This is a genomic window from Macrococcoides goetzii (assembly GCF_002742385.2).
Taxonomy (GTDB): Bacteria; Bacillota; Bacilli; order Staphylococcales; family Staphylococcaceae; genus Macrococcoides; species Macrococcoides goetzii.
Window position 1 is genome coordinate 1 of the sequence record NZ_MJBI02000011.1, and the last position, 47,126, is coordinate 47,126.

A 47,126-nucleotide genomic window follows, 5' to 3' on the forward strand; every position below is an offset into this window, starting at 1 on the left:
GTTTGTTGTGGTAACTACAATATTAACATGGATGCACATGGCTCATTTTTTATTTTTTAAAGCACACCGTAGGTGGCTAACTTGATTATAGAATTTCCCCCCTTTTAATATTCCAAAAGGAGTATTAAATTTCTAAAAATTAAAATTAAAATATTTTTAAATTAATTGAATTGTTTTTTAATTAATTCATTTTTTTCAGCTATTGACTTAAGATTATCATATAAATCCTTCGCTCCACTCTGACTACTGCTATATGTTTGCTTTGAATATTCACTGTTTTTATAATGATTAAACAAATCACTTATTTTACCAAAGAAAAATTCTTCTGATAATTGGTTTTCGAGTCGTCCCTGTAAATAAAATAATCTTAAAAGTTTAAAAGCCACAATATATCCTATCGACTTCTTAAAATATTTATATCGATCATCACCAAAATACTCATCTCTCGCATCAATCCAAGCGTTAAAAAAGTTCATAACTACTTTTAATATTAAATGCTCTTTATTTTCATTATACCAATCATAGAATACATACCTTTGTTTATTTACGATATCAGGTAAATAATCAATGTTATTTTTTATATTTCGATTTGAAATTAAACTCATTAATGAGTCAGCAAGAGTTGATTGCGAAACTTCGGCATTAATATTCTCTTCATCTTTAATTCCTAACATTTTTACTTTTCCGGTCATTCTAGATTCTTTGCTTGTATTTAAAGCTTTGATAATTTCATGTGTTACTTTTGCTACAGTTCTTTTACTACTTAATCCATATAAATCATAAACTAAAGATTTTGATACTGGTTTTTGATTTCCATTAATAGTTGAAAACAATTCCGCATCAATTTCAAGAGTACTTTCAATAAATATTACTACGGGTACTTCAAATTCAAAACCGTTAGAAGATTCCATTATACCTCTTATTCTATGTTGACCATCAATAATACTGCATAACTCCTTACTTTCATTATCAATATTCAAAAAATTTTCGTCAACAATTTCTACCATTTCATTAGGAGCTGATAAAATTATGGCTGTTGGAAAAACTGCATCTGGCCTAGATGCATATTCCTTTATATTTCGAATCCTATTTAAATCTAATTTTCTTTGGATTCCCTCTGAATTGTATATTGTTCTTTGATTTGAAAAAGAAATCGAATCAATTTCACTTACTTTTAACTTACCTAGGTAAAAAGTTGCATATGGTTGATCTATTTTTATATACTTAAAAGAAATCAATATAATCCTCCTAATTTTCATGTATTCTAATAACAGAGATTAATTTTCTAGCAATTCATCATCTGATATTTCTTTAGCCTTGTGAGTGATACTATTAACTTCTTTTTCCGATTTTTCGTTTAAACTCACCTCATCCCTATCGAAATAACGGTATAAAATAAATAAATAAATTGTAAATAAATAAATACTTATACTTAAGAACATCTGATATACATTCAATTTCACACTTGTTGGATTTGTTTTTATTCCAAAACTGTAGAATAGTGCCATAAATATCATAGATACTATTAGAAAATTTCTAATTAATTTAACTATATTTATTTTTTCTAAACGTTTATTATTACTATTTTTTACATCTGAAGAAATTGAAATATTTTCTTTGTCATTTGACTTATTATTTAAAATTAATGATGAGACTAATGACACACCTGAAATGAATAATGTTCCTTTCAAAATATAGTTCATTACAATCAAGCTGAAATTATTAAAACTTGAGTAAATGGAATAAAGTAAAGCAAACCATAGTCCCAAATGACTAAAGAAAAGTGTAATAATAGATTTACATATCCAATCTCCCTTTAATTCTACCGGACTTTTAAAATAAAATGCTTGAAATAAGTATTTATTTTCTTTCCAATATCTTTTCATTATTTCCTCTTTTCCTATAATATTAGCTATTTTATAACTCCCAACTCATTTGTTCTGCCATTAACTCTGCCTGCTCAATCACAGTGTCTACAGCCATTTTTTGAAGATCTGGTGGATAGCCATATTTCTTTAACAATCTTCTAACTACTACTCTCATTTTCGCTCGCGCGTTTTCTCTTAAGTTCCAATCAACACTCATATTTTCTTTGATACTTTTAGTCAATTCATGCGCAATTGCTTTTAATACATCGTCACCTAATACTTGTTCAGCTGTTTCATGTGAGGCAAGTGCATCATAGAATGCAACTTCTTCTTTAATCATGCCAGTGTGTTCTCCACGTTTATGTGCAGAATCCATTTCTTTCGCCAATTGGATTAATTCTTCTATTACTTTTGAAGTTTCAATTGTGCGTTTATTATATCTATTCAAAGCATCCCCAAGCATTTCTGAAAACTTTCTTGCTTGAATCAAGTTTGTACGTTGGATTGCTTTCACTTTACCTGCTAATAATCTATTCAGTAATGCAACAGCTAAGTTTTTCTGAGGTAGTGCTTTCACATCTTCTAAAAATTTATCAGAAAGAATAGAAATATCAGGATTTTCAATACCTAATTCTTTGTAAACATCTATAACATCTTCTGAAATAATAGATTTTGAAACCAGCTGATTAATTTCATAATCTAATTGGTCTTTTGTTTTTGTTACCCCTGATCTTTCACTTAACTTCTTAACAATTGTTGCTTTAACAGCTTTAAAGAACCCTATTTCTTCATTTATCTTAACTGCTTCTTCAGTTGTTGAACATAATGCATATGCCTTACCTAATTCTACAACCAAATTAAGAAATCTTTTCTTATCTTCTTCTCCTAAGCCCATTACATAATCCATTGTGTTAATCATAGCTTGCATTCTTAATGATGCTTTTTCTGCATTATAGTTTGAATAGTCATGTCCATGTAATAATTCTCTAATTAACTGATGTTTCTCAAGCATAATGTTTACAGCTTGATCTGTATCAATCCCTGTATTATCTTTGTCGTTGTCAGTATATTGCTTTAATGCTTCTTTTAAACTATCCGCAATACCGATATAATCAACAATTAAACCACCTGGTTTATCTTTAAATACACGGTTAACCCTTGCGATGGCTTGCATTAAGTTATGACCTTGCATTGGTTTATCGATGTACATTGTATGCATTGAAGGTGCATCAAACCCTGTTAGCCACATATCACGAACAATCACAATCTTTAATGGATCGTTCACATCTTTCATACGTTTCTCATATAATTTACGGACTGGTTTTGATTTTACAAAAGGCTGCATGTCTTCAGGATCACTTGAAGAACCTGTCATTACGACTTTAATAACACCTTTATTATCATCATCACTATGCCATTCTGGCTTAAGTTTAATAATCTCTTTATACAAATCAACTGCAATTCTACGACTCATTACAACTGCCATTGCCTTACCTGCAATTGCCGCTTCCCTCTTATCAAAATGCTCAACAATATCAATCGCTAATTTCTCTAATCTTGATTTTGAACCTGCAACAGCAGCAACTCTTGACCATTTAGACTTTAATCGTTCTTTAGTCGTCTCTTCTTGGCTTTCGGTAATCTCTTCATAATCATTATCGATACTTAATCCATCTGGTAGCAACAATGGAATAATCCGAGACTCATAATAAATCTTAACGGTCGCACCATCTTCAACTGCTTGTGTCATATCGTATACATCAATATATTCACCAAATACAGCCGGTGTATTTCTATCTGTAGATTCTACAGGCGTACCAGTAAATCCAACAAACGAAGCATTAGGCAACGCATCACGGACATACTTTGCAAAGCCATACTTTAATTCACCTTCAGAACCTTTTGCATGTGACATATGAGCACTAAATCCATATTGAGATCTATGTGCTTCATCAGCCATAACAATGACATTTCGACGTTCCGTTAAACACGGCATCTTTCCATCACTATCTGGTGTAAACTTCTGTAACGTTGAAAATATTACGCCACCTGATTCAACATCTAATAATTCTCTTAAATGATTACTATCCTCAGCTTGTCGTGGTGTATTCACAAGTATCTCACTCGATTTACTGAAAGTATCAAATAATTGATTATCTAAATCATTTCTATCCGTTAATACAACAATAGTAGGATTATTCAACTCTTGAACTAACTTACCAGCATAAAACACCATTGATAAACTCTTACCAGAACCTTGTGTATGCCATACAACACCTATCTTCTTATCTCCTTCAATACTGCTTGCAAGCTTAGCTTTCTCGACTGCTTTATTTACAGCAAAATACTGATGATAAGCAGCAAGAATCTTAAACGTATTCTCACCATCTGTTTGAAATAATATAAAGTTCTTTATGATATCTAACAAACGACCTGGTTCAAGCATACCTTTAATCATCACTTCCAACTGAACCATATTATCCTCAGCCTTATTCTGACCATCCATAGTACGCCATTTCATAAAACGCTCTTCATTTGCTGTAAGTGAACCAACACGAGCATTCACACCATCGCTAATGATTAACATTTCATTAAATCGGAACAAACTTGAAATGGACTTCTTATACGTTTGTAATTGGTTATATGCACTCGTTATCGAAACATCTTCACTAGACGCACTCTTTAATTCCATCACAACTAATGGCAAGCCATTTACGAATAGAATCACATCGGGACGTTTAGTAATATTATCTTGAATAATCGTAAATTGATTCACCGCAACAAAATCATTATTATGAATGTTCTCAAAATCAAATAAATAAACTTTAACTGTTGGATTAACTCCATCATCACTTAAAGTCTCCACATCAATACCTTTAGTAACATATTGATGAAAGTCCTTGTTATTCAAAACTACATTTGGGGAAGTATTAGCAATAACCTTACGGCCAGCTTCTTCAATAACTTTAGAATCCACAGAAGGATTAATACGACGTAATGCATCAAATAATCTATCTTCTAAAACCACATCACGATATGATGACCTTTCAGGATAGATACCATCATGTGCAATATCCGGACCATTTAAAACCTCATAACCAACCTCTTCAAGCCATTCAAAACAAGCCGCCTCTAAATATGCCTCATTAAATGGATTCAATTACTACACCTCCAAGTCTTCTGGAATTTCTATCTCACCTGATAATAATTTAGGTAAGAGTGAATCTCTAAGTTTCTCTAAAAATTTTGATTGTTCATTTAATAAACTTATCATATTCATAATATTAACAACGGTATTATGATATAGTTGTTCCAATTCATTGTTACTTTTCGGAAATTTATATGATAATAGTGAATCTTTAGATATCCTTAAAACCGTAGTACCAGTTGCATTCCCTTCAACTATCATTCTGTAATTCCTTGTTTGTAGTGAAAAGTATAAGAAATATAATGGTAAATTATTCTCAATAACTTTAAAAACATCCAGGCTATAAATCATTAAATCTGAAAGATTTGGAACCAAAGCTGGTGCACCTAACATTTTCCTGTCTTGTGTTAAATCTGTCGCAGCAATTATCAAATCTCCAGGGTAGATTTTATGATTTTGTTTATAATCTCCAAAGTAGTACTTAGTTTTTTTATCTTTGAATCCCTTGATGAAATTAAAATTCGATAGCGAAATTAACGGAAATGACTCATCCAATAATTTATCTTTATCTAAGAATTCACCTTTATACGATAATCCTTTTTTTATATCAACATATTCAGATAAACTATGAATCATCCATCCCTTAGGTATCTCACCTAACTCACTTTCAACCATTTCTCCACCACTTGATTTATACGGTTTACCATCTTCATTCGGGAATTCAAAATCAATAAACCAATGTTTGAATAAAGTTTGTGAGATTTGTTCTAAATTATCAATTGTTTTATTATTTAATTCTATTTTTTCATCAATATTTCTCAAAATTTTTCCTATTTTTCTTTGGGTTTGATTATTTGGGATATAAAACTCTAAATTTTCTAATGTCTTTTTATTAATTGAACTAAAAATAGTACCTGAAGTAAAATTTTCAATATTCTTCATATTTTTTAATAAATAATATAAAAATTCATTATTATCATTTTTTGAACTTATTGCTGATAAACCTCTACCAATGCACAATTCTAATGGAGCAATATTAATGTCTCCAACTGGTGCTCTTACACTGAAGAGAATATCTCCTTTTCCAGCTAATTTAGTAATTTTTGATGTATAAGTATCGAATTTTGGATACATAAATCCAAAAGTTCTATTTCCTTGTAAAAATGGCGTACCAGCAATATCATTATAAAACTCTGACTTTGGAGATTGTCCCATATTGATATTAGCAATATCTCTTAGCTTTACTTTTTTAAATTCCAAACCCAATCCCCTCCAATGCTTTTCGGATTTGGTCTTCTAGTTCTCTTGATTTCGCGAATTGTTCATGTAATTCACTTGTTAAGCGTTCTATTTTCTCTTCGAAGATTTCTTGATCTTCTTCAGCTTCTTCTAAGCCTACATATCTACCTGGTGTTAGGATATAATCATTTTCTTTAATCTCCTCAATGCTTGCTTCTTTTGCAAAACCTAATACATCTTCATATACTTTATCATTCGTACCTCTCCAAGCATGGAAAGTATCCGCCACTTTAGCAACATCTTCGGCACTAAATTCTTTATTCGTTCTTGTAGACATGAACCCTAGATTACGTGCATCGATAAACAATACTTTTTCTTTTCTATCCCTTTTGCCTGTTTTATTCTTATCTTTTGATACAAACCATAAACATACTGGAATTTGTGTTGAATAGAACAATTGTCCAGGCAATGTAACAATACATTCAACTAAATCTGCTTCAACGATATTTTTACGAATCTCACCTTCGCCTGTTGTATTAGATGACATAGAACCATTTGCTAATACGAACCCTGCTGTTCCTTTTGGAGATAACTTTGAAATCATGTGTTGTACCCAAGCATAGTTTGCATTCCCTTTTGGCGGAATACCATACTGCCATCTCACATCTTCAGTAAGTTTCTCTCCTCCCCAGTCACTGATATTGAATGGTGGGTTAGCCAAGATATAATCTGCTTTTAATCCTTTATGTAGGTCATTATGGAAAGTATCAGCATTATGTTCTCCTAAATTCGAATCAATGCCACGAATCGCTAAGTTCATTTTTGCTAATTTCCATGTTGTTGGATTTGATTCTTGTCCATAAACAGATAAATTATCAATTCTACCTTGATGTTCTTGAACGAATTTTGTTGATTGAACAAACATTCCACCCGAACCACATGCTGGATCGTATACTCTACCTTTATATGGTTCAAGCATTTCAACTAATAATTGAACAACAGTTGAAGGTGTATAGAACTCTCCTCCGTTTTTACCTTCTGCACTTGCAAATTTACCCAGGAAATATTCATATACTCTACCTAATATATCTTTATCACGACTTTCCGCATCTCCAACTTTGAATGAGAATAAATCAATCGTCTCTCCTAGTCTCGTTTTATCTAATTCAGGACGAGAATACGATTTAGGCAATACACCTTGTAATGATTTGTTTTCTTTTTCAATCGCAACCATAGCAGCATCGATTAATTGTCCAATTTCAGGTTTCTTCGCATTATCTTTAATAAAAGACCAACGAGCTTCTTTAGGAACAAAGAAGATATTCTCCGCTGCATATTCATCTCTATCTTCCTCATCAGCCCATTCATCTTCTAATAATTCTTGGTACTTCTCTTCAAAAGCATCAGATACATACTTAAGGAATAATAATCCTAATACTACGTTTTTGTATTCACCCGAATCCATCGATCCTCGTAATTTATCTGCCATTTGCCATAATTTTTCTTCAAAACCTAAGTTAGCTGTTGCCATAATTACACCCTCTTCAATAAATTATTTTTACTTTTGGTCTGATAATATTTATTGTACAAACTATCAGCAATTACAATTTCTTTTGTTTTGAAAATCTTTATAATTTCAATATCATCTTCGTTTTCTATACTTATCACATCGTTATCTTGGTATTCATATGTAATAACTTTATAATCATTAATATTTATTTTTATCGGAAGTTCTACTTACTTTAATAATTTATTATATGAAGTATTAATATCATTTCCACTTTTAAACCCAATTTTTTCTATTATTGCATTTCTATTTCCTACATTATCAATAGTAACACATAGCTTAATTTTAGAATTGCTATAATCAGTTTGTATCACTGACTTAATAAATAATTTTCTTTTTCTCTGATATTATAATAAGATAAAAAAATCGCAACTAATAGAGCTGCAAAAGTTGAAATTGCGCTAAGTGCATCCCAATTTATTGTATAATTTATTATCTTTCATTCTCATCCTCAAAAATATAATTGATAATTTCAACTTCTCTAAGAAGACTAATTAAAAATTGTTCATTACTCTATTCAGTAACTACTTTCTTTCTATTCTTCTTCGACATTTCATAAATTTCAATAATGTACACTATGTCATCTAATATTTGCTTGAAGTTATGAAAATTTATATTTTGAAAGTTACTATAAACATATTTTGAAAATATTTCTTTACCGTACTTATTTGTTTCTTCTTCATCTTTTCTTGAAAATATTTTTCCATTAATTTCATGATTCAAGACATCTTCATCGAATAAATCTTCTATTTCACCTTCTAATGCTCCCTCTTCTAATGAGTGAGTAAGTAAATATAAGTTTTTAGTAATATGTATTTTTTTATTTTTTTTAAATTCATCGACCTTTGAACTAATTTTTGCGTGTTTTATAAAAGATTTAACTGGACTATCTTTTTTTCTTCTATCAACTTCATTATCAAAAAATAAAATTACTGGCTTATTTGCTCCAGTGAAATTTCTCAATTCATCAAAATAATCATAATAACTAGGATAATAATTATTTTGCACGTCATAATATGAAAAAATATTTTTCATGACATCTCCACCATGCTCAGAGATATTTAAAAAATATTGTAACTTACTTATTTTTTTATTTTTCCTTGATGATTTATCTAAAAACGATACTTTATAAATATATTTATCCCCTTGTTTTTCCACTAATCCCGGGTATTCTTTATGTAAACTTTTTAATGCAGCCTTTAAATATTTAATATCTGTTTTACCTTCAGTAATTATTAAAGGCTTAGGATTTCCATAAAAAAGCTTGAAAAAGATAAACTTTTGATATTCTTGTTCTCTTGAATTCAATTGCTTAAAAAATTGGTCACTTTTTGTATTCACTTTTTTTTGATAAGTAGAAATATAGCTAAAATTTTTTTGATTTTTTATCAAATTATATTCTACTGACTTCGTTTTAGATATATTGTTATTAAATTTATCAAGTTGATTAATAAAACTAAATCTACCTTCCAATTGATCTAAAGTCCCTTTTTCATTTTCTATATAAAATTCATTATTACAATATAGATTATGTGCCATGGCTCTAGTTTTTTTTATGTATTCTTTATTTACATTTAACTTCTCATTAACAGTAATTCCTGTTACATCTTGTCTTAGATTATTTTGTTGGATACGTGTTTTTTTATTATTTATACTGAAACCTGAATTGCTAATTACTTTTTCAAGATCTTTTAGTAATTTTTCTAATTGCTTAGTAGTCAAATATTTATTTGTCGAAAAAGTCATATCATCAGCATATCTTGTATAATCAAGATTATACTTTTTACACATCTTAAGCATTCTTATATCTAAAATTTTTGCTATTAGATTAGAAATTATTGGAGACGTTGGTGCTCCTTGTGGCAAATGGCCTTTATAACAAGTTAACTGTGCAATAATTAATGCCACTTCTTTGGGTAATCCAAAAAATTTATCTTTTTCAAAAAAACCCTTCACTCTACCAAAGTGAAGACTTTCAAAAAAATCTTGTATATCTATATTTATTACAATTTTTTTATTTCTATGTTTTCTTGCATTAGTGATAATATTTTTTCCTGGTACAAATCCATGGACAATTTTATTTTCAACATTAAGTTTAGCAAATAATTCGTCATTTCTAATTTGTAATAATTCTTGGACTTTCTTTTGTACAAACTTTAATTGTTCATTTGGTGCATGTATTCTTCTTTCTTCGCCGTTTTTTTTAGGTACTGAAAAATTAATATAAAAGCTTTCTATTCCATTTTCTTTGTTGCTATATAATAAATAATTTAATAGTCCAACAGAAATTCCTAATTCATTACAAAATGACTGTTTGTCAACAATAAAATTATAATTCATAACTCATTCCCCTTTAAAATATGCGTATGGCTACTCATTAGGCATTATAAAAGGATAATTCATAATCGAATGGACAATTGATAAGAAGCTATCTCACATACAATTTTATAAACACTTGCGAAGCACAAGTAAAAATTCTAGCCATACGCATTTTTATTATATCATTCAAAAGCATTTCAAATATAGTTTTAAATTATTTTCCAAGGCGATTAGAACTTAATTAGTAAATACAAATAAAATTTTTGAAGAATTTTAATAATTTATTTTTTTTGAATCTATCTTTTATATTCAACCTTTTCTAAATGTACATTACTCATTCATTAAATATCTCGAATATACTAAATACATAATATTATCCTCAAAAAATACAATAAAAATATCTAAAAATTAGTTATCTATATTCATACTACATCGACTATAATGAGATTAACAAATATATGAAGAAGTGCAATCGTGAAGAAAATATTTACTTTATTACTCACACTACTAGTTGCAGCAGTGCCTCCAGCGCCACAAGCAAGTGCAAGTACTTATACATTAAAGAACAAATCACTAAAGTTACCTAATCTTTATAGTTATTCAAATGCCAAAGCTTTAAAAAAAGCACCTATAAATATTACGGTTTAAAACTACGTCAAAATCATCCCACGATGATTAAAACATGGAGCAATCCTACAAATTCAAGCGTTACGCGTGGATATGGATTAACGAGTGGTTTATATACGTACGGTGGAGACTGGAATGTCGGTGTATTTACGCAAGCCAATGGTACAAAAGCACCAAAAAGCAAATATATTATTGAAAGTATTATCATCACACAACTAGATAGTAAGTACGAGTTATCTAAAGTAAGAAAGTATTTCGGTAAACCTTCATCGTCTTACATATCAAATAATTATATTTCTTATGATTACGGTAATCGTTTAAGCATGTCTTTTAGCAAATCAGGTTCTAAGCGGTATGGTTGATACAGTAAATATGTATTATTACGTACATTAAAATAAAGTCCCAGGCTCAAAATGCTTGGGACTTTATTATTTAACTCTAATTTACATAATAGCGATAATCAACTAATTTCATAATAGATAAATCTTAGTAAAAAAATCCACCTTTACAATAATGTTTAGGGTGGTCCATGTCTAAATAATTAATTATTATCTATACTCTACTTCTGTCACATGCCATGCACCTTTATAATACTGACCTATTACAATTAAATGACCGTAAGTGTTTGTTCTTGTTTTCACTTTAATTTCTTTATTGCCAACATACGTAGTATCCATTTTACCATTCACAGTTCGATCCGCTTTACCTACTAAGCTTTCAATCTTATTAAAAGTTAGACCACGTTTATCATAATCAAATATCATTTGATTAAGCACTGATGACGAAGCACAATCTTTAGATTGATATCTTAAATGCACTGATCCAAACGCATATTCCTGAAATACATCTGTTCCTTTTGGAGTAATAACTGTTCGATCTTCAAGTGCCTGTCCTATTGCTTTCGTTGCAGCAGCCGGTGTCATATTCAACTTTGCACCTTTTAACGCAAACGTTCCTTTAGCCATATTCTTAATATCCGAATTCGTAATTGTATACTCGCCATTATGGGCTATTTTCGTCTTTTTATTATTCTTTGCCATAGTATTTTCATCAATTACAGGTTCATTTTTTGTCATTAGATCCATAGAATTGAGTAACCATGATTTACCTGATTTCTTATACTTTAAGTAGTAGTTATTGTAATTCGCATCTTTATCATTTACACCAGTTGTAATATCTTCAGGTTTACCATACTTAGATTGTAATTGTTTTATATCAAATCTATTTTCTTTCGGAAAGTTATATGTAATGCCAATCACTTTTACTGTATTTGTCTTCGCGTAGCGGTTGTTAGAGAATAAAGAAAGTGTCAATTGATTGTATTTCAAAGTAACAATCTTCACAAATTGGTTCTGCTGTATCATTTCCATCTTTGGTTTGCCTAATACCTGGATAACTCATATCTAATTTAATCCCACCAAAGCTGTATTGACCTGACTTTATTGCATTAATCGTCTTACGCTCTAACATATTTGGTGATTTAACTTGTACTTTGCTTGCTGTGTAACATGGCTTAACTTCTCCCTGTGCATCTGCGATATTGACCTGACCTACAAGACCCGCTAACAATAGTGCTGATAATAATGCTTTCTTCATCACAATAACCTTCTTGTATTTATTTACAATTATAGCATTATATTTATAAATAAATACAAATTTCTTATATATCTGCCCACTTCTTCTGTAGCTTTCTATTTAAGTATGTCATCGCAAAAAGATTCTTTTCTTTATCAAACCATAACCACGCATGTCCATATCGATATGTGTACGTATCAAATTCTCCTTCATCATCCCAATCGAAAGAATTTTTCTTTTTCTTATTAGGTTTTCCCCATGCTTTTCTAATATCTTTCGCTTTTATATCATAAAATTGGTCTAAATGATTATAATCAATCGTGATTAACTTTAATTTATTCTTCTTCCATTTAGGTTTTCCAGCAAAGCTAAAACTTATCACTTCGGGGTATGCTTTCGCGTCATATATTTTACTACCAGGGTAATCAGAGCTTGGCTTATCATTCAGTGCATCACCTAATCTGTCCTTGATCTGTTTATACGACATCGTAAGCTTCGCACCATTATAATGAAATTTCCCTTTCTTTAATCGTTTAATTATCTTTTTGTCTAAAATATCCGGCATCGTTATCACGGGAAACACCTCTTTATATTTATTTTTTCTATAAATCTTCAAACACTTCTATCGTCTTATCAATCGGTTTTACATAATTTGTTGTACTAAATATCATATTATTACAAAAGTCCATAAGTTCCGCCCATAATAAGTTGTGGTATTCAAATGTTTCAGCCATCATTATATTCTGAGTGACAATACTCGTTATATTTCTCTTATGACCTTTACCTATAAGTATTTCATTCGCATTATCCATATATCGTTCTATTTTGTCTGGCGCTATGCCACTACTCATAAGTATTTTAAAGATTCTATCACGAATTACATGTTCCAGATATTTCTTGCTTTCAGCATTCACATCCTGAATTACAATTGTAAGTAATGTTAAATCATTTACAATAATCAATATCTTCTTACGATTCACCGTATAATAATTTGCGTGCCATGAATAAATTGGGTTCTCATTGCAGTATACTTTTGCTTCTTCAATATCTTTAACTTTTGGTATTGCACTAAATAACGGCATCGACTTTACTGTTGGATTGATTATCATCATTTATTCCTCCATTCACTTATCATTATTATATGCTATAGAATAGAGAATAAAAAATGTCACAGACCTTCTTTATAAGTTCTGTGACTTTTCTTTATATTAAGTTCTTAAAGTTCTTACTAACTCTGAGATCTCCTCAGGCCCAACTTGACAACATCCACCAATAATCTTTACTCCTTTTGCTTGCCACTTTACAGCCGCTTCAACTAATGATTCATCTTGCTGATCAATCCATATCTTCTTCACAGCATCGTATTTACGTCCACTATTCGGATAGAGTATCAATGGTTTATCACTCAGCGTAATTAACTTATCAACTGCGCCATCGATGACTTTCACGCTTGTACAGTTCACACCGAATGCGAGTATGTTATCGATTTCATTTATTTCACGAATCACTGCTTCAAGCGATGTGCCATCTGAGAGGTGATCACTGTCTTTTAATGTTATTGAAATCCACGCTTCAATGTCTGGATAATAACGCAGCAGCTTCTTCACTGCTTTAATTTCTTCTATATTAGGTATCGTCTCAAATGCAAATACATTCACTCCAGCTTCAATCAATATATCAAGTCGTTCTTTATGATACTGAATATAATCTTCTTCAGTTTCTTTATAATCCCCAGTGTATTCCGATCCATTACCTAGCATTGCTCCATATGGCCCTAAAGATCCTGCAACGATTGCTTTATCACCTGCTGCGCGCGTTGCAAGTTCGACAGCTTTCTCTAAATACGTTCGTGCCTCGTCCTTAGTAATTCCGTTATTTAAAAATGATTGTACAGATGCCTGGTACGTATTGGTTAGTATAATCTCAGCCCCACTGTCAACAAATGCTTTATGCACTTTATAAACCGCTTCTGGATTGGACTGTAATAAATTTGATGACCATAGTTCATGCTTCACGTCATATCCGAATTGTTCTACGGTCGTTCCAAATCCTCCGTCTAATATGACGATATCTTGTTGTAACTTATCTCGCAGTTGCATGAATATGTGCTCCTTTCTTCTTTAGGAAATAATGAATCAACCCAATGATAATACAGAATGGTAAACCGATAAGCGTCGCAAGTCTTTGATTCGGATCAAACAGTACGCCAATTGTAGACGCAAGACATAAAATAAAGCCTAATACCGGTAGTATATACGCTGAAGCTTCTGTAACACCCTTTCTTCTTAATTGATTAAATCTCGCCACACAAATACTCATCCATACAACGACTACTGCAAATCCAGCAACAGATACCAGTACTAAATAGACAGTGGTCGGTGCGATGACACTTGATAATAGACTCAACAACGCACCTACTAAACTAATGATTGTCGCATTGAACGGCATACCATTTTTGTTCAACTTTCTTGCAATCGGTAATATATTATCCTGCTCTGACAAACTCCATAACATTCTGCTTGATGCATAAAGTCCTGAATTTGCTGCTGACAATAATGCTGTTAATATGACAAAGTTCATAATATCTCCTGCATAAGGGATACCAACACTATCTAATATCGAAACAAATGGACTTTCAAGTAAACTTGCTTTATCTGTCGGTAAGAGTAAGACCATTACTACAATCGTTCCGATAAATAATAATGCGAGTCTCCATACGGTAGAACGTATAGTCTTAGGTATTACTTTCTCTGGATTCTTAGTTTCTCCCGCTGCTATTGCAATCAGTTCTGTTCCACTGAAAGCATAGTTTACGGCAAGCATCGTAATAAAGATTCCAAATAATCCATTCGGAACATCAAGTAATTTTTCACTTGATGTAACAGGCTTTAAATCTGACGGTAAGACGTTGAGTAATATTAATATTCCAATAATAATAAAGGCAATAATCGCTAGCACCTTAATGAGTGATAACCAGAACTCTGTCTCACCATAGGTTTTACTTGTCGTAAAGTTAATCCCCACGATCACAACAATAAATATTAAACTGAACAACCATACTGGAAATTCAGGAAACCACTTCTGAAACAAGATTCCACCAGCAGTAATCTCTGAGCCTAATGCTATCGTCCAGCAAAGCCAGTAGCTCCATGCAACGACATGTCCGATCGACTGATTAATATAAATATTTGCATACGTATGAAACCCTCCAACATCAGGATGTTCCACCGCTAAAGCACCCATACATTTCATCACGATATATACGAGCAACGCACCAATCACATAACTCACAACTGTACCGATGGGACCCGCCTGCTGTAATGTATAACCTGTACTTAAGAACAACCCTGTTCCAATCACACCACCGAAACTCAGCATCATGACGTGACGCTCTTCCATTCCTCTTCTGAATCCATTTGACATATAAATCCCTCCATAAAAAATACCCCTCTGAAAAAGAGGGGTATAAAGTCTACACTCATATTTCAGGAATCTCCTGTTGGATTTAGCACCGTACTTCAAAAGCCGGTTGCTGAGACTTCACAGGGCCAATTCCCTCCATCTCTCTGTATAAGTTATTTAATTGTTAGTAAGCATACCACGGTAGTTTATAGTGGTCAATAGAATTTTGAAAGTTCTAATAATAAATGATTGAGAAGAATTTTTGAATTATTCCCCAAACAACATTTCATCTATATCTTTTCCAAATTGTCCACTTACATGAGCACTTAATGAAATGCCAATCAGTTGATTCTTTTTATTAAAGAGCCCTTCGAAGTAATGGTTTTTAAATTTATAGTATACACTCGTTTCATTCTCAATCACTTGTGTCTCTGAATTGTTTTTACCGTAAATTTTAATGAACTCTTTCTTCGTAATTTTTCCTTTTTTAACTGGCATCGTGATTGCATATGTTTTTAGATTATCATTTAAGAAATATACTGTATCATATTTGCGTACAATATATTTTGATTTTAATTTATTATTCTCAAGGGCATATTTAATCATCGCTGATGAAGACTTTTCAAGAGATAGTCCAGAAACTTTATTTGTTACAGTTCTTCCATTAACAGTGACCTTTCCTTTTTTAACTGCATTGACAAATGATTTAGATTTAACGAACTGATAGTTATTACCACTATATCCTTTATATTTATAATAGTATCCTGCTGCATTTACAGGTGTTGAGAAACCAATTACTGATAAGATAACAATCAATGATATTAGAAGTATTTTTAAACGTTTCATGATATTCTCCTTATTTTGTATATTTTGTTTTATTATATACAAAATAGTGGAATTAAAGAAGACAATTTTTATTTTTATTAATCACGTCCAACAAAATACGCATCCAAAAACGTCTCACCTTTCACGCCTTTAGGTGATAAATACAGTTTCCCGAATTCATCAAGCAGTCCATGAAATTCCTGCGCATGTTCTGGTGTAAAGTCTGCTGGTAACTCAACTGCTTCCTGCAATCCTTTATAACTGTCACTTCCAGCGTGACCTAATAATTTAAACAAACGACGCGTATATGTATCCGGAATAAACACAACCTTTTCAAACACATAGACGAGCAATACATCAGCGGTCTCTGGTCCAATCCCTGGTAAAGCTAATAACTCATTACGTAATCTTTCTACATACATTGCATCAATCGCTTTAAAATCATAATCGTGCTCTTTCAGCCAATGAAAGATGCTATGTACTGCCTTTGATTTATTCTTATAGAAGCCGCTCGGTTGAATACAAGTTTGTAACGTTTCCATATCTAACGCCAATATTTTATCCGGATCAAACTGCGTCTTCTCTCGTAAATTATTTAAAGAATGCTCTACATTGCGCCAGTTTGTATTCTGCACCAGAATCGCTCCAATAATAATCTCAAATGGATTCTCAGCCGGCCACCAACCTTGTGGTCCTAAATTGTCATACAATTTATCATATAACTCCTGAATCGTTAGTTTCATTCCGCTCACTCCAATTGTTGATAACATTTAAATACCCATCTTTCTTTATAGTCCATACATTTTCTCAAAAAAAGAACTCTCTTTTCAGAGAGATCTTTTACTTATTTATAATTTGTTGATATCGTTAAGTCATTTACAGCATCTTTGTACAGATCATCGAAATACTGTCGCACTTCAAAATCAAGTTCCTGTCCTTTTAACTTAGGATTATCTGCCTTCTTAATCTTTTTAATTTCTTCTATTACTCTGTCTCGCATCATCTGGTCATGTACATATTTCTCAAGTGATTGATAAAGTTGTTCTTCTTCGAATAACTTTTCCGCTTCTTTATAATACTCAGACGACTGATGTTTTTTCTTAAATGATGCTACTTCTTTTTTTAGGTCACTTTTATCAATTTTATATCCTTTTTCTTTTCCTAACAATGCAATCGCTTCAAGTTCAACTTGATTCTGCAACTGTAGATTCTCAGAGTCCTGATCTTTAATTTTCTGTTTATAAAATGATGCATCTCCAGATGTATCCTCTTTAGCAGCGACATCAATTTGTGCTTTCTGTATATTTCTCAAGAATTCAATATCTTGTTTCTTAAAAGTTCGTTCATTTATTTTTAATACTTCATCCTTATTCAACTTTACTTCTTGCTGTTTATCATCCCCACTTTCTTCAGTAGTTACTTGTTGTTCTTCATTTTGTCTTTCTTCTTTCACATCACCTTTTACAAAATACCATACCACCAGAATGGTTGCTAAAAAGCTGATGAGCATTATTAATATATTATTGATTCTTTTCATTATTTTATATCCAGTTCAATGGTTTTATCTATGTTGTTACCTTTAATTTTAGCTGTCCATTTACCAGCCATCGGTAACTTAATTTCGTTTTCATAGATACCATCTTGTTGGTGGTTTAAGTTTGCTTCTATCGTTCCGTGATCCATACCTTTCATTTGGAATGTCGCTGTTCCTTTGAAATCGTCTACTGCTTTACCACCTTCAGTGATTTTTACTGAGAATCTCGACATTTCATTTGCTTTCGGCTGTTCTTCTACTTTAATTTCTTTCTTTCCATTACATGCTACTAATAACATCGATACGACCATCAATAATAGAACTTTTTTCATCTTGACACCTCCAAGTATTGTTGTTCGAATGTTAACATATCCATTTTATTAATTTGCTTGTTATCTAGTAATAAAACATGTGAACATACTTCTTTCACTTCTTCATAATGATGTGAACTCATTAATATCGTCTTATCTTTCATTAAATTAATGAGATCTAGTATTTCTTTACGTCCTATAGGGTCTAGTCCTGATGTTGGCTCATCCAGGATTATAATTTCAGTATCATACATTAATGTAATTGCAATTCCTAGTCGTTGTAACATTCCTTTAGAAAACTGATTAATTCTTGTATTTTTATCATCTAATAGTCCCACTTTATTTAATACTTCTTCAGCGTCCTGATATTCAAATTTCTTTTTAATAAGTCCATTAAAGAACTTCAAATTTTCAAGTGGTGTCATAGATTGATAAAGTTTAAACTTTTCAGGCAGATAACTTACTGATGCTTTCCATTTTTCATTTTTATTACTTTCTCCATTAAATGTTACTGTACCTTTTTGTATCTTTTCCATATTTAACATTAATTTTAATAAGGTAGATTTACCTGCTCCATTACGTCCGATTAATCCTATTTTTTCATGTTTATCAATATGAAAATTTATATCCTCAAGTACTTCTTTATCTCCATAACGATGCGATAATCCTTGTACATCAATCATTTGCTTCACCTCTTCTTGACACTAATACTGTAATACCAAATATCACTAATGGCCATAAAAATACAGTCAAAACCATATATATTACTGGATTTAATTTAATAACATCTGACATCAATGCACTTAAATTTGATGTCGAAAGTAAGCCTAATAAATGTTCCAGGAATATGCGGATTGTATGCATTGGATCTAAGAAATAGAATATGCCAAAGATTTTAGCATTATCATATGTAACAAACGGAATAATATAAAGGAATATCAAATCAAGCAAGAAGACAAGTACAAACCAAATAATAATCGCATAAGCCATTAATTCAAGTTTCGTTTTAGAAAACATACCTACGAATATGCCAATTTGATTACATATTAACAATAAAGTCAGTACGCTTATCAAAAATACTAAACTTGCTTTGAAATCTATAACGATAATTAATTTTGCAAGCACCAATATTATCAATGCAAGTCCAATATAAGATATATTCATTACTGATTGTATGGCTAATGACTTCTTAAATAGAAATGAAATCATAGAATCTTTCTTTGTTAATATCATCGCCAAACTTTTTGATTCTTTTTCATTGAATACAGATAAAGCTGAGATAAGTATTGCGAATATCGGCAGTATCATCATATTCATATCAAAAAGATTAAGTAAAAATGTTGCAAAACCTAAATCAGCCGGATAACTTTTAGAAGCACTAAGAATAAAAATTGAAGTTATAAATAATACAAACATCATTAGCCATAGCCCTTTTGAGCGATATGATTCTATAAATTCCTTGATTATGTAATTCATCGTTTAGACCTCCTCAAATACCTTACACTTAGTATTGTAATGACGATAACAATAATTGAAATGATGATTTTTTCTAGTGTTAATGAATGGTTGTTGTCCATTAGTGGAAATTCGTCTTTAATCATCACAACATCAGGATTGATTAAACGATGACTACGTTCGAACAAATCAATTGCAGGACTATTCATAAATAAATATGCTAATTCATTTTGCTTTAATAAATTACCTAAAGAAGAGTTTTGAATATATGGTTTATCTCCAATACCGTTTTGATCTAAATCTAACATTGGTTCCTGCCAATAATTCCCCTCTTTATTTTTATTCCAATTATTTTGATTAGAATGTCCTACAAGTACAACAGGTACTTTATTCTCTTTAAATTCATTCTTCATAAAAGTTAATGCTGATGAAGAATCCCAAACTTCTATTCCTACTTTGTTATTAAAAAATTCATTCTCCTGTATTAAATTTAATGTTGATTGTTCGATGTATAATCCACGTTGATTTAAATGAAATTCATTTTCTAATATATTGATATCTCTAGAACCCTGAATAATTAAACCAAATGCTTGTGAGCCTTGGTTAAAAGAAAATTGATTCTTTTCTAATACGATATTATCCGAGTGCATAATTGCTGCACCACCAATATTTCCAATAAATTTATTCCCTTTAAAGTTATTAAAGTTTGAGTACATATAATGTAAACCGTAACGTGTTTTAGAAACCTTATTATTTATGATTTCATTATCGTTTGAGTACTCAAAATAAATACCATCACGAGAATATTGGATTGTATTATTTTTAATCGTATTTTCATTTGCTCGTTTTACATAAATTCCGTAACCTTTTGCACCTGTACTACCTTCTTTATAACCTTTTATATCATTATTCTGTATATTTGTTTGATCCCCTTTATTTAAATACAAGCCATGAAAACAATTATGAATCTTCAAGTCTTTGAACGTATTATTAGGAGCCATATTTCTTATACAAGACGCTTCCATTTCACTACTTCTTGAGCGACCACTGTTCATTATTTTTAAATTTTTTAAGACTACATCAGAACTTTTGATTTGGATAATAGTTCCTTTTTTCTCACCATCAATAATCGTATTTTCTTTACCTTTAATAGTAATCGGTTTTTTGATAATAACATGATCTTTATATGTTTTATTCTCAAGTTGTAATGTATCACCTGACTTTGTCTCATCAATTAAATTTTGTAATTCCCCCGCATAGACATTATGTCCCATCAACGAACTTATTATTATTGTTGCGAATACTAACATCTTCTTCATAAAGTTTGCTCTTTCTTCTTTGATTTATAACTTAAGAAAAATGCCACAATCATCAAGATAAATACCAGCCCAAGTAAATACCCTCCAATATGAAAACTAGAATAAGTCGTAAAATTTGCGATAACATTTTTCCCTAAGACGGGCGGTACAAACGGCTCCATGTCAATCGGTGCTGAAGGATCCAAATTTGTTCCAAAATCTTTTAACCATCGTTTCATATCCCATATACCAATGATTCCGCTAATTGCATATATAACAATTAAACCAAGTAACACAGCTTTCTTTCTTAAGAATGCTGCGATAAGTAATAATACTGCAAAACCAATCACTAAATATGGAAAATACGTAAGTTCCGGAAAAGTGTCATTACTAAAGTTTTTCATCCCGATATAATGGTTTAAACCATTGATATTATCGATATCTCCCTTTAAAGTATTTGGATGTACAATAATATCTAATCCTTCAGGATACTGAGGAGCAAAGAACTTCATCCCCCACCATGGTAAAAAAAGTGTGGAAAACATCGTGATTGCTGCAGCTATCAGAGTGTACATACTATAATTGTTTAAATTTCCTTTCATGATTTTCAACCTCCTATAAAAAATGTGGAGCACAAACTAATGATTGCGCTCCACACTATATACTTATGGCTTAACTAATAAATAACCACTCATCTCTTGGTGAAGTGCTGAACAGAAGTTAGAACAATAAATAGGGAATGTCCCTTCTTTGTCGGCTACAAATTCCAATGTATTTGTTTGACCAGGCTGAACTTCAAAGTTTAAGTCATAGTCATTGATTGCAAATCCATGTGTAATATCTTGATCTAAATCAATATTTGTCATATGGAAGAACACTTTGTCACCTTTATTCACGGTTACTTCATCTTTACGTTTTGCTTTAGCATCAAAGATAAATTTAGAACGCATTGCTATACCATATACATGAACTTCATTTCCTTTTCTCACAATACGTGCATCTTTTTGATTCCATGTAGAAAATGGTCGTTTTTCATCTTTCTCATATATTTTTTGTGTTTTTATTTTATCTGCTTTAATGATTTGTGCATAGTGTGGCTCTGGATCGACTGGTGCAGTCATTACATGTTTCATCTTCTTACCAGAAATATCAATTAAGTCCATTGATTCTGGATGTGACGGTCCTACAGACAAGAAGTTATCTTTAGCAAGTTTATTTAATGCTACAATCCATTTACCATCAGGTTTTACAGTATCACCTTCAGCCGCTGAAGCATGACCAGGAGAGTAATATGTTGGTGTTCTGTCTATTACTTTACCTGTTTTATAGTTCCATTTTACGATTTCACTAGAGATAAACATCGTATTATAAGCATTACCTTTATCATCATATTGAGTATGTAATGGTCCTAAAGCACCTGGAGGATCCACTTCTCGTTCCATTACGTTTTCATATTTTAATACCGGAATACCAAACTCTTCTTTTTTAGTTTCTTTTTTCATTTCATCAAATGCTTTTTCAAATGAGAATACTGTCATAATCGGTGCAAGCTTACCTGCAGCTACGAAATATTCACCATCTGGTGTAACATCAACACCATGAGGTGATTTTGAAACGGGAACAGCATAAATTGAACCTTTAACATCTCGAGGATCAATCATTTTTATGCCATTAACAACCTTAGCTTTCGTACCACTCTTCGCTTCTTCAGCTAATTTCTTCCAGTTAACCATGACGATATAGTCTCTATCTTTCTGTGAAGCATTGATTTCCATGTTACTTGTAGCAAATTCAGTGTTATATGTTGTCATTACAATCCAATCACCACTCATCTTTTTACCTGCATCAGATAAATCATAACTCCAAGGTGGTAATACAATTTGATAGTCGATACTAAATTTCTTTTTCTTTTGGTCAAATTTAGCCATTGATACAACACCTTTATATTCTTCTTTGTACTTATCCAAACTTGCATAAGCACCACCTAAAGGTCTTGCAAAACGTGTAGGTAATGCGACATATTCAGTGTTTTGTGTTACAAATACTCCTGCATGTGGCCCACCCATGTTCGGTAAATCAATAATATCAGCAGTATGGAAAGTTTTTAAATCTACTGCAGCTACACGGTTATTTCCCACATCGTTAGCGAATAAGAACTTACCATCGTAGTCACCTTTTGTTTCAGAAATAGATGGATGATGAAAGTCACCCCATGTTTTTCCACCTAACATATTTTTTGTACCTTTATCAAAACCATAACCTGTTGCTGGATCTGGCGTGAATACAGGAACAGTTCTGATTTTTCGCATCGAAGGTAACCCGTAAACGAATAATTGACCAGAATGACCACCTGATGCCATCATGTAATACTCGTCTTTTTCACCAAAAGGTACATATACTTTTTCCGCATTACTTTTATTCGCACTACTAGATTCTTCGTTTGTTGCTTTTTTTCCTGGTGTTAAATCTGCAAATAATAACGCTGCTACTAGAAATCCTGCTAGTATACCAATTAAACTAAATAAAAACTTCTTCATTCAGCACACCTCCTATTTTTCTGACGCTTCTTTTAATGCATCTACAATATCTTTACGTTCTTTATCAGTAAGTGGATTATCCTTTATAACACCGCTCATAACTGCTGAAGATGGTTTTTTTAAGAATTCATCAATTGATTTTCCGTGTTTTCCATCAACAGTTTTATAAGCATCTGATAAATCAGGTCCTGTAGAACCACCTTTAACATTTAGCTTTGAAATAGCGTGACAAGATACACAACCTTTTTGTTCAAATACTTGACCTGCTTTACTAGAAGTAGTTTCTTCTTTATCTGTCTCTTTGCTGGCAGTATCTTTAGTTGCACCAGAATCAGTATTTTCTGTTGCAGTCTGCTCAGGTTTAGCAGGATCTTCTTTCGTACTTAATGCCAAAAAGAAGATAGACATTAATAAAAAGGTAATTACAAAAGCAAAAATGAGATAGCTACGATTGTTCTTCATACTTATTGCCTCCTTAAACATATATTTTAAATACCTCTTTTAAAGTATAACATTACTCTTAATGTTTCTATATGCTTATTCTCACAAAAAGTATTTTTTTCACAAAATTAAAATTAAAATTAATAATTTGTGTAAATTATTTAACCCATTGAATTATAAGGATTTAAAAAACCCGATTATTGTAATCATATTAATAATATTATTTTATTTATTTCAATTTAATTCCATATTAATGTCTTTTTAAAGAAGACTTTGTGACACTTGCATGGTTATAACATACAATTATTTACCTTTAATTTTATTAAAAAAAGACAATATATTTATAACATGTAAGTTACTATCGAAATATTTAATGTAGTATAAAATTAAGAACCCTTTGATTATTTATTATTGAATAATGTTATAATACAAGAAAGCATTGAAAGGCAGGAAATTATGAATAATAAACTATTCTTCTATGTATATTTATTTTTAGTAGCATTTTTATCAATCAACGTCTTCAAACATATATCTCAAGGTGCACCGCCTGCTGATTATTTAATCTACGCGATTATTGCACTAACATTTTTAGGCTTAATCAATAACGATTTAATCGATTTATTTTACGGGAAATCATCTCTAATTATTTCAACTATCTTTGATATTATCATCTATATTGGCATATTCATCTTAAGTATCTTTGCGATGAAATATGCAGAAAACACGCTTGATACGATCCTTTACTTTTTATTTATCATCATCAGTGTACTGATGATCGTCGTAACAATCGTTAAGTATAGAAGACAAAATTTAAACACTAAAACATAAAAAAATGAAACCTCGCATTTGAGGTTTCATTTTTGTATTTTATAATCCAGCCCATTCGCTAGACGTGATGTATTCTGTCATATTTGCTGCATTATAGTTAGATTCTCCTGTTGCATAATCAAACCATTTTTGTTGTGCTGATTTAGTTTTATTGTGCATAATTACTGCCCCAGTTAAGATTGGTGCTTTATCATTCTCTGTGTTCCATGCATAGAAGAATGTTATATATTTGTACATATCAACTCGTTTGGCTCTACCCATATCATCAATAACTGTATCAGTTAATAAAGGTTTACCATATTTCCCTTCAATCTCACCTTGCTCAATTGTTCTGTAACTAGCTATATCTTTATCCACTATTCTCGTAACTTTTCTTTTTGAACTAGAAATTTTTGATTGAAAATCTACAAAACCTACATCCGCATAATTCTGACTAAACCAGCTGTCTTTTGTAAATTCTCTAGTACCTTCTTTTGTATATCTTGAAGATTTATTGTATATGAAGCTAATTTACCAATTTGAATACCATCTTTCGCTTTTTTAACTACATTACCATATTCATTCATTACTGTAGGAATTCTTTTACCCTTCACACCGTTCTCTTCTTCAACATAGCTACCCTTTTCAGAACGATCTGGTTTACCGACTACTTTCTCAATATCAGTTAATGATTGTTTCGCAAAATCATAATCGACCATAAAGTTAGAAATTTTGTATGTCTTACCACAGTCATTAGAACGGTAATCCACACTTAAGAAATCATCCTTACCGTATGTTTGTGTCATTAAATAATCTTTACCAATACGTGTAGTTGAAGTTTCATTTGCCCCACCAACAGCTTTCTTTGCCGCTTCTGGTGTCATCCATAACTTCAAGCCATAGAAATTATACTTTCCATTTATTATGAGGACTAAATTATTTAATTTCGGGTAATAGTAAACTAAAGGAAGTGATAACATGTTAATGATGACAATGTCGTTACCGTTAATCCTATTTCTAATCGTCATCTTCGGTATCATCGCATGGGTAGTAATTATGCTGATTAACTCATCGAAAAATGCAGCGAAGCAAAATACTTCAACAATCGACAACAAACTTGATGCGGTAGAACAAGAGCATAATCGTAAACATTCATAAGTCTGAAAACTAAAAACCGTGAGCGGTCGCTCACGGTTTACTATTTTGTATATGAAACAACAGCTACATAATAATCTTTACCAACTTTTTCATACGTCAGACTCAAATTGTCATAGTCAACTGTCTTCTCTTTTACAAGTTTTCCTTGTTCGTTTTCATATGTATCAACACCATATGTGTCATCTGGTTTACCAAACAATGCTTTTATACGCTTTTCTGAGAGCTTCTTTTGTTCATAAGCAAATGAAATATTATATAATTTATATTTGCCATCACACTTTTCTGAATCATAAGAAAGCATCATCCAATCATTCACACCGTATGTTTGATCCAATGTCATCCCTTCTTCATCAATAAAGAATGATTCTGTATTAGATGCACCAACTTTTTTGTACACATCTGTTGATAACATTCCTGGTTTAATCCCTTTATAACTATACTTACCATTTTTCATTGCCTTTAATTCTGTAATAGTCGGTAATTTTTCTGCTACATTTTTCAATTGATTCTTTCTAAAGTTACCTTTATAGAATACACGTGAATGATTATCATATTTCGGATGATACATCGCAACACTTTCAGCTAAATAACCTTTTGAAATCTCTGTATATTTCGCATGTAAATAGTTGAAGCTTTCTTCTAATGCATAATCCTCATCGTGGAACTTACCTGTTGGTTCACCTAAAGTTGCAATGATATCACGACGTAACATACGTGCTTTATCGTTTAAATACATTTCGATAGAGATTAGTTTTAAACTATCACGTGTAATATAACGTTTCGGTGAATAGAATCCAAATTCATAATCACCATATCCTGCATACATCATCGTTCCTTCTTTATCTTTCTCAATTTCCAGCGTTTCAGGTTGCCCTAGCTTTGATTTCACATATTTGTATGACTGATTTAATTTCACGCCACGTGCCTGATAAGTACCGTTTTGTAACGCTTTTAAATCCTGCACACTATCTACAGGTTTCGAATCATAATATTTACCAGGTATTTCACATTGATTCACTGCTGCTTTTGCACCAGTTGTCGGTAATAACGCAGAAATAATAAGTGTTGCTGCTAATAATTTCTTCATTGCTTTCTCCTCAAGTAAATTAGTTTGTTAATTTAAATTTTACTATATTGTAGAAAAAATAAAAGTATTATTTTATTTAGTTAATATTAAAAATACATAATTATTGTTTATCCTTTAATATATTATTATTCTTCAAATACAATCGTATTCATCTGTGCAGGTGCGACAATGACCGGCCAGTAGAAAGGTCCACCGCGCCATCCTTCATTCTCATTTCCGTTTTGTCTGAGCAGCAATACAGTTGGATGTGTCGTACCAAGCTGATAACTTTGTTTAAGTTCATCCTGTCCGTTATCTGGTCGATCTGCAAATCTTACGCCGTCTTGACGGTAGCGTGATATATTACGGTTTTCACGTGTAACAATCCAGACATATCCTGTATTGTTTCCTGGTAGTCTTGATAAATAATTGAGTATAGCGCTAAATGTTTCAACGTTCCACTCATACCCTTCTTCCATGATGAGACATTCTGTTATTTCTTTTAGTATTGTAATCACTTTCTGAACAGGAACGAGTATATGACGTGCGTCTTTGTTATTTTGATTGATGGCAAACTTACGTAAATCCTGTATCATCCTATCAACTTTCTTAGTACGTCTTATCATCTCACTGCGGCTTTTCGTCTGGAATCCAACCGGTAAGAAACGTTTCTTCGCTTTAATCGTAATCACTTTCGACAACAAGATTTTGTTTGGATTACATGGTACAATATCTTTCTTTGTATCATGCATCATAAAGATGACTTCTCCAGCATTGCGTCCGGTTTCAAATGCCTTTCTTAAATCTTCATCAAACGCATGCATACGTTCCATCACGTCATAGATTCTGTGTGTCGTATAAAATCTCGTCACAGACAAATCTTCTTTTGGTCGTGCACCGTACATACGAGAATGCTGGAGAACAGTATCCTGCTGAAACTTCTTCGGATCTCGACCGTAATAGAAACCAATTAAATTGCCGATTGTGATGCCGCGATCAAGAATTTGACCACCTATAAAGAAGTTAAGTGGTGCTCGAAGTTTCAGTTCTCCTCGTTTATCCAGTAATTGATTTACATCTTGTTCTGAATTAACGATAGTAATCAACAGCTCTTCATCAAGAAAGGCTGATTTTACCGCTTCATAAACGTCGCTTTCATCCGGAAAATAATTTGATTCTGAAGATAATTTAAATCCTTCATATGCTTTCAGAATAATTGATTTAAATGCAGCTTCATCTTCATCAATGAGTTGTTTGAGCTTCTGTTCTATCTTCATCGCAACTTGATATTGCCACATATGTGCGCGTTTTGTCGTAATGGTATGCATAATAAAAGCATACTTTTTAGGACGTTCCTGTTGAGCAATTTGTTGAAGATTACGAATCTTACCACCGACTACAAAGTTAATCAGTGCATTGCGCAAACCGGTTAATTGTTTAGTAGTGAGTACATACGCATCTTTTACACGTCGGTTATCTTCTTTACGTAACAGCTCCAGTTCAGTTTCACTTACCGGTTGATAGACGTAACTCGCAGGACCTTCAAGCTTAGACTGTTCGAAATAGAACTTTCCTCCTACATACAACTGATATGTCGGCACAAGCACTGTAAAAGCTGGTCGTTTCGGTTGATAACCACGTGCAGATAACACTTCACTATCCGGCTGTAAATATAGTGAATACGGTGTCGCAGTTACTTGTAAGTAGGCTGCTGTAGGAATTTCTCTTTTAATTTGATCGAGTTGGGATGCAATGACCTTGAGTTCCGTTAAGTTCTTATCCTTATCTTTATCATAAACAACTGACGCATAATCTGCTTCATCATCGATAATCATCATCTGACGCTTTCTAAGTACCGGATACATTTCAAATAAAGCTTTCGTTAATCGTTCCACATTCTTCTTTTCTTTCTTAACGACAATGACGATTTTCTTATTTAGTTCAAACTTACGTAAATCATCAGGTAGACTCATGATGTCATACGCTGACATATAGTCCAGATCAATCAATGCTTCATATTCTTTATGCAGCCGTTCATACGTTTGTCGTGCAAGTGCATTAGAATTCTTAGTTAAGATAATCACTACTTCAAAGCCATTATCAAAGCCAAGTGCCATCGAACCCATAAAGCTACGTGTCTTCCCAGACTGTATACGCCCAAGAAGCATACCAGGCTTATTTTCTGATGTAGATATTTCTATTAAGTTATTTACAGTATCATGCATTGCTTTTAATTCATCTTTTGAATAATTGTTTTTATGTTGAAGTGTTTTAATAAACACACCATGATTTAAATCCATAATCTTCTCCTAAACTTAACAATAAAAAGAAACCAGCTCAGAAGCCAGTTTCTCTATTTTTATGACGGAAGCGGCTGTAAATTCTAAATACTACCGCTTACTCTTGCTTATTTGCTTTTTTTATGACGCAAGCGGCTGTATTTTTTAAATACTACCGTTTACTCTTGCTTGTTTGCTTTTTTTATAACGGAAACGGCTGTATTTTCTAAATACTACCGCTTACTCTTGCTTGTTTGCTTTTTTTATGACGGAAACGGCTGTATTTTCTAAATACTACCGTTTACTCAAGCTCGTTTACTTTTTTCAAGACGGAAGCGGCTGTATTTTTTAAATACTACCGTTTACTCAAGCTCGTTTACTTTTTTCGTGACGGAAGCGGCTGTAAATTCTAAATACAGCCGCTTCCGTAATACTTACCATTCATCCAAACTCCCCTACGGCTGCACTGGTAATCCCGTATTCGGATCCACTGACGGTGCGGCTGTTGGAGCTTCTGTCGTAGATTGTGCTCCTGTACGTTCTACTTGTAATGCACTTTCAAATGCAGCGGCCGGTGATGAAGTGTTTGTGCCTTGCGGAATCACACCATTGGCTACACCACTTTGATATGCTGCCATTTTCTCATCATATGTATAATCGTTACTATATATAATTTGGCTTAACGTATTTCTATTCGTTATATTATTAACATTCTCTTTGACAACAGCTTCTGTCGTTACCGCTTCAGTTGTGGTCACTTCTTCAGTCGTAACTGCTGTTTCAGTCGTTGCTGTTTCAGTCGTATTTGAATCATTTTTATTTGATTTATGTTTTTCACGACTCGCTTTAATTTTCTTTCTAGCGATATCTGCGGCACTTTCTTTTTGTTCTGTCGTTGCTTTTTCCTTCGGTGCAGTATCTTCTTTACCACATGCTACTAGTATAATTGCTGACGATAATAAAATACTCATCTTTTTTACGTTCATGTGTTCATCTCCGTTCTAAATTTCACCCAAATTCTATGATACTACAAATTCACAATATACGGTAAATTTTATATGCTATACTAGTGGTAAAATTATATGGAGGCGACATTATGAATTTTAATCAAAGTATATCGCTATCTAAAAAATCTCCGAGCAATATTCCATGGTACGCGACGCTACTTATTGCATTTGCAATCTTCTTTATCGTTCAAATCATTGCGGGATTAATATTAGTGCCCATTATTCTTGCATTCAATCCAACGGCAACACTTACTGAATTACAAGAAGAACCGCTCAGTACGCTCATCAGTTTATTAATCTTTCCTTTCTTACTCGTTGCATGTCTGATCATCAATAAATTTGCATATCGTCATCCTGTACAGGCATTGGGATTCTTTAAAGAAAAAGTATTTTCTAAATATGGATTCGGATTGCTTCTAGGGATGGTAATCATCATTATCGTCTATCTCATCAATCTATTATTCGGTGCAATGCAGAGCACGGTTAACCCGGGTATTCCTTGGTTTACATTAATATGGGTGATTGGACTATTTATGATACAAGGTTTAACTGAAGAAGTGATTGCCAGAGGTTTCTTGATGAACAAAATCAGCTATCAAATCGGTGTGCCAGCTGGCATCATCATCAACTCAGCATTCTTCTCATTTCTACATTTCTTAAATCCGAATACGAGTATCCTTAGCTTTGTTAACTTATTCCTTGCAGGTATCGTGTTCTCACTATTATTCTACTGGTCAGATAATATTTGGCTGACAGGCGCTGCACATAGCTTCTGGAACATTACACTCGGTGTATTTTTAGGCAATGAAGTAAGTGGGCAAGCTTTACCAGCAACCATCTTAAATACTGAATCAAATATGAATCAGTCTATTATAAATGGCGGTCATTTCGGATTAGAAGGTGGGCTTGTTGTTACTAGCATCTCAATTCTCGTGATCGCTTTATTACTAAAATTAAGCCTTAAAAAATACGGAACACAAAAAAGAGCCTAACCTGGCTCTTTTTGTTTTAAACAGTTATTTCAATAATCTTCCTATATTCCTACATGCATTCCTAATTAATCTTTCAGCATTATCTATCGCATCATCTAGTGACATCGGTCCATCAGTAATCGAATGGATACTTAAGAAATTGTCATAAAGTGTTTCGTAATTTGTACCTAAACCACCTGACACAAGTATTGTTCTTACGCCCGCTTCATTCCCTCTATTTGCAACACATACCGGTAGCTTTCCGTACTGTGTCTGAAAGTCACTTTTCCCTTCACCAGTAAAGATATAATCGAATGTCTTTAAATCAAGATCCTTCAATACAATATCTGCAATGTATTCAGCCCCACTATGCATCACAGCACCAGCACATAATAATCCATATCCTATACCACCAGCAGCACCGGCACCTTCTATATGATGACATTGTACATTTAAATGTTGTTCTAATTTAACAGCAAAGGAGGCTATACTATCATCAAAAGCTTTCATCTCTTCTTCTTCTATTCCCTTTTGTTTACCATAAGTATATGTTGCACCATGCTCACCGGTTAATGGATTTGTCACATCACAAATTAAATGAAGTTCAATTGCTTTTAGCGCAGGTATCAGTTGTCCTTTTATCGCTCTAATTTCAGATAAGTTTCCACCATTAATTACGAGCTTTTCACTCTTTTCATCAAGAAATTGTAATCCAAATGCCTCTAATAAACCTGCACCACCATCATTCGTTAAACTACCACCTAAACCGACAAATACTTTCTTATATCCACGTTCAATTAACTGACGAATCACATCGCCAACACCAAAGCTTGAAGCAAGATAAGGATTCCGCGCTCGGGTTACTTCCATTCCGATAATATTAGCCACTTCAATCACTGCAGTTGTGTCATTCAGCTTGCCATAATATGTCGTCAACGGTCGTCTGTACATATCTACAGTATGTATCTCTTCTTTCTTACCATTCAACCCATAGATTAATGCATCAACCGTTCCTTCTCCACCATCAGCCATCGGTCGAAGCATCACTTCAACACCTGGTATTGATGTTTGTAGTCCATCAGCCATGCATTCTGCCACACGCATCGCACTTAAACATTCTTTGTAAGAATCAGGGGCTATTAAAATTTTCATCGTAAATCCCTCCTCTATTATCATCCATAATACATCAATCTAACTTCAGATTGATTGGATAAAACGCATTTATGGTATGATAATTGTATATTATATTATTTTATACATTCAAAAGGAGTACATGATGAAGTTCGGTAATATTTTAATTGGATTTTTTGCATTATTATTTTTTATGGCACAAATTTTTAATTTATATGATGGGATTACACATAATGATCCGCAAAGAGTCGTCAATGCGCTCTATTTAATATCCATTGGTTTATTTATGCTATTTAATTTATACAATGCAATGCTTACGCAGTCTGGTAAAGTTGTGACGACTGCTATGGTTAAACAACAGCTTATAGCAGCAATTCTGCTATTTATATTCGGGTTAATTGTGTTAATCGGTATATTTGTTTATGATTTAGGCATATTAACGAAAATCGTTGAATTCATGCTTATTTTATCTGTATTTTTTGAAATACGTACACGTATTAATCAGTTAAATGGAAAAAACAAGCGATAGCTCGTATGCTATCGCTTGTTTTTATTCCGGCACGATATCCTGAATCAACATTTACCAGTCTTTTTTGCGTGTCTCTTTCAACAGACCTTTCATGTTGAGAATATCTTTCTTACGATACGTATCATAACGCAATACTTCGTTTGGGTGTAATGAAGGTTGCTTATAATTTGTAAACACGAATAACTTGTCGTATTGAGCAAGTTCCGGGATATGAGCAAGCCATCTTGTTCTATCCGTGCTTCTCGCGATTAAGCTCATTCCTTTAGCCATCGCTTCTCTTACTGTTTCTACAGCTGCAACCTGACTAGGCAATAGTTCGTTATAAAATGTTACATCATCTCTTGAGTATGATGGATATGGATAATATTGCAGTGTGAACAATTGATTAGGATGGAAGTAAACAATTTCTTGTTCTATGTATTGGTACATATAATGATAATGCCAGTTTAATGAATTCTCTTTATTTAACTTACCATCTGTAAATTCATAGGGTGAATAATTGGGTAAGTCGAGATGCAGATTATCAAACTTAACACGTTTTTCATATTCTGATGGGTGATATTTCGGGTCAAAGGAAGGATTGACAAGCATAATCAATAACTTTGCCTGTTCTAAATTTCCTGTATATGGCTCTGGTGCCCATATATGAATATGTTCTTCGTCTTTCACCATTTTATTTTTATGGTCTAATTTGTACATCCCATTTACTTGTAGTAGATGTCTTTCAAATTTTAAACGTTCCTGCAGCTTCCTACCTTTTAATTGTGTGATTTCATCGAAGAAATGGGGATACTGTTCTTTGAGAAATTCAAGGTCAAATGGATGAAATGCTGCATAATTCGATACATGTTCTGGTGTATTCTCCGGAAACGTTGTGTAGTGCTTCCAGAAGCGCTGTACACTACTCACTTATCCTATAACCGCGTCTATGATAACGCATTAATGAAATTTTTGGCGTTTCTCTAGAATCTTCAATTTTTCTTATCACAGTACCGTTCTTTTCTTGAATATAATGGACATAACAGTTAATCATGCCGCTTTGATTTTTACTTTTTTGTTTTAGCCATTCCTGAATTTCCTGCTGACTTAATAATAAATATTCGATACCTGATGGATTATCTGTAATGTATTCTGAACGTTCATCAACTTTAACCATTAAGGCGTAATAATCATGGTCACTGAATATCTGCTCATCACCTTTATGCCATGCGGCTACGCGTTTCTTAATAATCAACTCTTCATCTCTGAGAAACTCATAATCTCTTGAAGTACTCACATAGATCGTAAAGTAGCGTTCCCCAATCTGGCATGTTAACACATTATATTTTAAACTGATAAATTCGATATTAGGATTTTCTGTTCGTAATTCCTGCTTTAAAAACTCTACCATATCCAGACGTTTAAAGCTTCTTGGTTTAGTAAGTGCTGCTTTCTTATGACGACGATCATCCACTCGACCAGACATAAGCGGAATTTGTGAGGTCATTATCTTTTGATATACATCTAGAATAGATTGTTTATCTTGTCCTGTAATGTATTCAACAGAATCCAGTGCATAATTGGTGTAGATTAGCGTCCTTAAAATGAGCTGGTCTGCTTCATTTAGTTTTAAATCCGGATATTTTTTATTCATATCATCTAATGCTAAATACATATCAATCGTATTCAATAAAATAACCTCCTTTTGTACATCTATATAATTTAATTATATCAAATTATACACAATATTTTATTGCAGTATTGACATTAAGTTCTAATTTTAAAAATAATAAAACTAACGTAAAAATAACAAAATAAAAATAAAACTAACATAGAATAATATTTTTTTGAAAATAGTTATGACTAACAACATTTTTTTGTGATAGCACAAACTAATCAACTTTAATAATGTAAATAACCACCAATAATTGCATATTATTGGTGGTTACGAATGTTTACTATATTTAATTATTAAAATGCAAATTTTCTTAGTATTTCTTTAATATCTTTGGGATGTAATTGTGCAACATAAGCAATACTTCCATTCACATCAAATGATAATAATGTATTACCCTGAATGTAATTGATTGTACCGGCCTGAGGATAATAAAGATCGCCTTCTCCCCAATATTTATTCATATCACTCACTGTAAAGTATTGCGGAATACCTGCAAAACTAATTGAGCGCAGACGATACTGTTCTGGTTTATCACCACGTTTCCCTGTAAAATAAAGAATCGTATTATCACCACGTTCTGTCATATAGTGATATTCAAAATCATAACGTTGATAAAGTGACGTCACTTTAAAGGAAGGTTTCACCCATTTTTGCTTCACATACCCGTACGTGTTACCAATTTTAATACCGTTCAATTTATAATTCCCTTTTTTCATTGCCTGCACAACCGTCTTGTTCTTTAAGTTAGGAACAGAGGGTTTCTTTAATGCCGCATGCGCATCGATCGTTAAAGTGAAAAGTAGTAGTATTGCCAGACAACATGTTAATAGTTTTTTCATATTCATCATCCTCTCATCAGTTCCATTATATAACAAATCAATATAAATAAGTGAATAATAATAAAGAATTTTAAATAATTAAATTTTAATAAAATACTTTCGTTAATTATGATTAATTTGAACAAATTAACGTTATTATCTATTATTACAAACTTATAATTAATCAGTAATTATTCATTTTTTGGTATATTGTTCAAAAACATGTAATCCATTAAACTATGATTAATAAGCTAAAGGAGGATACATATGAAGTGTACAGCATGTGGGTTTCCAATTGAACCGGGAGATCGCTTTTGTGGTGAATGTGGACATCCAGTAGAACAACCAAACGAAAAAGTCGTTTATACCCCACCAGTTCAAGAGGAGAAAAATGATGAAGTAATACCTCAATCAGAACCAGTGATTAATAAACGTGATCCTATTATCAATCAGCAAGATGTAATAACAGAAGAACCTCACATTACAAAGGTTGATGAACCGAAAGAAAAATCATTTACTGAAACTGAAAAAGTTGAAAACAGCGGAGCGACACATATGAAGTCTGAACCTGTGAGAAAAGAGTATCCAAAGATTGAAATAGATACTGAAAAACTAGCGAATCAATCACAACAAGTAGCAAAGGAAAGCTATGGCTTTGTCAGCAGTGCTTTGAAGGAACATGATTCAATATTAGATAGTGATAAGAAGTTCTCCTATGGTTTAATCCTGGGATTAATCGGTGCAGGGATTTTCTTAATCTTCTTAGGAACGCTAATTAATTTACCGGATGCTACTGAAATGATAGGACAAAGTAAGTCATCTATCGCATTTAAATTTGCTTTTGGTGTTTTATTGTTACTTGCCATTTCTATTGGTATTACTTATGGTGCAATTGTTATGACTGTAACTTCAAAAGTAGATTTTCATAAATTCCTATCAGATTATGTCCTACTCAATACTGTATCCATCGCGCTAATCGTTGCAGGATTTATTATAACCTGGATTGATCTACGCATAGCACCGTTGTTTTTATTTATTTTAGGCATTACATCTATATTTATCTCATCTGTTTATCTAATTGCACGTTATGCTGTTCATAGACCTTCTCGAATGGCAAGTTTTTATGGTGTATTAGTGTATATTATCGTGCTAATTATTGCCTACTACATCGTATTTGATAGCATGTTAAAAGATGCACTAGGTGCAATTGATGGCATGCTAGGAAGTTTAATGAACATCTTATAAAAATATTAATAGGAGGTACTTATGATCTGTCCAAATTGTAAAAATCACGTAAATGCAGGAGATGTCTATTGCGGACAATGTGGCACTCGTATTGACGGAACTTCAAATACTCGAGTAACTTTAGCAGCGATACAAGAAAGTAAATTAGCTGGTGAAGGTCGTGGTTTCTTTAAAAATGTGTTTTTATCACATGATGAGGAAATTCTCAGTAAACATAAATACAGTTACTTATTAACAATTTCACTTATTAGTATTACACTCATCATTATTTCACTGCTCATATTAAAAATAACGAGTGAATTTCCTGACGGTTACATACCAGTCTGGTCATTAATCAAGAAAATTGTCATACTTACATTCATGATAATCGGTGGTACAACTGGTTTAATATATGCATTGATGAATTTATTCTCGAAAGCAAAAATTAGCTTTCAAAAAGTATTGTCTGACTATATTTTGTTGAATACATTTTCTATGATCAGTATCGTATTAGCAATTTTATTCGCTGTTATGGAAGCTTATAAAATTTCTGGATTCTTTATTTTCTTATTTTACTTAATATTTTTAGTTTCACCACTTTATATTTTAACTAAGTACTTAACACAACATAAAACGAGTATAGCAAGTTACTATATCATATTAACTTTTATTGTTTGTCAAACAATGCTAACAATGATGATTATCGAATCGATCGGTGTTTTCCTTCAGCAATTCGCTGGAGAGTCATTTTTTAATATTTTATCTAGTTTTTAAATGTAATATCATTATATCCAGTATAGAACAAATATACCCCCTCCCATGCATGAATGCATAGGTGGGGGTATATTTTTGTTAAAACGCCTAATTCAAAATAAGATAAATATCCTTAATAATTAAAATGATTTTTAATACAAAAAAGTGCCCAAACAATAATGTTTAGACACTTTATATATTCATATTATTCTACTGTAACTGATTTCGCTAAGTTACGTGGTTTATCTACGTCTGCACCTCTGTGTAAAGCTGCATAGTAAGAAATTAATTGTAATGTAATAACTGATACTAATGGTGTTAACATGTCATGAACCGCTGGAATGACATATGCATCTCCATCTTGTTCTAATCCTGACATAGAAATGATACATGGGTTTGCTCCACGAGCTACTACTTCTTTCACATTACCACGAATAGAAAGGTTTACTTTTTCTTGAGTAGCTAACGCAATTACCGGAGTACCTTCTTCGATTAATGCGATCGTTCCGTGTTTTAACTCTCCGCCGGCAAATCCTTCAGCCTGGATGTAAGAAATTTCTTTTAATTTTAAAGCACCTTCAAGACCTACATAGAAATCCATTGTACGGCCGATAAAGAATGCGTTACGTGTTGTAGATAAGAATTGACGTGCTAAATCTTCCATTTTATTTGCATCATCAACAATCGATACGATTGCAGAAGTAACTTTAGCAAGTTCAGGCAATAAGTCAACACCTGTGTCAATTCCAGAATCCTTAGCTACAACTTGAGCTAAAATGGCAAGTACTGCAATCTGAGCTGTGTAAGCTTTTGTTGATGCTACAGCAATTTCTGGTCCAGCATGTAAGATTAATGTATGGTCAGCTTCACGTGATAAAGTTGATCCAGGCACGTTAGTTACTGTTAACGCTGGGTAACCTAATTTTTTTACTTCAACTAATACTGCACGACTATCTGCTGTTTCACCTGATTGTGAAATGAAGATAAATAATGGTTTCTTAGAAAGTAATGGCATATTGTAAACGAACTCAGAGGCAACATGCACTTCTGTAGGAACACCTGACCATTTTTCTAAATATTCTTTACCAACTAAACCTGCATGGTAAGAAGTACCACAAGCTACGATATAGATACGATCTGCTTTACGTACTGCTTTTACAATGTCTTTATCGATGACTAAGTTACCTTTATCATCTTGATATTTTTGAATAATTTTACGCATTACAGCTGGTTGTTCATGAATTTCTTTTAACATGTAATGAGCAAATGTTCCTTTTTCGATATCACTTGCATCGATTTCAGCTTTGTAAGGTTTACGTTTAATTTCTTTACCGTCTAAATCTTTAATTGTTACTTTTTCTTTTTCAACAAGAACGATTTCACCGTCAGTTAATTCAACGTAAGTATCTGTTACTTGTAACATCGCCATCGCATCAGATGCGATAACGTTAAATCCATCTCCTAAACCTACTAATAATGGAGATTTGTTTTTCGCTACATAAATAACATCTGGGTTTTCGCTATCTAATAAACCTAATGCATATGATCCATGTAATAATTTGATTACTTCAGTGAAAGCTTTCTCTGTATCTAAACCTTGTTTTGAGAAGTGTTCTATTAATTGAACGATAATTTCAGTATCTGTATCAGATTTAAAAGTTACTCCTGATAAGAATTCTTCTTTTAATTGTTCATAATTCTCAATAACACCGTTATGTACTAAAGTGAAACGACCACTTTCAGATTGATGTGGATGAGAGTTTTCACGATTTGGTACACCGTGAGTTGCCCAACGTGTATGACCAATCCCAGTCGTTGATTCAAACGAAGAATCTACTGCTTTACGTAATTCAGCAATACGACCTTTTTCTTTATACACACGTACATCTTCACCATTACGTACAGCAATACCTGCTGAATCGTAACCACGGTATTCTAATTTCTCTAAACCTTTTAATAAAATTTCTTTTGCATCTTGTGTTCCAATATAACCTACGATACCACACATAATAAGTTCCTCCTGAGCGCATTCGCGCATTTAAAATAAGTTAATTTAAATAGATTGTTTATTTGTGCTATGTTGATGTCTTTTGTTCACTCAGTTGCCCAAGTGGTTTGTTACATCAACTATCGAATAGCTACTATCCGTGATGGCATCCGCCGAATTTTCGATAACCATCTTCCTCGTCAACAGTTTCCTGTTCTGGCGCTGTATATTCAGTTTTTAACAACCCTCGCTTTCAGTTAAACTTCTGTAATTGTACTATATTTCATATAAATTAGACAAGTATTAGAAGATTATATCTTTCGGAAATAGAACTATTAATACAACTTGTCTTATATATCAAAACAATATAAGCTTCAGATTTTATATTATTATACTATAAATATGAGTTAAATTATTTTTTTATTGTCATTATTTGCAAGATTATTTCGAAATTTTGTAGTTTATATAGATTAAATTATTATCGTTTAGATTTAAGAACCATAAAAAAAAGACCAAATCAGAAGATTTGGTCCCTCGATATTAAATTATTTAATCCCCATATGTTCACGTACAACATCAGAGATACTGTTTACGAAACGTTCAGCATCTTCATCTGTCTTTGCTTCAACCATTACACGTACTAAAGGTTCAGTTCCTGAAGGACGGACTAATACGCGTCCTTCACCGTTCATTTCCGCTTCAACTTTTGCAATTGATTCAGCGACTGCTGAGTTCTCTTCAACAGCATGTTTATCAGAAACACGAATATTTACTAAGCGTTGTGGATATTTCTTCATTTGTCCTGCTAACTCACTTAATGTCTTACCAGATTTTTTAATGATGCTCGCTAAATGAACACCTGTTAATAATCCGTCACCAGTTGTATTGTAATCCATCATTACGATATGTCCAGACTGTTCTCCACCTAGGTTGTACTTACCGTTTCTCATTTCTTCAACAACGTAACGGTCTCCTACTTTCGTTTTATTTGAATTAATATCAAATGCTTCTAATGCTTTATAGAATCCTAAGTTACTCATTACAGTTGATACAACCATATTGTCCTTTAAAGTACCTTCATTATGCATACTTTGCGCTAAAATAAACATAATTTGGTCGCCATCAACGATTTGACCTTTTTCATCGACAGCGATAATACGGTCTCCATCACCATCAAATGCTAACCCAAAGTCACTACCAGAGTCCACTACTAATTCAGCCAATCCTTCTGGATGTGTTGAACCTACACCATCATTGATGTTATTACCATCTGGATTACAACCGATTGTTACTGTATCAGCTTCTAAATCACCGAATAAATAAGGCGCTAATGAATATGTTGAACCATGTGCACCATCTAATGCGATCTTTAACCCTTCTAAATCACCGTCAATCGTTGATTTAATAAAGCTTAAATACTTTTGTCCACCTTCAAAGTAATCTGAAGTATGACCTAAATCAACGCCTGTTGGACGTGGTAAAGTGTCTTCTTTCGCATCTAATAAAGCTTCGATCTCCGCTTCTTGTGCATCACTTAATTTATAACCATCTGATCCGAAGAATTTAATACCATTATCTTGTACTGGATTATGACTTGCAGAAATCATAACGCCTGCTTGTGCATTTAATTCTCTCGTTAAATAAGCAACACCTGGTGTAGAAATAACACCTAAACGCATTACTTCTGCACCTGTAGATAATAATCCTGCTACAAGTGCTGACTCTAACATAATACCAGAAACACGTGTGTCACGACCTACAACTACTGTTGGTTTAGCCGTTCCGCCGTGTGCTAATACATAACCACCGTATCGCCCTAATTCAAAAGCTAATTCTGGTGTTAACTCACTATTAGCTACACCTCTTACACCGTCTGTCCCAAAATATTTACCCATTTTTTAAACTCCTTTTATTCATATCGTTATTTTTTAGATACATCTATCATAATTTCTACTTGCTTTGGATTGGCACTTGATACGTCTTTTGGTAAAGGAATATTTTCCTTAACGACTGTATCTTTTGTTACTTTCGATAAATCCACTTCAATCGCTAAACTACCGATACCATCTAGCACCGAACGCTTTCCAAATAGTTCTACTTCAGATTCAGATAGTTCCAGACTGTTTAGTTTTAGGTTTGAAGGTAATTTTCCTGATTTCTTTGCACTAATCGCTACCGTCTTTGAAGTCGGTGCAATCTTGATGTTCACTTTTACTTTAGCAGGTTTTACGGATACATCAAGTTTATTAAGATTAGAATCAAATACATTAACTTCTGCTTCTTCACTTGTTGTCTTAGATAATTTCGTATTATCCTGCAATGTTGCTTTCACATATGCAATCTTATTAATTTCGTCTTCTCCACCTGTAATGGTTACTTGCGACGGATCAACTTCTTTACCTGTCAGTTCATAGCCAGTCGCAATACGTGAATTGCTTACTTCCGCTTCTACTTGTCTTGTATCTTTAATTTTTTCTGATAAAGTGATATTCGCAAATTTCGGAATCACTTCATAATTTAATTTATCAGAAATACCTTTTACTTTGAACTTCTTTTTATATTCTCCAACTTTAGAGCTGGACAAGTCAAGCGTTACCGTGAAGTCTATCATACTCTCAGTCTTCTTTACGATAGACTGCGGACCGCTCACACGTACATTTACGGTCTTTGGTGCACCTGTTAAATACAAGTTTTTGTCATCATACACAATCTTAACCGGGACATCTTCAATGACCGTCTGATCATTCTGGTTGAATTGATTATTACCAAAAAGTGCGAAGACATCGTTAACTGATAAAAATAAAAACAAAGCGAGTACAAATGCAACAAATCTCAGTCCCCATTTATTCTCAAGCATTATTCTTCAACACCTTTCTTCGTGACATGTGTACTAAACCAATGTTCCGTAAGCAAGGCTTCAAACACTTCTAATGATACATCTTTACGTAATCTGCCGTTATACGTCACTGAAATATCGCCGGTTTCTTCAGAAACAACTACAGTAAAAGCATCTGACACTTCAGAAATACCCACTGCGGCACGGTGACGTGTTCCTAAACTCTTTTGAATCTTAGCACTATCCGATAAAGGAAGATAACTTGCTGCAACAGCAATCTTATCACCCTGTACAATCATCGCACCATCATGTAATGGCGTATTAGGAATAAATATATTAATTAATAATTCAGATGATATATCTGCATTGATTGGTATACCAGTTTCTATGTAATCCTGTAATCCTGTTTCTTTTTCAAAGACGATTAACGCACCAATACGACGTTTCGCCATATACTGTACTGATTTGACCATGGCATCTGTAAGCTTTGCCTGGTTAACCTTTAAATTTGCTGCATTGCGTTTAAATAAACTACCTCGTCCGAGCTGTTCTAAAGCTCTTCTTAATTCTGGTTGAAAGATAACAATGATGGCTAAGAAACCCCATTCCATAACCATATCAAACATTTTAGTCGTTGTTGTTAAATCAAGCTGATTACTCAGCGTTCTACCAATCAGAATAAAGAAGATACCCTTTAATAATTGGATGGCTTTCGTCCCTTTAATTGCGTTGATTAGCAAATAGATGACGTACCATACAATCAGCAAGTCTAAGATGCCGGTAATGATCTTAACAGTACTTAAATTATCAAGTACACTAAAGAGCTGCATTGTATCTCCTCCATATTCATGCTAAAAATAATTATACCATGTATGGTAGAGAATCTTCGTATAGATTGATGCATTTTTTATAATATTCATTGGATTGTTCTAAATCTCCAAGTTTTACGTAAATTTCTGCAATCTTTTTCGAAATTCTACCAAAATAATAAACATGCTCATTACCATTTAACGCAATTTTATAATACGTTAATGCGCCCTGGTAGTTCTCCAGTTGATATTCAAGATCACCCATTAACTCTTCACCGTAGCCGGTATCATCATTTTTAATATTTTCAGCAATAATTGCTCTTGCTTCTTCGTACATACTTTTACGAATCATAATCTCTGCTAAGTGCAGACGAATATTAACCGCATATGCATGATCAAAATTATGGTCATCGAGCATTTGATTACATTTCAGGATGATTTCATACGCTTCATCGGTACGTTTCAACTCTACGAGTAACATTGCCAGATTACTCAGGCTACCTACAAGATCAAATGAAACAGGACGAAGTTCAGCATAGCTGATCGCTCTACGGTAATGATATTCAGCCTGTTCAAAATCTTTTGTTGCATGATAAGAACGCCCTAACGTATTCTCGATATTTAATGCCATATGATACGTATTAAGCTTCATATTTAAATCAATTGCTTCTTCACACAGTTTAATCGCAACATAAAATTCACCGACACGTGAATAATATTGTCCTAAATAGTAAAGAATAGAGACACGTGTAATATTTACAACATTCTCAACGATTGTAATATTATTTGCTTTAGTTAATTGATTAATCGCTTCCATGACATTGCCAACTTCATATTCAATTCGCCCTAATAATTCTAATGAACGTAAATAAATAGTTACATCTCGCATCTTCTTAACGATTGCTATCGCCTTCTCTACATACTTGCGGGCATTATCATAGTCTTTTTGGTGAAAATAATAACTAGCTGTAACCCAGCTGATCGCTCCACGTTCAGCTTCTGTTATACTCTCGAGCGTTTCGTAATTCTTATTGATAAACTCCCCAAGTTTTTTGAAATCATTCATCAATACATGATTCTCAGCCCATTTAATCTCTTTTTTAATCTCTAATAAACTTAAGTTACGATCTTCAGAAGTATTTGTAAAATCCTCCAATGTACAATTTAAACGCAAACTCAACTTCTTTAATACATTGGTAGAAGGATGTACCGAATTCTTTTCTATTAAGCTTAAATATGTTCTTGAAATAATACCGTCAGCTAATTCCTGCTGCGTTAAATTTGCCTGATTACGTAATTCTTTTATTCTTTGACCAACCACGAGATTCACCCCTTTTTCATATAATATAATCATAAACGATATAAAGTTAACATTCCATAAGTAACTTACCATTTACATTGATAATATTCGATAATGTTAAGAAAATAGAATCGAATAATAGACGTTACTTTCAATATCTCACAATAAAAAAATATGAAATATAACATTTTTTACATCTATTATAAATATGTTAAGAAAATACAAATAATATTAATAATATGAACTTATGATTTTATCTTTTTAACAGAAAATAAATATCAAAGATTATTCAAAGCGTATCTAATGGATAGAAAAAAGATAGTGAAAACATTATGCTAATAATAAAATTAAACGATTAGTGTAATTCGTTGACATTATTGAAGTTAACAAGGATAATATAATTATCTAAATAATATAAGTAATAATACTAAGGAGAAGCGTAATGTTAGATATTTTAGTAATCGAAAACCTTGCTCAGTTAAAGTGCGTAAGTGACCCATTTCGTATTAAATTATTAGAATTACTTGCAGTTGAAGCGAAAACTGGCCAACAGCTTGCGGATGAATTAGAAATTCCACGCGCAAAAATTCATTACCACTTAGCAGAACTTGAAAAACAAGGCATTATAGAATTAGTGAAAACAGAACAAAAGCATAGTATTATTCAAAAATTTTATGCACCTGTTGCAAAACAGCTTGTTCCTAAACTAGATTTACTGAAATATGCAGAGGAAGATAGCAAGAAAGATAATCTATCATTTAAGCTTCAAATCAACGAAAAAGAATTTCCTGAATTTAAAAAAGACCTTAAGAAGTATGTTAAGAAAGCTTCATCTAAAAATGGTGATTCAAATTACCAAATAAAAATATTCCCTGACCAAAATTAATTGGCAGGGAATATTTTTTGTTTTATTTATTTATTTATTTATTTATAACAATTTTTCTCCAAAGAAAGAACCAACTAAACCAACAGCTTGCTCAGCTGTTTTATTATAAATGTCGATCAATGGATTTACTTCTACGATTTCAAATGAAGTTATTTTATCACTATCATTTAATAATTCTAAAGCAAAGTGACTTTCACGATATGTGATACCACCTGGCACTGTCGTTCCTGTTCCTGGCGTTTCTACAGGATCTAAAGCATCAACGTCTAATGATAAATGGATGCCATCACATTTATCTAAATAAGCTAATGTTTCCTCAATTACTGTACCCATCCCTAAACGATCGATATCAGCCATCGTATATGTTTTAATACCTACTTCCTTAATGTATGCTTTCTCACCTTCATCAAGGTCACGCATACCGATTAACACGATATTCTCTATTTTTACTTTATTCTTATATCCACCGATATTAATCAGATTTTCATGACCATCTCCGATTAAAGCTCTTAATGGCATACCATGAATGTTACCAGACGGTGAAGTTTCATCGATATTTAAATCACCATGCGCATCATACCAGATTACACCTAAATTTTTATAATGCTTAGCAATACCGCTGATAGTACCCATTGCAATTGAATGGTCACCACCAATAACAACAGGATAATTACCTTTTTGTACTACCCCATCAACTTTTTCACAAAGTGATTCACAGAATGTTGTAACCTCTTCTAAATTACGAAGACCACCTTGTTCTGATTTATATTTTTTCATATCAATCGCTGGTGATTCCACATTACCCTGGTCAATAACTGTATGACCAATACTTTCTAACCTTTCAATTAATCCAGCATAGCGCATAGCATCTGGTCCCATATTCACCCCTAGTTTACGTTGACCAAAAGCACTTGGCGCTCCAATAATCTCGATTGTCTTATTCATTATGTATTCCCCTTATTCCATAAATTTTTAAATAATCTGACTACTTTAATTTTATACAACTCTGAACGAATATACAATATTTTTATGCATAAATGAATAAAATGGATATTTATGTATAATAACGGTAAGCTATGCATTGATACGAATGAGTTTATGACAAAAAAGAGCACAAAAAAAGCACCCTATACAGGATGCTAAATGATGAGCCATAGAGGATTCGAACCTCTGACCCTTTGATTAAAAGTCAAATGCTCTACCAACTGAGCTAATGGCTCAAAAAAATGGCTGGGCTAGCTGGATTCGAACCAACGAGTGACGGAGTCAAAGTCCGTTGCCTTACCGCTTGGCTATAGCCCAATAAGATGGTGGAGGGGGGCAGATTCGAACTGCCGAACCCGAAGGAGCGGATTTACAGTCCGCCGCGTTTAGCCACTTCGCTACCCCTCCGTATATGTAATTCAATAGTTTCCAAAAATGGTGGAGGATGACGGGCTCGAACCGCCGACCCTCTGCTTGTAAGGCAGATGCTCTCCCAGCTGAGCTAATCCTCCAAATGGTGACCCCTACGGGATTCGAACCCGTGTTACCGCCGTGAAAGGGCGGTGTCTTAACCGCTTGACCAAGGGGCCTAAATGGCTCCACAGGTAGGACTCGAACCTACGACCGATCGGTTAACAGCCGATAGCTCTACCACTGAGCTACTGTGGATAAATATAAAAATTGCCCGGCAACGTCCTACTCTCGCGGATCGTAAGACCAACTACCATCGGCGCTAGAGAGCTTAACTTCTGTGTTCGGTATGGGAACAGGTGTGACC

General features: G+C 32.8%; 46 protein-coding genes, 6 tRNA genes, 1 rRNA gene and 1 riboswitch. Of the genes, 9 read left to right on the forward strand and 44 right to left on the reverse strand.

The window, feature by feature from the left end:
* Positions 1–161: 161 nt before the first annotated feature.
* From BFS35_RS12635 to BFS35_RS12660, 6 genes are all read right to left on the reverse strand, one after another.
* A complete protein-coding gene (locus BFS35_RS12635; protein WP_158554328.1) occupies positions 162–1,238 on the reverse strand; it encodes a DGQHR domain-containing protein in 1,077 nt (358 codons plus the stop codon).
* A 39-nt stretch (positions 1,239–1,277) separates the two neighbouring features.
* Complete coding sequence (locus BFS35_RS12640) at positions 1,278–1,886, reverse strand: hypothetical protein (protein WP_099577161.1); 609 nt, start codon at positions 1,884–1,886, stop codon at positions 1,278–1,280.
* A 31-nt stretch (positions 1,887–1,917) separates the two neighbouring features.
* Positions 1,918–5,028 (reverse strand): type I restriction endonuclease subunit R, encoded by a 3,111-nt coding sequence (locus tag BFS35_RS12645; RefSeq protein WP_099577163.1) that lies wholly within the window; start codon positions 5,026–5,028, stop codon positions 1,918–1,920.
* A 3-nt stretch (positions 5,029–5,031) separates the two neighbouring features.
* Positions 5,032–6,276 (reverse strand): restriction endonuclease subunit S, encoded by a 1,245-nt coding sequence (locus tag BFS35_RS12650; RefSeq protein WP_205757168.1) that lies wholly within the window; start codon positions 6,274–6,276, stop codon positions 5,032–5,034.
* Positions 6,266–7,786, reverse strand: a complete 1,521-nt coding sequence (locus BFS35_RS12655) for a class I SAM-dependent DNA methyltransferase (protein WP_099577164.1) — start codon at positions 7,784–7,786, stop codon at positions 6,266–6,268. The genes BFS35_RS12650 and BFS35_RS12655 overlap by 11 nt, the downstream gene beginning before the upstream one ends.
* Positions 7,787–8,335: 549 nt before the next feature.
* Positions 8,336–10,162 (reverse strand): retron Ec67 family RNA-directed DNA polymerase/endonuclease, encoded by a 1,827-nt coding sequence (locus tag BFS35_RS12660; protein WP_099577166.1) that lies wholly within the window; start codon positions 10,160–10,162, stop codon positions 8,336–8,338.
* Between the two features lie 453 nt (positions 10,163–10,615).
* On the opposite strand from BFS35_RS12660, the gene BFS35_RS13850 reads away from it, so the two are divergent.
* Together BFS35_RS13850 and BFS35_RS12665 are read left to right on the forward strand one after the other, a co-directional pair.
* Positions 10,616–10,789 (forward strand): hypothetical protein, encoded by a 174-nt coding sequence (locus tag BFS35_RS13850; RefSeq protein ID WP_158554329.1) that lies wholly within the window; start codon positions 10,616–10,618, stop codon positions 10,787–10,789.
* A gap of 23 nt (positions 10,790–10,812) precedes the next feature.
* Complete coding sequence (locus BFS35_RS12665; RefSeq protein ID WP_099577168.1) at positions 10,813–11,130, forward strand: hypothetical protein; 318 nt, start codon at positions 10,813–10,815, stop codon at positions 11,128–11,130.
* 186 nt (positions 11,131–11,316) lie between these two features.
* Here the strand turns inward: BFS35_RS12665 and BFS35_RS12670 are convergent, their stop codons facing one another.
* The 16 genes from BFS35_RS12670 to BFS35_RS12745 form a co-directional block, all read right to left on the reverse strand.
* On the reverse strand, positions 11,317–12,096 hold the full coding sequence (locus BFS35_RS12670) for a ubiquitin family protein (RefSeq protein WP_099577170.1): 780 nt from the start codon (positions 12,094–12,096) through the stop codon (positions 11,317–11,319).
* Positions 12,059–12,364, reverse strand: a complete 306-nt coding sequence (locus tag BFS35_RS12675) for a hypothetical protein (RefSeq protein ID WP_099577172.1) — start codon at positions 12,362–12,364, stop codon at positions 12,059–12,061. Before BFS35_RS12675 ends, BFS35_RS12670 begins: the two co-directional genes overlap by 38 nt.
* A 64-nt stretch (positions 12,365–12,428) precedes the next feature.
* The gene (locus BFS35_RS12680; RefSeq protein ID WP_099577174.1) at positions 12,429–12,917 is read right to left on the reverse strand and encodes a hypothetical protein; all 489 of its coding nucleotides are present in this window, start codon (positions 12,915–12,917) and stop codon (positions 12,429–12,431) included.
* Positions 12,918–12,945: 28 nt separating this feature from the next.
* The gene (locus BFS35_RS12685; protein WP_099577176.1) at positions 12,946–13,455 is read right to left on the reverse strand and encodes a DUF6933 domain-containing protein; all 510 of its coding nucleotides are present in this window, start codon (positions 13,453–13,455) and stop codon (positions 12,946–12,948) included.
* A gap of 96 nt (positions 13,456–13,551) precedes the next feature.
* The gene (gene mmuM, locus BFS35_RS12690; RefSeq protein ID WP_099577178.1) at positions 13,552–14,442 is read right to left on the reverse strand and encodes a homocysteine S-methyltransferase; all 891 of its coding nucleotides are present in this window, start codon (positions 14,440–14,442) and stop codon (positions 13,552–13,554) included.
* Positions 14,426–15,772 (reverse strand): amino acid permease, encoded by a 1,347-nt coding sequence (locus tag BFS35_RS12695; RefSeq protein ID WP_407943231.1) that lies wholly within the window; start codon positions 15,770–15,772, stop codon positions 14,426–14,428. Before BFS35_RS12695 ends, mmuM begins: the two co-directional genes overlap by 17 nt.
* Positions 15,773–15,818: 46 nt before the next feature.
* Positions 15,819–15,920: riboswitch (SAM riboswitch) on the reverse strand.
* A 92-nt stretch (positions 15,921–16,012) separates the two neighbouring features.
* Entirely contained in the window at positions 16,013–16,591 is a 579-nt protein-coding gene (gene isaB / locus BFS35_RS12700; protein ID WP_099577182.1) for an immunodominant staphylococcal antigen IsaB family protein, read from the reverse strand.
* Positions 16,592–16,668: 77 nt separating this feature from the next.
* A complete protein-coding gene (locus BFS35_RS12705) occupies positions 16,669–17,313 on the reverse strand; it encodes an endonuclease III domain-containing protein (RefSeq protein WP_099577184.1) in 645 nt (214 codons plus the stop codon).
* 101 nt (positions 17,314–17,414) lie between these two features.
* Positions 17,415–18,107, reverse strand: a complete 693-nt coding sequence (locus BFS35_RS12710; protein ID WP_099577185.1) for a hypothetical protein — start codon at positions 18,105–18,107, stop codon at positions 17,415–17,417.
* Positions 18,107–18,436, reverse strand: a complete 330-nt coding sequence (locus tag BFS35_RS12715) for a FixH family protein (protein WP_099577187.1) — start codon at positions 18,434–18,436, stop codon at positions 18,107–18,109. The genes BFS35_RS12710 and BFS35_RS12715 overlap by 1 nt, the downstream gene beginning before the upstream one ends.
* Positions 18,433–19,098, reverse strand: coding sequence for an ABC transporter ATP-binding protein (locus tag BFS35_RS12720; protein WP_099577189.1), 666 nt, complete (start codon positions 19,096–19,098; stop codon positions 18,433–18,435). Before BFS35_RS12720 ends, BFS35_RS12715 begins: the two co-directional genes overlap by 4 nt.
* Positions 19,091–19,891, reverse strand: a complete 801-nt coding sequence (locus tag BFS35_RS12725) for an ABC transporter permease subunit (protein WP_099577191.1) — start codon at positions 19,889–19,891, stop codon at positions 19,091–19,093. The genes BFS35_RS12720 and BFS35_RS12725 overlap by 8 nt, the downstream gene beginning before the upstream one ends.
* A complete protein-coding gene (gene nosD, locus BFS35_RS12730) occupies positions 19,888–21,189 on the reverse strand; it encodes a nitrous oxide reductase family maturation protein NosD (protein WP_099577193.1) in 1,302 nt (433 codons plus the stop codon). Before nosD ends, BFS35_RS12725 begins: the two co-directional genes overlap by 4 nt.
* A complete protein-coding gene (locus tag BFS35_RS12735) occupies positions 21,186–21,770 on the reverse strand; it encodes a hypothetical protein (protein ID WP_099577195.1) in 585 nt (194 codons plus the stop codon). Before BFS35_RS12735 ends, nosD begins: the two co-directional genes overlap by 4 nt.
* 63 nt (positions 21,771–21,833) lie before the next feature.
* The gene (gene nosZ, locus BFS35_RS12740; RefSeq protein WP_099577197.1) at positions 21,834–23,705 is read right to left on the reverse strand and encodes a Sec-dependent nitrous-oxide reductase; all 1,872 of its coding nucleotides are present in this window, start codon (positions 23,703–23,705) and stop codon (positions 21,834–21,836) included.
* Positions 23,706–23,717: 12 nt separating this feature from the next.
* Positions 23,718–24,167: a c-type cytochrome gene (locus tag BFS35_RS12745; RefSeq protein WP_099577199.1), complete on the reverse strand. Its 450-nt coding sequence runs from the start codon at positions 24,165–24,167 to the stop codon at positions 23,718–23,720.
* 435 nt (positions 24,168–24,602) lie between these two features.
* Here BFS35_RS12745 and BFS35_RS12750 point away from each other — a divergent pair, with 435 nt between their 5' ends.
* Entirely contained in the window at positions 24,603–24,974 is a 372-nt protein-coding gene (locus BFS35_RS12750; RefSeq protein ID WP_099577201.1) for a hypothetical protein, read from the forward strand.
* A gap of 39 nt (positions 24,975–25,013) precedes the next feature.
* On the opposite strand, the gene BFS35_RS12755 is transcribed toward BFS35_RS12750, so the two are convergent.
* Together BFS35_RS12755 and BFS35_RS12760 are read right to left on the reverse strand one after the other, a co-directional pair.
* Positions 25,014–25,331, reverse strand: coding sequence for a hypothetical protein (locus BFS35_RS12755; protein ID WP_099577203.1), 318 nt, complete (start codon positions 25,329–25,331; stop codon positions 25,014–25,016).
* A gap of 56 nt (positions 25,332–25,387) precedes the next feature.
* Entirely contained in the window at positions 25,388–25,837 is a 450-nt protein-coding gene (locus BFS35_RS12760; RefSeq protein ID WP_117946056.1) for a hypothetical protein, read from the reverse strand.
* Between the two features lie 94 nt (positions 25,838–25,931).
* Between BFS35_RS12760 and BFS35_RS12765 the strand changes: the two genes are divergently transcribed.
* Positions 25,932–26,111: a hypothetical protein gene (locus BFS35_RS12765; RefSeq protein ID WP_099577207.1), complete on the forward strand. Its 180-nt coding sequence runs from the start codon at positions 25,932–25,934 to the stop codon at positions 26,109–26,111.
* A 40-nt stretch (positions 26,112–26,151) separates the two neighbouring features.
* On the opposite strand, the gene BFS35_RS12770 is transcribed toward BFS35_RS12765, so the two are convergent.
* The 3 genes from BFS35_RS12770 to BFS35_RS12780 form a co-directional block, all read right to left on the reverse strand.
* Positions 26,152–27,198, reverse strand: coding sequence for a hypothetical protein (locus tag BFS35_RS12770; protein WP_099577209.1), 1,047 nt, complete (start codon positions 27,196–27,198; stop codon positions 26,152–26,154).
* Positions 27,199–27,323: 125 nt separating this feature from the next.
* Entirely contained in the window at positions 27,324–29,477 is a 2,154-nt protein-coding gene (locus tag BFS35_RS12775) for a Z1 domain-containing protein (RefSeq protein ID WP_099577211.1), read from the reverse strand.
* Between the two features lie 434 nt (positions 29,478–29,911).
* Positions 29,912–30,442 carry a hypothetical protein gene (locus tag BFS35_RS12780; protein ID WP_099577213.1) on the reverse strand — a complete coding sequence of 177 codons (531 nt, stop codon included), beginning with the start codon at positions 30,440–30,442 and terminating at the stop codon, positions 29,912–29,914.
* A gap of 110 nt (positions 30,443–30,552) precedes the next feature.
* Here BFS35_RS12780 and BFS35_RS12785 point away from each other — a divergent pair, with 110 nt between their 5' ends.
* Positions 30,553–31,455, forward strand: coding sequence for a CPBP family intramembrane glutamic endopeptidase (locus BFS35_RS12785; RefSeq protein ID WP_099577215.1), 903 nt, complete (start codon positions 30,553–30,555; stop codon positions 31,453–31,455).
* A gap of 24 nt (positions 31,456–31,479) precedes the next feature.
* Here BFS35_RS12785 and BFS35_RS12790 read toward each other — a convergent pair whose 3' ends face one another.
* Complete coding sequence (locus BFS35_RS12790; RefSeq protein WP_158554330.1) at positions 31,480–32,586, reverse strand: glycerate kinase; 1,107 nt, start codon at positions 32,584–32,586, stop codon at positions 31,480–31,482.
* Positions 32,587–32,710: 124 nt separating this feature from the next.
* Here BFS35_RS12790 and BFS35_RS12795 point away from each other — a divergent pair, with 124 nt between their 5' ends.
* Complete coding sequence (locus BFS35_RS12795) at positions 32,711–33,094, forward strand: hypothetical protein (protein WP_099577219.1); 384 nt, start codon at positions 32,711–32,713, stop codon at positions 33,092–33,094.
* Between the two features lie 51 nt (positions 33,095–33,145).
* Here BFS35_RS12795 and BFS35_RS12800 read toward each other — a convergent pair whose 3' ends face one another.
* The 3 genes from BFS35_RS12800 to BFS35_RS12810 all read right to left on the reverse strand — a co-directional run bounded on the left by BFS35_RS12800 (position 33,146) and on the right by BFS35_RS12810 (position 35,590).
* A complete protein-coding gene (locus BFS35_RS12800) occupies positions 33,146–34,003 on the reverse strand; it encodes a hypothetical protein (protein ID WP_099577221.1) in 858 nt (285 codons plus the stop codon).
* Positions 33,996–34,763 (reverse strand): hypothetical protein, encoded by a 768-nt coding sequence (locus BFS35_RS12805; RefSeq protein WP_099577223.1) that lies wholly within the window; start codon positions 34,761–34,763, stop codon positions 33,996–33,998. Before BFS35_RS12805 ends, BFS35_RS12800 begins: the two co-directional genes overlap by 8 nt.
* A gap of 281 nt (positions 34,764–35,044) precedes the next feature.
* Complete coding sequence (locus BFS35_RS12810; RefSeq protein WP_099577225.1) at positions 35,045–35,590, reverse strand: hypothetical protein; 546 nt, start codon at positions 35,588–35,590, stop codon at positions 35,045–35,047.
* A 246-nt stretch (positions 35,591–35,836) separates the two neighbouring features.
* On the opposite strand from BFS35_RS12810, the gene BFS35_RS12815 reads away from it, so the two are divergent.
* The gene (locus tag BFS35_RS12815) at positions 35,837–36,814 is read left to right on the forward strand and encodes a zinc-ribbon domain-containing protein (protein WP_099577227.1); all 978 of its coding nucleotides are present in this window, start codon (positions 35,837–35,839) and stop codon (positions 36,812–36,814) included.
* A gap of 21 nt (positions 36,815–36,835) precedes the next feature.
* Entirely contained in the window at positions 36,836–37,567 is a 732-nt protein-coding gene (locus BFS35_RS12820) for a zinc ribbon domain-containing protein (RefSeq protein ID WP_099577229.1), read from the forward strand.
* Positions 37,568–37,751: 184 nt separating this feature from the next.
* On the opposite strand, the gene glmS is transcribed toward BFS35_RS12820, so the two are convergent.
* The 5 genes from glmS to BFS35_RS12845 form a co-directional block, all read right to left on the reverse strand.
* The gene (glmS, locus tag BFS35_RS12825; RefSeq protein WP_099577231.1) at positions 37,752–39,554 is read right to left on the reverse strand and encodes a glutamine--fructose-6-phosphate transaminase (isomerizing); all 1,803 of its coding nucleotides are present in this window, start codon (positions 39,552–39,554) and stop codon (positions 37,752–37,754) included.
* Between the two features lie 524 nt (positions 39,555–40,078).
* Positions 40,079–41,428 (reverse strand): phosphoglucosamine mutase, encoded by a 1,350-nt coding sequence (gene glmM, locus BFS35_RS12830; RefSeq protein WP_099577233.1) that lies wholly within the window; start codon positions 41,426–41,428, stop codon positions 40,079–40,081.
* Positions 41,429–41,454: 26 nt separating this feature from the next.
* Positions 41,455–42,390, reverse strand: a complete 936-nt coding sequence (locus BFS35_RS12835) for a CdaR family protein (RefSeq protein WP_099577235.1) — start codon at positions 42,388–42,390, stop codon at positions 41,455–41,457.
* Complete coding sequence (gene cdaA / locus BFS35_RS12840) at positions 42,390–43,199, reverse strand: diadenylate cyclase CdaA (protein WP_096077325.1); 810 nt, start codon at positions 43,197–43,199, stop codon at positions 42,390–42,392. Before cdaA ends, BFS35_RS12835 begins: the two co-directional genes overlap by 1 nt.
* A gap of 31 nt (positions 43,200–43,230) precedes the next feature.
* Positions 43,231–44,499 (reverse strand): helix-turn-helix transcriptional regulator, encoded by a 1,269-nt coding sequence (locus tag BFS35_RS12845; RefSeq protein WP_158554331.1) that lies wholly within the window; start codon positions 44,497–44,499, stop codon positions 43,231–43,233.
* Between the two features lie 421 nt (positions 44,500–44,920).
* On the opposite strand from BFS35_RS12845, the gene BFS35_RS12850 reads away from it, so the two are divergent.
* Positions 44,921–45,364 carry an ArsR/SmtB family transcription factor gene (locus BFS35_RS12850; RefSeq protein ID WP_099577239.1) on the forward strand — a complete coding sequence of 148 codons (444 nt, stop codon included), beginning with the start codon at positions 44,921–44,923 and terminating at the stop codon, positions 45,362–45,364.
* 42 nt (positions 45,365–45,406) lie between these two features.
* Here BFS35_RS12850 and rocF read toward each other — a convergent pair whose 3' ends face one another.
* The 8 genes from rocF to rrf form a co-directional block, all read right to left on the reverse strand.
* Positions 45,407–46,309, reverse strand: a complete 903-nt coding sequence (gene rocF / locus BFS35_RS12855) for an arginase (protein ID WP_099577241.1) — start codon at positions 46,307–46,309, stop codon at positions 45,407–45,409.
* 202 nt (positions 46,310–46,511) lie between these two features.
* Positions 46,512–46,584 (reverse strand) — tRNA-Lys (locus BFS35_RS12860).
* A gap of 7 nt (positions 46,585–46,591) precedes the next feature.
* Positions 46,592–46,666, reverse strand: a tRNA-Gln gene (locus BFS35_RS12865).
* A gap of 6 nt (positions 46,667–46,672) precedes the next feature.
* A tRNA-Tyr gene (locus BFS35_RS12870) sits at positions 46,673–46,756 on the reverse strand.
* Positions 46,757–46,784: 28 nt separating this feature from the next.
* A tRNA-Val gene (locus BFS35_RS12875) sits at positions 46,785–46,860 on the reverse strand.
* A 3-nt stretch (positions 46,861–46,863) separates the two neighbouring features.
* Positions 46,864–46,938, reverse strand: a tRNA-Glu gene (locus BFS35_RS12880).
* 4 nt (positions 46,939–46,942) lie between these two features.
* A tRNA-Asn gene (locus BFS35_RS12885) sits at positions 46,943–47,017 on the reverse strand.
* Between the two features lie 14 nt (positions 47,018–47,031).
* Positions 47,032–47,126 (reverse strand): 5S ribosomal RNA (gene rrf, locus BFS35_RS12890); the annotation flags it as partial.

Bases quoted from the DNA above. Each gene is read 5' to 3' on its own strand.
- BFS35_RS12640 (WP_099577161.1), bottom strand. From the start codon at position 1,886: ATGAAAAGATATTGGAAAGAAAATAAATACTTATTTCAAGCATTTTAT.
- BFS35_RS12655 (WP_099577164.1), bottom strand. From the start codon at position 7,786: ATGGCAACAGCTAACTTAGGTTTTGAAGAAAAATTATGGCAAATGGCA.
- BFS35_RS12660 (WP_099577166.1), bottom strand. From the start codon at position 10,162: ATGAATTATAATTTTATTGTTGACAAACAGTCATTTTGTAATGAATTA.
- BFS35_RS12665 (WP_099577168.1), top strand. From the start codon at position 10,813: ATGATTAAAACATGGAGCAATCCTACAAATTCAAGCGTTACGCGTGGA.
- BFS35_RS12675 (WP_099577172.1), bottom strand. From the start codon at position 12,364: ATGAAGAAAGCATTATTATCAGCACTATTGTTAGCGGGTCTTGTAGGT.
- BFS35_RS12685 (WP_099577176.1), bottom strand. From the start codon at position 13,455: ATGATGATAATCAATCCAACAGTAAAGTCGATGCCGTTATTTAGTGCA.
- mmuM (WP_099577178.1), bottom strand. From the start codon at position 14,442: ATGCAACTGCGAGATAAGTTACAACAAGATATCGTCATATTAGACGGA.
- isaB (WP_099577182.1), bottom strand. From the start codon at position 16,591: ATGAAACGTTTAAAAATACTTCTAATATCATTGATTGTTATCTTATCA.
- BFS35_RS12705 (WP_099577184.1), bottom strand. From the start codon at position 17,313: ATGAAACTAACGATTCAGGAGTTATATGATAAATTGTATGACAATTTA.
- BFS35_RS12710 (WP_099577185.1), bottom strand. From the start codon at position 18,107: ATGAAAAGAATCAATAATATATTAATAATGCTCATCAGCTTTTTAGCA.
- BFS35_RS12715 (WP_099577187.1), bottom strand. From the start codon at position 18,436: ATGAAAAAAGTTCTATTATTGATGGTCGTATCGATGTTATTAGTAGCA.
- BFS35_RS12720 (WP_099577189.1), bottom strand. From the start codon at position 19,098: ATGATTGATGTACAAGGATTATCGCATCGTTATGGAGATAAAGAAGTA.
- BFS35_RS12725 (WP_099577191.1), bottom strand. From the start codon at position 19,891: ATGAATTACATAATCAAGGAATTTATAGAATCATATCGCTCAAAAGGG.
- nosD (WP_099577193.1), bottom strand. From the start codon at position 21,189: ATGAAGAAGATGTTAGTATTCGCAACAATAATAATAAGTTCGTTGATG.
- BFS35_RS12735 (WP_099577195.1), bottom strand. From the start codon at position 21,770: ATGAAAGGAAATTTAAACAATTATAGTATGTACACTCTGATAGCTGCA.
- nosZ (WP_099577197.1), bottom strand. From the start codon at position 23,705: ATGAAGAAGTTTTTATTTAGTTTAATTGGTATACTAGCAGGATTTCTA.
- BFS35_RS12745 (WP_099577199.1), bottom strand. From the start codon at position 24,167: ATGAAGAACAATCGTAGCTATCTCATTTTTGCTTTTGTAATTACCTTT.
- BFS35_RS12750 (WP_099577201.1), top strand. From the start codon at position 24,603: ATGAATAATAAACTATTCTTCTATGTATATTTATTTTTAGTAGCATTT.
- BFS35_RS12760 (WP_117946056.1), bottom strand. From the start codon at position 25,837: ATGACACCAGAAGCGGCAAAGAAAGCTGTTGGTGGGGCAAATGAAACT.
- BFS35_RS12765 (WP_099577207.1), top strand. From the start codon at position 25,932: ATGTTAATGATGACAATGTCGTTACCGTTAATCCTATTTCTAATCGTC.
- BFS35_RS12770 (WP_099577209.1), bottom strand. From the start codon at position 27,198: ATGAAGAAATTATTAGCAGCAACACTTATTATTTCTGCGTTATTACCG.
- BFS35_RS12775 (WP_099577211.1), bottom strand. From the start codon at position 29,477: ATGGATTTAAATCATGGTGTGTTTATTAAAACACTTCAACATAAAAAC.
- BFS35_RS12780 (WP_099577213.1), bottom strand. From the start codon at position 30,442: ATGAACGTAAAAAAGATGAGTATTTTATTATCGTCAGCAATTATACTA.
- BFS35_RS12785 (WP_099577215.1), top strand. From the start codon at position 30,553: ATGAATTTTAATCAAAGTATATCGCTATCTAAAAAATCTCCGAGCAAT.
- BFS35_RS12790 (WP_158554330.1), bottom strand. From the start codon at position 32,586: ATGAAAATTTTAATAGCCCCTGATTCTTACAAAGAATGTTTAAGTGCG.
- BFS35_RS12795 (WP_099577219.1), top strand. From the start codon at position 32,711: ATGAAGTTCGGTAATATTTTAATTGGATTTTTTGCATTATTATTTTTT.
- BFS35_RS12810 (WP_099577225.1), bottom strand. From the start codon at position 35,590: ATGAAAAAACTATTAACATGTTGTCTGGCAATACTACTACTTTTCACT.
- BFS35_RS12815 (WP_099577227.1), top strand. From the start codon at position 35,837: ATGAAGTGTACAGCATGTGGGTTTCCAATTGAACCGGGAGATCGCTTT.
- BFS35_RS12820 (WP_099577229.1), top strand. From the start codon at position 36,836: ATGATCTGTCCAAATTGTAAAAATCACGTAAATGCAGGAGATGTCTAT.
- glmS (WP_099577231.1), bottom strand. From the start codon at position 39,554: ATGTGTGGTATCGTAGGTTATATTGGAACACAAGATGCAAAAGAAATT.
- glmM (WP_099577233.1), bottom strand. From the start codon at position 41,428: ATGGGTAAATATTTTGGGACAGACGGTGTAAGAGGTGTAGCTAATAGT.
- BFS35_RS12835 (WP_099577235.1), bottom strand. From the start codon at position 42,390: ATGCTTGAGAATAAATGGGGACTGAGATTTGTTGCATTTGTACTCGCT.
- cdaA (WP_096077325.1), bottom strand. From the start codon at position 43,199: ATGCAGCTCTTTAGTGTACTTGATAATTTAAGTACTGTTAAGATCATT.
- BFS35_RS12850 (WP_099577239.1), top strand. From the start codon at position 44,921: ATGTTAGATATTTTAGTAATCGAAAACCTTGCTCAGTTAAAGTGCGTA.
- rocF (WP_099577241.1), bottom strand. From the start codon at position 46,309: ATGAATAAGACAATCGAGATTATTGGAGCGCCAAGTGCTTTTGGTCAA.